67 protein-coding genes, 4 tRNA genes and 1 pseudogene (1 of these 72 cut by a window edge) are annotated in these 56,332 nt (G+C 38.2%); 24 read left to right on the plus strand and 48 right to left on the minus strand.

Features of this window, described 5'->3' with window-relative positions:
- The 3 genes from SKM54_RS01820 to SKM54_RS01830 form a co-directional block, all read right to left on the minus strand.
- Positions 1-702, minus strand: a 702-nt coding sequence (locus SKM54_RS01820; RefSeq protein WP_321093736.1) for a PIN domain-containing protein, incomplete at its 3' end; no start/stop codon positions are given.
- A 27-nt stretch (positions 703-729) separates the two neighbouring features.
- A complete protein-coding gene (locus tag SKM54_RS01825) occupies positions 730-1,737 on the minus strand; it encodes a hypothetical protein (RefSeq protein WP_321093737.1) in 1,008 nt (335 codons plus the stop codon).
- A 118-nt stretch (positions 1,738-1,855) separates the two neighbouring features.
- Entirely contained in the window at positions 1,856-2,101 is a 246-nt protein-coding gene (locus SKM54_RS01830) for a SlyX family protein (RefSeq protein ID WP_248109627.1), read from the minus strand.
- 34 nt (positions 2,102-2,135) lie between these two features.
- On the opposite strand from SKM54_RS01830, the gene SKM54_RS01835 reads away from it, so the two are divergent.
- A complete protein-coding gene (locus tag SKM54_RS01835; protein ID WP_321093739.1) occupies positions 2,136-4,031 on the plus strand; it encodes an ATP-binding cassette domain-containing protein in 1,896 nt (631 codons plus the stop codon).
- 110 nt (positions 4,032-4,141) lie between these two features.
- On the plus strand, positions 4,142-5,077 hold the full coding sequence (locus SKM54_RS01840) for an LpxL/LpxP family acyltransferase (protein ID WP_321093742.1): 936 nt from the start codon (positions 4,142-4,144) through the stop codon (positions 5,075-5,077).
- A 288-nt stretch (positions 5,078-5,365) separates the two neighbouring features.
- On the opposite strand, the gene SKM54_RS01845 is transcribed toward SKM54_RS01840, so the two are convergent.
- Positions 5,366-6,478 (minus strand): endonuclease/exonuclease/phosphatase family protein, encoded by a 1,113-nt coding sequence (locus tag SKM54_RS01845; RefSeq protein ID WP_321093744.1) that lies wholly within the window; start codon positions 6,476-6,478, stop codon positions 5,366-5,368.
- Between the two features lie 185 nt (positions 6,479-6,663).
- Between SKM54_RS01845 and asd the strand changes: the two genes are divergently transcribed.
- From asd to truA, 5 genes are all read left to right on the plus strand, one after another.
- Positions 6,664-7,782 (plus strand): aspartate-semialdehyde dehydrogenase, encoded by a 1,119-nt coding sequence (gene asd, locus SKM54_RS01850; RefSeq protein ID WP_321088877.1) that lies wholly within the window; start codon positions 6,664-6,666, stop codon positions 7,780-7,782.
- A gap of 145 nt (positions 7,783-7,927) precedes the next feature.
- Complete coding sequence (locus SKM54_RS01855; RefSeq protein WP_321093746.1) at positions 7,928-9,349, plus strand: FimV/HubP-related protein; 1,422 nt, start codon at positions 7,928-7,930, stop codon at positions 9,347-9,349.
- A 69-nt stretch (positions 9,350-9,418) separates the two neighbouring features.
- On the plus strand, positions 9,419-10,738 hold the full coding sequence (locus tag SKM54_RS01860; protein ID WP_321093747.1) for a FimV/HubP family polar landmark protein: 1,320 nt from the start codon (positions 9,419-9,421) through the stop codon (positions 10,736-10,738).
- A 43-nt stretch (positions 10,739-10,781) separates the two neighbouring features.
- Entirely contained in the window at positions 10,782-11,747 is a 966-nt protein-coding gene (locus tag SKM54_RS01865) for an asparaginase (protein ID WP_321093748.1), read from the plus strand.
- Positions 11,748-11,762: 15 nt separating this feature from the next.
- Positions 11,763-12,560 carry a tRNA pseudouridine(38-40) synthase TruA gene (gene truA / locus SKM54_RS01870; protein ID WP_321094109.1) on the plus strand — a complete coding sequence of 266 codons (798 nt, stop codon included), beginning with the start codon at positions 11,763-11,765 and terminating at the stop codon, positions 12,558-12,560.
- A 91-nt stretch (positions 12,561-12,651) separates the two neighbouring features.
- Here truA and SKM54_RS01875 read toward each other — a convergent pair whose 3' ends face one another.
- Complete coding sequence (locus SKM54_RS01875) at positions 12,652-13,659, minus strand: AraC family transcriptional regulator (protein WP_321088881.1); 1,008 nt, start codon at positions 13,657-13,659, stop codon at positions 12,652-12,654.
- A gap of 229 nt (positions 13,660-13,888) precedes the next feature.
- Here SKM54_RS01875 and infA point away from each other — a divergent pair, with 229 nt between their 5' ends.
- On the plus strand, positions 13,889-14,110 hold the full coding sequence (infA, locus tag SKM54_RS01880) for a translation initiation factor IF-1 (RefSeq protein WP_001284370.1): 222 nt from the start codon (positions 13,889-13,891) through the stop codon (positions 14,108-14,110).
- Between the two features lie 161 nt (positions 14,111-14,271).
- Here infA and leuB read toward each other — a convergent pair whose 3' ends face one another.
- From leuB to leuC, 4 genes are all read right to left on the minus strand, one after another.
- Entirely contained in the window at positions 14,272-15,351 is a 1,080-nt protein-coding gene (gene leuB, locus SKM54_RS01885) for a 3-isopropylmalate dehydrogenase (protein ID WP_154771888.1), read from the minus strand.
- 42 nt (positions 15,352-15,393) lie between these two features.
- Positions 15,394-15,957, minus strand: a complete 564-nt coding sequence (locus SKM54_RS01890; RefSeq protein ID WP_248102016.1) for a hypothetical protein — start codon at positions 15,955-15,957, stop codon at positions 15,394-15,396.
- A gap of 99 nt (positions 15,958-16,056) precedes the next feature.
- On the minus strand, positions 16,057-16,707 hold the full coding sequence (leuD, locus tag SKM54_RS01895; protein ID WP_248102013.1) for a 3-isopropylmalate dehydratase small subunit: 651 nt from the start codon (positions 16,705-16,707) through the stop codon (positions 16,057-16,059).
- A 13-nt stretch (positions 16,708-16,720) separates the two neighbouring features.
- Positions 16,721-18,154 carry a 3-isopropylmalate dehydratase large subunit gene (gene leuC / locus SKM54_RS01900; RefSeq protein WP_321093750.1) on the minus strand — a complete coding sequence of 478 codons (1,434 nt, stop codon included), beginning with the start codon at positions 18,152-18,154 and terminating at the stop codon, positions 16,721-16,723.
- Between the two features lie 421 nt (positions 18,155-18,575).
- On the opposite strand from leuC, the gene thyA reads away from it, so the two are divergent.
- The 5 genes from thyA to msrA all read left to right on the plus strand — a co-directional run bounded on the left by thyA (position 18,576) and on the right by msrA (position 22,327).
- Positions 18,576-19,418, plus strand: a complete 843-nt coding sequence (gene thyA / locus SKM54_RS01905) for a thymidylate synthase (RefSeq protein WP_321093752.1) — start codon at positions 18,576-18,578, stop codon at positions 19,416-19,418.
- Positions 19,419-19,529: 111 nt separating this feature from the next.
- The gene (locus tag SKM54_RS01910) at positions 19,530-20,042 is read left to right on the plus strand and encodes a dihydrofolate reductase (protein WP_154771883.1); all 513 of its coding nucleotides are present in this window, start codon (positions 19,530-19,532) and stop codon (positions 20,040-20,042) included.
- Between the two features lie 30 nt (positions 20,043-20,072).
- Positions 20,073-21,131: an Lnb N-terminal periplasmic domain-containing protein gene (locus SKM54_RS01915; RefSeq protein WP_321088751.1), complete on the plus strand. Its 1,059-nt coding sequence runs from the start codon at positions 20,073-20,075 to the stop codon at positions 21,129-21,131.
- 103 nt (positions 21,132-21,234) lie between these two features.
- Positions 21,235-21,690, plus strand: a complete 456-nt coding sequence (locus SKM54_RS01920) for an META domain-containing protein (protein ID WP_321093754.1) — start codon at positions 21,235-21,237, stop codon at positions 21,688-21,690.
- Between the two features lie 118 nt (positions 21,691-21,808).
- Positions 21,809-22,327, plus strand: coding sequence for a peptide-methionine (S)-S-oxide reductase MsrA (gene msrA, locus SKM54_RS01925; protein ID WP_321088886.1), 519 nt, complete (start codon positions 21,809-21,811; stop codon positions 22,325-22,327).
- Between the two features lie 88 nt (positions 22,328-22,415).
- Here msrA and SKM54_RS01930 read toward each other — a convergent pair whose 3' ends face one another.
- The 6 genes from SKM54_RS01930 to SKM54_RS01955 all read right to left on the minus strand — a co-directional run bounded on the left by SKM54_RS01930 (position 22,416) and on the right by SKM54_RS01955 (position 24,421).
- Complete coding sequence (locus SKM54_RS01930; RefSeq protein WP_321091230.1) at positions 22,416-23,057, minus strand: fumarylacetoacetate hydrolase family protein; 642 nt, start codon at positions 23,055-23,057, stop codon at positions 22,416-22,418.
- 29 nt (positions 23,058-23,086) lie between these two features.
- Positions 23,087-23,587, minus strand: a complete 501-nt coding sequence (locus SKM54_RS01935) for a YcxB family protein (RefSeq protein WP_248102010.1) — start codon at positions 23,585-23,587, stop codon at positions 23,087-23,089.
- Positions 23,588-23,772: 185 nt separating this feature from the next.
- Positions 23,773-23,849, minus strand: a tRNA-Arg gene (locus tag SKM54_RS01940).
- Positions 23,850-24,120: 271 nt separating this feature from the next.
- Positions 24,121-24,197 (minus strand) — tRNA-Arg (locus tag SKM54_RS01945).
- Between the two features lie 41 nt (positions 24,198-24,238).
- A tRNA-Arg gene (locus SKM54_RS01950) sits at positions 24,239-24,315 on the minus strand.
- A 16-nt stretch (positions 24,316-24,331) separates the two neighbouring features.
- Positions 24,332-24,421: transfer RNA gene (locus SKM54_RS01955), tRNA-Ser, on the minus strand.
- A 264-nt stretch (positions 24,422-24,685) separates the two neighbouring features.
- Here SKM54_RS01955 and rnr point away from each other — a divergent pair.
- The 5 genes from rnr (at position 24,686) to SKM54_RS01980 (ending at position 30,924) form a co-directional block, all read left to right on the plus strand.
- Positions 24,686-27,106: a ribonuclease R gene (rnr, locus tag SKM54_RS01960; protein WP_321094113.1), complete on the plus strand. Its 2,421-nt coding sequence runs from the start codon at positions 24,686-24,688 to the stop codon at positions 27,104-27,106.
- Positions 27,107-27,261: 155 nt separating this feature from the next.
- Positions 27,262-29,289 carry a M3 family metallopeptidase gene (locus SKM54_RS01965; protein ID WP_321093756.1) on the plus strand — a complete coding sequence of 676 codons (2,028 nt, stop codon included), beginning with the start codon at positions 27,262-27,264 and terminating at the stop codon, positions 29,287-29,289.
- 45 nt (positions 29,290-29,334) lie between these two features.
- Positions 29,335-29,547, plus strand: a complete 213-nt coding sequence (locus SKM54_RS01970; protein WP_427986188.1) for a YheV family putative zinc ribbon protein — start codon at positions 29,335-29,337, stop codon at positions 29,545-29,547.
- Between the two features lie 16 nt (positions 29,548-29,563).
- Positions 29,564-29,989, plus strand: a complete 426-nt coding sequence (locus SKM54_RS01975) for a hypothetical protein (protein WP_321091233.1) — start codon at positions 29,564-29,566, stop codon at positions 29,987-29,989.
- Positions 29,990-30,045: 56 nt separating this feature from the next.
- Complete coding sequence (locus SKM54_RS01980) at positions 30,046-30,924, plus strand: DMT family transporter (protein ID WP_321093758.1); 879 nt, start codon at positions 30,046-30,048, stop codon at positions 30,922-30,924.
- A 226-nt stretch (positions 30,925-31,150) separates the two neighbouring features.
- Here the strand turns inward: SKM54_RS01980 and SKM54_RS01985 are convergent, their stop codons facing one another.
- The 31 genes and pseudogenes from SKM54_RS01985 to SKM54_RS02135 form a co-directional block, all read right to left on the minus strand.
- Complete coding sequence (locus SKM54_RS01985; protein WP_321093761.1) at positions 31,151-31,516, minus strand: hypothetical protein; 366 nt, start codon at positions 31,514-31,516, stop codon at positions 31,151-31,153.
- A gap of 10 nt (positions 31,517-31,526) precedes the next feature.
- Positions 31,527-31,787: an FAD assembly factor SdhE gene (locus SKM54_RS01990; RefSeq protein WP_321087623.1), complete on the minus strand. Its 261-nt coding sequence runs from the start codon at positions 31,785-31,787 to the stop codon at positions 31,527-31,529.
- A gap of 327 nt (positions 31,788-32,114) precedes the next feature.
- A complete protein-coding gene (gene rplQ, locus SKM54_RS01995; protein WP_034587447.1) occupies positions 32,115-32,480 on the minus strand; it encodes a 50S ribosomal protein L17 in 366 nt (121 codons plus the stop codon).
- 18 nt (positions 32,481-32,498) lie between these two features.
- Positions 32,499-33,506 (minus strand): DNA-directed RNA polymerase subunit alpha, encoded by a 1,008-nt coding sequence (locus SKM54_RS02000; protein WP_154771870.1) that lies wholly within the window; start codon positions 33,504-33,506, stop codon positions 32,499-32,501.
- Positions 33,507-33,522: 16 nt separating this feature from the next.
- A complete protein-coding gene (gene rpsD, locus SKM54_RS02005) occupies positions 33,523-34,149 on the minus strand; it encodes a 30S ribosomal protein S4 (RefSeq protein ID WP_154771869.1) in 627 nt (208 codons plus the stop codon).
- Between the two features lie 12 nt (positions 34,150-34,161).
- Complete coding sequence (rpsK, locus tag SKM54_RS02010) at positions 34,162-34,548, minus strand: 30S ribosomal protein S11 (RefSeq protein WP_001040166.1); 387 nt, start codon at positions 34,546-34,548, stop codon at positions 34,162-34,164.
- 19 nt (positions 34,549-34,567) lie between these two features.
- The gene (gene rpsM, locus SKM54_RS02015) at positions 34,568-34,924 is read right to left on the minus strand and encodes a 30S ribosomal protein S13 (RefSeq protein WP_154771868.1); all 357 of its coding nucleotides are present in this window, start codon (positions 34,922-34,924) and stop codon (positions 34,568-34,570) included.
- A gap of 106 nt (positions 34,925-35,030) precedes the next feature.
- Positions 35,031-35,147 (minus strand): 50S ribosomal protein L36, encoded by a 117-nt coding sequence (gene rpmJ, locus SKM54_RS02020; RefSeq protein WP_000867907.1) that lies wholly within the window; start codon positions 35,145-35,147, stop codon positions 35,031-35,033.
- 20 nt (positions 35,148-35,167) lie between these two features.
- Complete coding sequence (secY, locus tag SKM54_RS02025) at positions 35,168-36,487, minus strand: preprotein translocase subunit SecY (protein ID WP_171501184.1); 1,320 nt, start codon at positions 36,485-36,487, stop codon at positions 35,168-35,170.
- Between the two features lie 45 nt (positions 36,488-36,532).
- Entirely contained in the window at positions 36,533-36,973 is a 441-nt protein-coding gene (gene rplO / locus SKM54_RS02030) for a 50S ribosomal protein L15 (protein WP_154771867.1), read from the minus strand.
- A 3-nt stretch (positions 36,974-36,976) separates the two neighbouring features.
- Positions 36,977-37,153 (minus strand): 50S ribosomal protein L30, encoded by a 177-nt coding sequence (gene rpmD, locus SKM54_RS02035; protein ID WP_154771866.1) that lies wholly within the window; start codon positions 37,151-37,153, stop codon positions 36,977-36,979.
- Positions 37,154-37,159: 6 nt separating this feature from the next.
- Entirely contained in the window at positions 37,160-37,657 is a 498-nt protein-coding gene (gene rpsE / locus SKM54_RS02040; RefSeq protein WP_154771865.1) for a 30S ribosomal protein S5, read from the minus strand.
- Positions 37,658-37,659: 2 nt separating this feature from the next.
- Entirely contained in the window at positions 37,660-38,010 is a 351-nt protein-coding gene (gene rplR / locus SKM54_RS02045) for a 50S ribosomal protein L18 (RefSeq protein ID WP_152874603.1), read from the minus strand.
- 14 nt (positions 38,011-38,024) lie between these two features.
- Positions 38,025-38,558 carry a 50S ribosomal protein L6 gene (rplF, locus tag SKM54_RS02050; protein WP_248102004.1) on the minus strand — a complete coding sequence of 178 codons (534 nt, stop codon included), beginning with the start codon at positions 38,556-38,558 and terminating at the stop codon, positions 38,025-38,027.
- A gap of 13 nt (positions 38,559-38,571) precedes the next feature.
- Positions 38,572-38,967 carry a 30S ribosomal protein S8 gene (gene rpsH / locus SKM54_RS02055; RefSeq protein WP_154771863.1) on the minus strand — a complete coding sequence of 132 codons (396 nt, stop codon included), beginning with the start codon at positions 38,965-38,967 and terminating at the stop codon, positions 38,572-38,574.
- Between the two features lie 12 nt (positions 38,968-38,979).
- Positions 38,980-39,285, minus strand: coding sequence for a 30S ribosomal protein S14 (rpsN, locus tag SKM54_RS02060; RefSeq protein ID WP_120373538.1), 306 nt, complete (start codon positions 39,283-39,285; stop codon positions 38,980-38,982).
- Positions 39,286-39,294: 9 nt separating this feature from the next.
- Positions 39,295-39,831 carry a 50S ribosomal protein L5 gene (gene rplE / locus SKM54_RS02065; RefSeq protein WP_154771862.1) on the minus strand — a complete coding sequence of 179 codons (537 nt, stop codon included), beginning with the start codon at positions 39,829-39,831 and terminating at the stop codon, positions 39,295-39,297.
- A gap of 16 nt (positions 39,832-39,847) precedes the next feature.
- Entirely contained in the window at positions 39,848-40,165 is a 318-nt protein-coding gene (gene rplX / locus SKM54_RS02070) for a 50S ribosomal protein L24 (RefSeq protein WP_154771861.1), read from the minus strand.
- 9 nt (positions 40,166-40,174) lie between these two features.
- The gene (gene rplN / locus SKM54_RS02075) at positions 40,175-40,543 is read right to left on the minus strand and encodes a 50S ribosomal protein L14 (protein ID WP_067762909.1); all 369 of its coding nucleotides are present in this window, start codon (positions 40,541-40,543) and stop codon (positions 40,175-40,177) included.
- Between the two features lie 91 nt (positions 40,544-40,634).
- Positions 40,635-40,892, minus strand: a complete 258-nt coding sequence (gene rpsQ / locus SKM54_RS02080) for a 30S ribosomal protein S17 (protein ID WP_154771860.1) — start codon at positions 40,890-40,892, stop codon at positions 40,635-40,637.
- The gene (gene rpmC, locus SKM54_RS02085; RefSeq protein ID WP_004825188.1) at positions 40,889-41,086 is read right to left on the minus strand and encodes a 50S ribosomal protein L29; all 198 of its coding nucleotides are present in this window, start codon (positions 41,084-41,086) and stop codon (positions 40,889-40,891) included. Before rpmC ends, rpsQ begins: the two co-directional genes overlap by 4 nt.
- Positions 41,086-41,499 (minus strand): 50S ribosomal protein L16, encoded by a 414-nt coding sequence (gene rplP, locus SKM54_RS02090; protein WP_154771859.1) that lies wholly within the window; start codon positions 41,497-41,499, stop codon positions 41,086-41,088. Before rplP ends, rpmC begins: the two co-directional genes overlap by 1 nt.
- Positions 41,439-42,255, minus strand: a pseudogene (gene rpsC, locus SKM54_RS02095) (30S ribosomal protein S3). The gene rplP and the pseudogene rpsC overlap by 61 nt, the downstream one beginning before the upstream one ends.
- 1 nt (position 42,256) lies before the next feature.
- The gene (gene rplV / locus SKM54_RS02100) at positions 42,257-42,586 is read right to left on the minus strand and encodes a 50S ribosomal protein L22 (protein ID WP_086189609.1); all 330 of its coding nucleotides are present in this window, start codon (positions 42,584-42,586) and stop codon (positions 42,257-42,259) included.
- Positions 42,587-42,595: 9 nt separating this feature from the next.
- The gene (gene rpsS, locus SKM54_RS02105; protein ID WP_004281508.1) at positions 42,596-42,871 is read right to left on the minus strand and encodes a 30S ribosomal protein S19; all 276 of its coding nucleotides are present in this window, start codon (positions 42,869-42,871) and stop codon (positions 42,596-42,598) included.
- 19 nt (positions 42,872-42,890) lie between these two features.
- On the minus strand, positions 42,891-43,715 hold the full coding sequence (gene rplB, locus SKM54_RS02110; protein ID WP_154771858.1) for a 50S ribosomal protein L2: 825 nt from the start codon (positions 43,713-43,715) through the stop codon (positions 42,891-42,893).
- A gap of 11 nt (positions 43,716-43,726) precedes the next feature.
- Positions 43,727-44,047, minus strand: a complete 321-nt coding sequence (rplW, locus tag SKM54_RS02115) for a 50S ribosomal protein L23 (RefSeq protein ID WP_154771857.1) — start codon at positions 44,045-44,047, stop codon at positions 43,727-43,729.
- Positions 44,044-44,646, minus strand: a complete 603-nt coding sequence (gene rplD, locus SKM54_RS02120) for a 50S ribosomal protein L4 (RefSeq protein ID WP_321087622.1) — start codon at positions 44,644-44,646, stop codon at positions 44,044-44,046. The genes rplW and rplD overlap by 4 nt, the downstream gene beginning before the upstream one ends.
- Positions 44,647-44,657: 11 nt before the next feature.
- Positions 44,658-45,296: a 50S ribosomal protein L3 gene (rplC, locus tag SKM54_RS02125; protein ID WP_154771855.1), complete on the minus strand. Its 639-nt coding sequence runs from the start codon at positions 45,294-45,296 to the stop codon at positions 44,658-44,660.
- A gap of 62 nt (positions 45,297-45,358) precedes the next feature.
- Complete coding sequence (gene rpsJ / locus SKM54_RS02130) at positions 45,359-45,670, minus strand: 30S ribosomal protein S10 (protein WP_000070912.1); 312 nt, start codon at positions 45,668-45,670, stop codon at positions 45,359-45,361.
- 266 nt (positions 45,671-45,936) lie between these two features.
- Positions 45,937-46,674: a type 1 glutamine amidotransferase gene (locus SKM54_RS02135; RefSeq protein ID WP_321093764.1), complete on the minus strand. Its 738-nt coding sequence runs from the start codon at positions 46,672-46,674 to the stop codon at positions 45,937-45,939.
- A gap of 163 nt (positions 46,675-46,837) precedes the next feature.
- Between SKM54_RS02135 and SKM54_RS02140 the strand changes: the two genes are divergently transcribed.
- The 5 genes from SKM54_RS02140 to yihA all read left to right on the plus strand — a co-directional run bounded on the left by SKM54_RS02140 (position 46,838) and on the right by yihA (position 52,077).
- Positions 46,838-48,031 carry a PLP-dependent transferase gene (locus SKM54_RS02140; RefSeq protein WP_321093767.1) on the plus strand — a complete coding sequence of 398 codons (1,194 nt, stop codon included), beginning with the start codon at positions 46,838-46,840 and terminating at the stop codon, positions 48,029-48,031.
- Between the two features lie 23 nt (positions 48,032-48,054).
- On the plus strand, positions 48,055-49,638 hold the full coding sequence (locus SKM54_RS02145; RefSeq protein WP_321093771.1) for a helicase HerA-like domain-containing protein: 1,584 nt from the start codon (positions 48,055-48,057) through the stop codon (positions 49,636-49,638).
- A 145-nt stretch (positions 49,639-49,783) separates the two neighbouring features.
- Positions 49,784-50,542, plus strand: coding sequence for a globin domain-containing protein (locus SKM54_RS02150; RefSeq protein WP_321093775.1), 759 nt, complete (start codon positions 49,784-49,786; stop codon positions 50,540-50,542).
- A gap of 100 nt (positions 50,543-50,642) precedes the next feature.
- Complete coding sequence (locus SKM54_RS02155; protein ID WP_321093780.1) at positions 50,643-51,086, plus strand: RrF2 family transcriptional regulator; 444 nt, start codon at positions 50,643-50,645, stop codon at positions 51,084-51,086.
- Positions 51,087-51,189: 103 nt separating this feature from the next.
- A complete protein-coding gene (gene yihA, locus SKM54_RS02160) occupies positions 51,190-52,077 on the plus strand; it encodes a ribosome biogenesis GTP-binding protein YihA/YsxC (RefSeq protein WP_154771850.1) in 888 nt (295 codons plus the stop codon).
- 76 nt (positions 52,078-52,153) lie between these two features.
- On the opposite strand, the gene SKM54_RS02165 is transcribed toward yihA, so the two are convergent.
- Both SKM54_RS02165 and SKM54_RS02170 read right to left on the minus strand, forming a co-directional pair.
- Positions 52,154-53,389, minus strand: coding sequence for a dicarboxylate/amino acid:cation symporter (locus tag SKM54_RS02165; protein WP_321088895.1), 1,236 nt, complete (start codon positions 53,387-53,389; stop codon positions 52,154-52,156).
- A gap of 152 nt (positions 53,390-53,541) precedes the next feature.
- The gene (locus SKM54_RS02170; protein WP_154771848.1) at positions 53,542-54,414 is read right to left on the minus strand and encodes an acyl-CoA thioesterase; all 873 of its coding nucleotides are present in this window, start codon (positions 54,412-54,414) and stop codon (positions 53,542-53,544) included.
- 286 nt (positions 54,415-54,700) lie between these two features.
- Here SKM54_RS02170 and plsB point away from each other — a divergent pair, with 286 nt between their 5' ends.
- A protein-coding gene (gene plsB / locus SKM54_RS02175) for a glycerol-3-phosphate 1-O-acyltransferase PlsB (protein ID WP_321087616.1) crosses the window boundary here: on the plus strand, positions 54,701-56,332 show its 5' portion. 939 nt of this gene lie beyond the right edge of the window; 1,632 of the gene's 2,571 nt are visible here — the first part of the coding sequence; the start codon lies at positions 54,701-54,703; the stop codon falls past the right edge of the window.

Here is a 56,332-nt window from a genome sequence, read left to right on the forward strand (position 1 = left end):
TTCAGCAGTTTCAGCAGTTTCAGCAGTTTCAGCAGTTTCAGCAGTTTCAGCAGTTTCAGCAGTTAACTTATTATCTTTCAAATATTTCTGCAAACTTGGTGACTGATAGATTGTTTTGCCATTTTCAAATTTTACAATTTTGTATTTTTTTAACAGCTCTACTAATATTTTTGCAACATCCTCTTCAACTTTCAAAATCGCTTTCAGCGAGTTTAATAATGTTTCTAACTTCGCAGGTCTCGAACCTTGCTTGTTTAGATATTCACAATATTGATAAATTAAAAATTCTATTTTTGTGTCCGCTTTTATCTCATTTAAAACATGAGGAGGAACTAAGGGTTTTTCATGAATAATCTTTGCTTCAAATTTTGCAATTTTCAAAAGATCAATCACATACTCCATTGAATGGTCATTCGACATAACTTCAAAAGAATACTCTTTAGCTGATACTTGAGTTGCTAGCTGACCCGCTATGAAAGCCAACCCAAAATCAGCTGCATCTTTCCCAACTCTTGGCATTTTTAAAACCTTTAATTTTCCATTCATAACAAATGGTGCAAGCTGTACCAGACCATCCAAACTAAAATTAACAGGTGATTTCGCATAAACTAAATAAACATATTGATACTGCGACAAATATTTTAATAATTCTTTTTCTGTTTTTTGCAAATTCTCAATATCAAGCAATAAAATTTTTTTCATATTCCCCTCAAAATATCAACCTATTCTCTAATTCAAAAACATCTCATGGCTGTACAAAATTTCATGTCCATTCCAATAAATATAGCCTTTATCTAAAAGCTCTTTAAGCAATAAACGAATATTCGATTGTGGAAATAATTGCTCCAACAAATCACGCAATTCATATATATCTTTAGGTTTATTAGACTTTAACTCTCGAAGTTTTTGTGCAACTTCCAATTGAACAGGATCAAGTACCGCAAAGTTTTTGAACAATCCGTTTTGTGCATTTTGAATGTCTGCATTTGCATTTAATTCATTTTCTGCTTGCGCTTTTTCCGCTTTAATATCGGCAATAAATTCCAATGCAGATTGCGTCAATTTTTCAGGTTCATCAATATTTTCTAAATCTAATAAAACCCATTGTTTTAAAACTTTCTTTCGAAATGAAATTTGATCTTCAAAATTTTTCACAAGTTTTAAATTAATCAACATGCCAATTAAGTGTTGTGCTTTTTCTGCTTCTACATTTAATACATTTAAAATTGAGTTTTTAAGTTTATCAATTGTATTTGGCTTACCGGACATTGTGTCCAAAACATCACAATATTGCTTAACAAAGATTAAATCTGGATTGTTCAAAATGGCTTGAACACTTGGCACAACTTGCTTGGTCACTTTTGTTGCAGAATTTTCTAATTCAACTTGAATTAAGCTACAACTAATATTTGAACTTTGTAGCATTAAAATAAGCATGTCACTGCTTGGGATTGCTGAAATAACTTCAACATGTGTATCTGCATCTAATAATGCTAATAACTGTCCAACCACAACAGCATATTCAAACTCTCGTTGTGATGCTTGAGGCGTGTCTAATACCACAACTTGACCGCTGCTAATCCAGCTTGCAAATTCGGTTAAATCTTCTAAAGCAAACTCAAATTTACCACTGCAATTAAATACATAGAGGGTTGAATAATGTTCAATCACTTTACGCAATAAAGATGCTGTTGGAATATTTTGCTCTAAATCGAATAGAACGACTTTTTGGCTCATAGATACAATTATGTTCAATAGTTAATTTTATTAGACAGATAAGCGCAAAAAAGGTCAAATAAAATTCGACCTGATATCGCTGTTTAAACCAAACAAGTTGTGAATAAAACAAAACTCATTAATAATGCGGTGGTTTGTTCGTCAATGGGTCAAACGGTGCAATTCCATCAGAAATATCTGATGCATCTACACGTTGATACAAAATCCGCATTTGTTTTTTTAAATCAGCAAGTTCTTGACCTTGAATAATCAATTGTTCATTCAACTGATCAACTAAATCATCTAAAAATGCAATTCGCACTTGCAAATCTTCAATGGGTGCGGAAAATGACGCCTGTTCATCAAGATTTTGTTGTTTAGTCACTTTACACTCCTCATGTAGGATTTTAGGAAACATTATGGCCTATATTACTTTAAGGGATGTCCAACTAGCGTTTGGCGGACCTGCCCTACTCGACGGCGCGAACTTCAGTTTAGAACGTGGCGAACGAGTGTGTTTAATCGGTCGTAATGGTGAGGGTAAGTCTACTTTACTTAAACTGATTGAGGGAACTTTATTACCAGATGCTGGTGAAGTTTCATTACAAAACGGCATTACAATTTCAATGCTTGCTCAAGATGTACCCATGGATTCTGGCAAAGTAGCCGATATTGTTGCAGATGGTGCAGGCGAAGCTGCCTCTGTTCTTCGTGCATATCACGAAGCAAGCGATGCTTGTGTACTTGGCGATATGGATGCATGTGAGCGCATGGGCGACTTACAGCATAAAATGGATCAGTTAGATGGCTGGTCTTTAGAAACAAAAGTAAACTCTATTTTAAGCAAAATGGGCTTAGACCCAGATGCAGACCTTGCAGATTTATCAGGTGGTCGTAAGCGTCGTGTACTTCTTGCACGTGCTTTGCTGACTCAACCAGACGTTCTATTACTAGACGAACCAACGAACCATTTGGATGTTGAAAGTATTGAATGGTTAGAGAAATTTTTGCTTGATCAAAATAACTTAACATTATTGTTCATTTCACATGACCGTTCATTTGTAGACAGCATTGCAACACGTATTGTAGAGCTTGACCGCGGTACTTTACGTAGCTTTGAGGGTAACTATTCACGTTACTTAGAGCTTAAAGCTCAACAAATGGAAGCTGAAGAAAAGCAAAATGCACTTTTTGATAAACGTCTTGCAGAAGAAGAAGTTTGGATTCGTCAAGGTATTAAAGCACGTCGTACTCGTAATGAAGGTCGTGTTCGTGCATTAAAAGAACTTCGTGAAGAGTCTAAAGCACGTCGTTCACAGCAAGGTAAAGTGAGCATGGCAACACAAGAAGCCAATCGCTCAGGTAAACTTGTATTTGATATCGAAAATCTTAGCGTTACCTTTGGCAACAATGCACCAATCATTAAAGATTTCTCGGCATTGGTTCTTCGTGGTGACCGAATTGGTTTAGTTGGTGACAACGGTGTTGGTAAAACAACATTAATCAAAGCAATTTTAGGTGAACTTGAACACGCAGGTTCTGTGAAAACAGGTACTCAGCTAGAAGTTGCTTATTTTGACCAATTACGTAACGCGCTCGATTTAGAAAAATCTGTAAAAGATAACGTATCTGAAGGTTCAGACTTTGTTGATGTAAATGGTGGTCGTCGCCATATTTACAGCTATTTACAAGATTTCTTATTCTCACCTGAACGTGCTCGTACACCTGTTAAAGCACTTTCTGGTGGTGAACGTAATCGTATTTTACTGGCGAAATTACTGCTTAAACCATCTAACTTAATTGTAATGGATGAGCCAACAAACGATTTAGATATGGTGACTTTAGAGTTACTCGAAGAAATGCTAGGTGGTTACAAAGGCACACTTCTATTGATTTCACATGACCGTGCATTCATGGATAACGTTGTAACTTCTACTTGGGTATTCGACGGTAAAGGTCAAATTGATGAATACATTGGTGGTTATCAAGATTACCTAGAGCAACGCCCTGATCAAACAGCTGTAGATCAAAAAAACGATGTAAAGAAAGCGCTTGCAAAAGCTGAAGCTGCAGTTCCTAAAAAAGCGAAGTTAAGCTATAAAGATCAACGTGCTTTAGAGCAATTACCTGCTGAAATGGAAGCTTTAGAAAAAGAGCAAGCTGAAATTAATGAACAACTTGCAGATGGTTCTATGTTTGTATCTGATGCAGACAAAGCAATGAAACTTTCTAATCGTTTAACTGAAATTGACGAGCTTTTGCTTGAAAAGTTAGAACAATGGGAAACACTTGAGAATTTAAGCAAAGGCAACTAAGCTTAATTTCTGATTCAAAAAGACATCTATGCCTTTGGTTTAGATGTCTTTTTATTTGCATAAATCAATCGTGTTAAACTACATCGAATTTTTAAGGTTACTTTGTTGCAATGAGTAAAAAGCCAGACTACAAACCAGGTGAATTTCAATGGTCATTTTTATTGCCCAAATATTGGGGAATATGGGTGGGTATTATCTTCCTGATGATTTTGGCAATTTTACCTTGGTCAATTCAGCACAGAATTGCCCGTGTATTAGGCTCAATTGCATTTAAAAGCTTAAAATCTCGCAAACAAACCACTATTCGCAATTTAGAATTATGTTTCCCTGAATGGTCTGAAGCTGAAGTTTTGGAGAAATCTGAGCAAGTCTTTATCGATCAAATGCTTGGAATTTTTGAAACACTAAATGCTTGGTACTGCCCAAAGTGGTTTGAAGGTCGAATAGAAATTGAAGGTTTGGAACATATTCAAAATGCTCAAGCACAAGGTAAAGGTGCACTCCTTTTAGGAACGCATTCTACCTTACTTGATGCTGGCGGTTATGTTTGTGCACAATATTTCGACCCAGATGTGGTTTATCGTCCACAGAATAATCCATTACTCGATATGTTGATTTACCGTTGTCGCTCAACTATTTATACCAATCAAATTGACCATGATGATATGCGTGGCTTAATTCGTCATTTAAAAAATGGACGTGCAATTTGGTATAGCCCTGACCAAGATTTCGGCTTGAAACAAGGCGTAATGGCACCTTTCTTTGGTGTTCCTGCTGCCACAGTTACAGCGCACCGTCGTTTATTAAAAATGACCAAAGCAGAAGCCATTCCGCTTTATTTCTATCGTGACGGTGATATTTCAGATCCAAAATATAAAGTTTTAATTGAACCACCTGTAGAAAACCTACCAAGTGATGATGAACTTGACGATGCGACTCGCACCAATTTAATTATTGAACGTCAGCTTCGTATAGCACCTACACAATATATGTGGTTCCACCGTCGTTTTAAAACACGTCCAAATGGTTCTGAAAGTTTATATTAATATTTAAAATTTATTACCCCTAAAAAACAACAACCCGAGTTCTACATCCTGTAAAACTCGGGCTATATGGGGTTGTGCTGTTCATGTATTTTTTATTTTATATTTGGTTATCCTAACCACACATCATTTCCTTGATGTTTTTCCTTCAGCTTGGTCTTCCTTAGTGGGACTATCCATTCCCGTTCCATGTGCTGATGTAGTAACAATAAGATTTTAACCTGAGTCTTCATAGCCTCTATCTCCTCAAAAGCTTGTAGGAGATTGACTACAAAGATATGTCTCCTGCATTTAAGATTTATAATCTTGCGCAATTTCATCTGTCACAATTTTTTCCTCTTTCTCTGCCTTTTCAATACCTTCTTGAATTGCCTCTTGTGCTTTTTCTTCATCTTCCTTAGTTTGCTCAAGCTCTTGTTGAACTTGTTCAAAAATTCGTCCTGTTTGCAAAACCACATAAATAGGAAAGTGATCTGAACCCATATGTTCTAAGCGTTTCATTTCCACCAAAGCAAAGTCCGTGCTATGAAATACATGATCGAGTGACCAACGAAGTAATGGATAATCTGCGTGGAAAGTATTGACATAATGACGTCCTACTCGCGGATCTAATAAACCGCTAATACGCTGAAATAACCGTGTTGTACGTGACCATGCAACATCATTTAAATCTCCCATAACAATGCAGCTTTCATCTAAATCTTTAATTTGATCACCCACAATAAGCAATTCAGCATCACGTAATTTAGAATCTTTTGCTTCTGTTGGGCTTGGTGGTTTCGGATGTAAACAATACAGCTGAACTTGATTACCCGAATCTAAAGTTACAGTCGTATGAATAGATGGAATTTCATCACTTAAAATAAATTTTACTTCTGTGTCGGATAATTTAAGTCGGCTATACAAATGCATTCCGTATAAATTATCTAATGGCACAGGAACTCGATATGGATAATTAGGCTCAATCACTTCTAATTGTTTTTGCCATACATCATCTGTTTCTAGCGTTAAAACAATATCAGGTTGATATTCTTTAATTTGAGCAATTAAAGCATCATATTTTTTATTGGGTGTCAGTACATTTGAAACCAATATTGAAATTTGTTTACTCGCATCGAGTTGTTCCTTACGAACTTGTTTTACCTGTTTTTTCCAAATAAAGGTATAAGGCAACACCATTTTTAGCTGATAAGCCAGTGCTGCAATTAAACCTATAAATATAATTTCACGCCAGATATCCCACGGTGAATCCCAACCCAGTAGTAAAATAAAAGCAATGATTCCGAGTACCAGTATTTGTAAGCGTGGAAAATCTGCACCACGAAACCACCACTCATCGCGAGGAATGAGCGACCAGAAGCTTAGCCAAATCACCACAACTGCTAATATCTCTATCCAGACCATAACTTTTCTCTTATATTCTTAATTTTTTATTGATTCATAAATTTATATCAATTTTCCATGTAACATAAACAAGTTATATTTCACAATATAAATGCTGTTTTCTTTGTGTAGCACTTGCAGTTACGTACTCTTTTGATACACTCAAACCCCCTTTTTTTTATTTTAACGCACCGAGGCAAAGTGACATGAAAGTAGGTCTGGTCGGTTGGCGCGGGATGGTTGGTTCTGTCCTTATGCAACGTATGGTTGAAGAGAATGATTTTGCTCATTTCGAGCCGTTCTATTTCTCTACCAGTAATGCAGGTGGTGAAGCCCCTGCGTTTGGCGGTAAAACTGCCCCAGCACTTATGGATGCGACAGACATTGATAGTCTGAAGCAAATGGATGTCATTATTACCTGCCAAGGTGGTGATTACACGTCTGAAGTTTTCCCTAAATTAAAAGCGGAAAACTGGGCTGGTTACTGGATTGATGCTGCATCTACATTACGTATGGATGATGAAGCAATTATTGTGCTCGATCCTGTAAACATGAATGTCATTAAAGATGGTTTAGTGAATGGCACTAAAACATTTGTAGGTGGTAACTGTACAGTTTCCCTTATGTTGATGGGTCTTGGTGGTTTATTCCAAAACAATTTAGTGGAATGGGCAACATCAATGACATATCAAGCAGCTTCTGGTGCAGGCGCGCAAAATATGCGTGAACTCATTAGCGGTATGGGCTACTTGTACAACAATACAAAAGATTTGTTAGATGACCCACGCTCACCAATTCTTGATATCGATTCAAAAATTGCTGAACTACAACGTGGCGAAGGCTTCCCATCTGCAAACTTTGGTGTGCCTTTAGCTGGTTCCCTCATTCCTTATATCGACAAACAGCTTGAAAGCGGTCAATCGAAAGAAGAATGGAAAGGCCAAGTTGAAACAAACAAAATCTTAGGCAATCAGCAAATTGTTCCTATTGATGGTCACTGTGTACGTATTGGTGCAATGCGTTGTCACTCTCAAGCATTAACATTGAAATTGAAAAAAGATGTTCCGCTTGATGAAATTGAAGATATGTTACGCAATGCAAACCAATGGGCTAAAGTTGTTCCAAATACACGTGAAGCGTCTATGACAGACCTTACTCCTGTTGCTGTAACAGGTACTTTAAGTGTTCCTGTAGGTCGTTTACGTAAGCTGAATATGGGTAAAGAGTACTTAGGTGCATTCACTGTTGGCGACCAATTACTTTGGGGTGCTGCTGAACCTTTACGTCGTATGCTTCGTATTTTAATTGACTTTAAAAGTGCTTAATCTCAATTAAAAACAAAAAAAAGCCGGTCATTCATGATCGGCTTTTTTATGACAGTTCACGGTAATTGTTTTACAAATAGTCAACAAATCGCTAATCTATAATTATAATTTCCGCTTTGCGATTGTGACCGAGCTAAAGATTAATATGACCACATATAACAAGTTAAAAATCGCGATTTTAGCAATTTTTGCATCACAAAATATTTATGCACTCAATGTCGACCCTGCCATTATTCAATCAAGTGCAGGCGAGCTACTTTATGCCGAATTAAATTTCCGTCAATCTGACATAAATACACCTCTTGAGGTAAGCCTCGCAAAACCAGAAGATTTAATGTCTATTGGTGCAACACATCAGCCTCCTGGACATTTAAACTTTTTCACCCGTAGAAATCCAAATGGTTCCGGTGTAATCACAATTACATCTTCTAGACCAATTATTGATTCTGAAATTAATATTATTGTTAAAATTAAAGAAGGCTCTACTACACGTTTACAGCAAATTAAAAAACCACTTGCTCGTAACAACACTTCTACAAACAGCAGAACGACATCCAAAGAAAATTCATTAACCCCTATTATGGTTGTTAATGAAAAAGATATTGCTTTAAATTTACCCACAAGTAGTACGTATGCACCACAAATAACAACACCATCAACTACAAAGTTTGAACCATTGAAGGTTACAAATACAGCTACTCAAGCACCGACTTTAACAACACCAGCACCTGTTGTATTTCAGTCTACTCCTTCTACCAATACACAGGAAATATTAACCAAATCAGCTCAGTCTGAAGAAACTATAGAGAAAATTACTCCTCCAGAACCCGTAAAAGCACAAAATACAGCTCCAAAGTCGGTGTCAGCTCAAAATATTCAAATTGCACCACCTATTCCACAATCAAACGTTTCTGCCGACCCTTTAGTTAAAAAGTTTGCAGATGCAGAACGTGAAAAGAAAGCTTTAAAAACAGAAAATAAACCTGAACCTAAAAAGGTTGAACCCACAACATTACCAAATAGTAATGACAAACACATAGTTCAAAGCAATGAATCTTTATGGGCAATTGCATCTAGAGTTGCTGGTGAACAAAATCGCTCTGTCAATTCTGTGATGCAACAAATTAAAGCCAATAATGAACATGCTTTTATTCAAGGTGATGCTAACCGCCTAAAGCGCGGGGTAACTTTAAATTTACAAGAAACATCAACTGACGATAATGCGCGTAAAGTAGCTAAAAATAAAGCAACACATCCTAAAACTAAACAGTCTGGAACGGCAAAATATCGTTTAAGCCAAGCAGAAATGAGTTTAGTTGCAGAGAGTGAAGACAACTCAGCGCACGGTTCTGCATCAAAAAATGCAAAAAGTAATGTAACTTCTCCAGAATTATCATCAAAGGTTATGACATCTCGAGAAAAAACCGTTAAATTACAGAGAAACGTAACTCAGTTAGAAATAGCATTGAATCAAAAGGATCATAGAATTCAATTATTGAATGCTCGTCTTGCTCAACTTCAACAACAGTTGAAAAATCAACAAGACGCAAAAAAATCTCATAACTAATTTGTTACACACCAAGTTTTCAAGGATTTGCCCTTACTAAAAAAGGCAATATCCATAAGGGGTATAGATATGCTGATGTATGTGATTCCACTCATCATTTTGATTGTCGTTTTACTTGTTGTCAAAAAGCGTCAAGATGCTCAAGAATCAGGTCAGCCTAAAAATAAAGGAAATACGAAAACTAAGGCTAAAAAATCAAGTTCTACACGTGTCCAAGCAAAACCAACAAAAATTGTTGAAGATGAAGTTGTTGAGCCTAAACAAACTCAGCCTCTTGCAACTGAAACACGTAAAAAAATTGAAACCTTAATTCAAGATCGTAATTTCTTTGCAGCAGAAGCTCAAATTAACCAAGCTTTAAAACGTGATAACTCTCAACACGAATTATATTTATTATTACTGGATGTCCATCTTGAACAAAAAGATGAATTTGCAGTTAATCAACTTTTAAGTCATATCAATGCCTTAGAATTGCATGAAATTGCACAAAAAGCTGAAGAGAAAGTTGCTACTGAAAAGTCTAAAGCTAAATCTAATGATTTTATTCAGTTTACACCTAGCCATGAGGAAACTGCCCAGCAGCCAGTAAAACCTGTAACTCATGACTCATTTTCAGATGATGCTTTTGATGCACTAATCAACAATCCATCTGAACCTGTTCAAACAATTACTGAAGAAAAACCTAAGTTTGAAAATACGGAGTTAGAGTTCACCACATCTTCTAGTTCCGAAGCCCAAGAAACTGTTGAACCTCTTGTAGAAAATAATACACTAGAATTTTCTACGGAATTTACGACAAACGAAATTCAACCACAAGTTGAAAAAAAGTCTGCTATTGATGAAATTAAACCTCTTGATTTTTCATTCACAATTTCAAGTAATGAAACAATTGAAGAAAAAGCAAGTGAACCAGTTCAAGCTAATGTAAATGATGAACCACAAAAATCGAATGAGTTTAATTTAGATTTTGTGATAGATCAAACACCTGCTGTAGAACCTGAACAACCAAACACTAAATTAGATGAACAACCTGAGTTCAGTTTCAATCTAGATTCTGCACCTGTTGTTGAAGATGTAAAAACAACTGAAGTAGAGCTTGAAAAAAGTTTCGATGCATCAGTTTTAGAAAATACTACACCAGCGCCTGTTGCTACAGAAACACCTATTGTTGCTGTATCTGATATAAATCTTGCAGATCCTTTAGTTCAATCATTCCCTTCTCTTTCAGAGGTTAATGAAGCTGAATTGAATTTAGACTTAGCTAAAAAATATATCGAGCTAGGTGCTTATGATGCTGCACGTGAAATTTTAACTGACAGCAACGTGAACTTTTCAGATGAACAACGTCAAGTTGCAGATCAATTACTGAATCAAATCGCATCTTTATAAAAAACGAATTACACTAAAGCAGTCATTATTGGCTGCTTTTTTTATGATGAAAAAAATTGCTTTGATTTATATGGGTGGAACTTTCGGCTGTGTTGGCGAACCATTAGCACCAATGCCTGCTGAAAAATTTATTCCATTATTACAACGAGTACTTCCGCCTCAATTTAATATTGAATGCTTTGTTTCGCCTATTATTAAAGACAGTAGTGCTTGCACCGCTGAGGATTGGCTGAAACTTGTAAAATACATTCAAGAATTACAACAAAATCAATATCAACATTTTGTGATTATTCACGGTACAGATACTTTAAGTTATGCAAGTGCTGTTCTAGCGCATTGCTTAGGAAATTCTGCAAGTGTTGTTCTTACTGGTAGCCAATATCCTCTGCTTAATGTAAATGGCAATGATACACGCGAATTTACAGATGCCACAGATAATCTTAATTTTGCATTAGATTCCGTTGCAAAATGCTCAAGTGGCGTTTACTTGGCTTTTCACCATCGTTTAATTCACGCTCAAACTGCGTTAAAACGACATACAACAGAACTTGATGCATTTACAGGGATAGATGCGAATCAGGCTATTTATGCAAATACAGAAGCATTTAAGATAGATGATCAGCTTATTTTTAAAGCTCAATGCTTTAATTGCCTGAATATTATGTGGCAACCCATTTCTATTGATGCACAAATCCAAAATTTAGAATTGTTTATTGAAAATCCACCACATGTATTAATTTTACAAGGATTTGGCACTGGAAATATTGCTGTGAATGACAAACTCATTCAGGTTTTAAAAAGTATTCAAGCAAAAAACTGTGCAGTGATTATTAATAGCCAAGTCCCTTTTGGCTCTCTCGATCAACGCTATGCCGTGAGTGAATGGATCACACATGCAAAATTTTTGGTAAGTAATAGCTTTAGTCATGCAGATCTTTATGCAAAAGCATTAAAAATGTATTTAAAATACGACTCCGTAGAACAATGGCATGACCATTGGATTGATTAAGGATTTGAGGTGAATATGCAACGTTTTGCAGTCGGTATTGAGTTTTCTGGCGTTCATTATAGAGGGTGGCAAACTCAACAAGCTGGCGTAGTAAGCGTGCAAGAAACCATTGAAACGGTTTTATCCAAAATTGCCAATGAACCCATTATGCTTCACGGCGCAGGTCGCACCGATGCAGGCGTGCATGCAACAAATATGGTTGCACATTTTGATACCAATGCCATTCGCCCAATTCGTGGTTGGTTGATGGGTGCAAATAGCACATTGCCTAAAGACATTTCTATCCAATGGATTAAAGAAATGGATTCAGATTTTCATGCGCGTTTTAAAGCACAAGCACGTCGCTATCGTTATGTCATTTATAATAATCCACAACGTCCTGCACTTTTACACAAGCAAGTTACTCATGTGTTTAACCCATTAAATGTTAAAAAAATGATGGAAGCGGCAAAAAAATTCGAAGGTACGCATAATTTTGAAAGCTTCCGTGCTGCTGCCTGCCAATCGAATCAACCTGTTCGTCATGTCACGCACTCAAGACTGATTCGACATGGTTGTTATTTAGTTTTAGATATTCAAGCCGATGGTTTCTTGCATCACATGGTCAGAAATATTGTGGGCTGTTTATTAGAAATTGGGCAAGGTATGTATGATGTTGATCATATAGATGAAATTTTTGCAGCAGAAGATCGTAAAGCTGCAGGTATTACTGCTCCGCCTGATGGCTTATATTTCATTCATGCAGATTATCCTGAACAATTTGATTTACCTAAAATACCTTTAGGACCACATTGGCTGAATATGCCCGAATAATAATCTCTCCTAACCTCCAACTCCCCTCCTGAGCAAAGCTTAAGCACTGCTTTAAGCTGAAGCGCAAGAAAGGAGGGACTTAGGATAAGAATTAACGTTGCTTTCTTTTTCTATATTCCACAGGTGTTTCATTTGTCCAACGCTTAAATGCGCGGTAAAACGTACTTGGCTCAGAAAAACCCGTTAAATAAACAATACGCTCTACACTTTCATTTGTTCCTGCCAATAAGCGTTTTGCTAAACGACAACGATAATCTGAAAGAATTTGCTGAAAGCTTGTATGCGCTTCACTTAATTGCGTACGTAAGCGTCTTGGTGTGATATTCAACTGCGAAGCAACTGTTTCTAAAGTTGTTTCACCACTTTCTAATGTAAAACCAATTGCACGTCTTACTTCACCCACCAAATCATAACGTGCAAGTTCTTGTAATTTTTCTAATGCTAATTGTTCATGCATATGAAAAAGTTCAGGCTCTGCTTGCCATAATTGATAATCTAAAATTGCAGGATCAAAATAAAGACGCGTTTCTTTTTGCCCTAAACTTACAGGGCATTCGTACACACGTAAATATTCATCGTCAGAAGCACCCTGACTAAAATTAAAATCGATATAGATGGGTTCGAAACGACCTTCAGTAATAAATTTAAAGAACCGAAGTACACCACTCATCGCACATTCAGAAAAATGCCGATTTACAATATTTTCAGCATGAGCTTGTATGCCATTGGTAAGGTAGCAACGTCCATCTTCAACCACCAATGTTGCATTAAATGCATCACTAATTAAACGCTGATATGCTAAGGCACGTTTTAAGCCCTCACCAAAATTCTCAGAAGAAATAAACAGATGTTCAATGACTTGCCCACGATATAGCGGTAAGTGTTCCCCTAAATGCAAACCAATATCTGTGTCACGACTGACTTCTTCTGCTGCCACCCAAAACGCATATTGGGCATTTAGTGGAGTACGATCATTGGCATCAACTTGACCTAAAGCAACACCTGCCTTTGTCAAAATTTCATCTGTAGGTAAACCAGCACGACGAATCGCTTGGTAGCCCAACCGCAGTATTACCGATGCATCTGTTTGCTGACTCACTCAAAAACCTTCCTTGTATGTTCTTCATTTATACTTAAAACATTCAAATTAGATTAACTGTGATTGACCAAACTGACAACAGAGCAACCCTTGTTTTATCAAAAAAACTTTAAACGCACTATTCGCTTATTTGATTGACAGATGACCATACTTCAAGGCTTAGAACCTTGTAATATGCAAAAAAATTGACTATAATTTGCGCCTTTCCAATTTGATACTCAGGTAGGCTATGGCCAATAAAGAGGAACTCATCGAGTTCGAAGGCGTTGTCACCGAAACGCTTCCTAATACTATGTTCCGTGTACGTTTAGAAAACGGTCACGAAGTGATTGCCCACATTTCTGGTAAAATGCGTAAACACTATATTCGTATTTTAACTGGCGACAGTGTTAAAGTTGAAATGACACCTTATGATTTAACTAAGGGTCGTATCACTTACCGTGCACGTTAAGTTTTAGCGATAGCAAAAAAAGTCACTGTGAAGTGGCTTTTTTTATATGTCTAAAAAATGAATGTCAAATATGTAAATATTGGCAAATTAATTTTCAATTAAAAAAATACTGAAATAAAAAAACGCAGCGAATACGCTGCGTTTTTTAATACACGTAAAACTTAGTTCAATGCAGATACAACTGCTTGACCCATTTCTACTGTACCTACTTTTGTATTGCCTTCAGACATAATGTCAGCAGTACGTAGACCTTGATCTAATACATTGCCTACAGCATCTTCAATTGCTTGAGCAGCAGCTTCTTCACGGAATGTATAACGAAGCATCATCGCAACAGATAAAATAGTTGCTAATGGGTTTGCAATGTTTTGACCTGCGATATCTGGTGCAGAACCATGACATGGCTCATACATCCCTTTACCTTCTTCATTTAAAGATGCAGATGGCAACATACCAATAGAACCTGTCAACATTGCAGCTTCATCAGACAAGATGTCACCAAACAGGTTAGAAGTCACAATTACATCAAACTGTTTAGGCGCACGTACCAATTGCATAGCAGCGTTATCTACATACATATGAGATAAGTCAATATTTGAATATTGCTCTTCTTTTAGTGCAGTTACTGTTTGCTTCCAAAGCTCAGTCACTTCAAGTACGTTTGCTTTATCTACAGAACATACTTTACCGCCACGTAAACCTGCTAATTCAAAAGCAACTTTAGCAATACGTTTAATTTCAGACTCAGAATAAACATCTGTGTTGAAACCTTGTTTTTCGCCATTTTCTAATTCACGAATACCACGTGGTTGACCGAAGTAAATACCACCTGTTAATTCACGAACAATTAGAATATCTAAACCAGCAACAATTTCAGGCTTTAAGCTAGAAGCATCTGCCAATTGTGGGTAAAGAATTGCAGGACGTAAGTTAGCGAATAAATTTAATTCACTACGAATTTTTAACAAACCACGTTCTGGACGAATTGAACGCTCAATTGTGTCCCACTTAGGACCACCAACAGCACCTAACAAAAGCGCATCAGCTTTTTTCGCTTGTTCTGCTGTCACTTCTGGATATGGTGAACCGTGTGCATCAATTGCAGCACCGCCCAATAAACCTTGTTCCCACGTCAAACCTAAGTTGAATTTTTCATTTACACGTGTAAGCACTTGTTCAGCAGCTTTTACGATTTCAGGACCAATGCCGTCACCCGGTAAAATCAATATATGTTTTGACATGAGTTTTTCCATTTTTAGTATCAATCTAAGATTGATGAAATATTAAAGTTTTTTCTCTGTAAACTCGCCAAGTCCACTCAAGACATTGTAAGGCTTACAGAAACGTCGAATCACTTTTTGCCCTTCTTTTAGATCTACACATAATGGCTCTGGTGCAGATACATTCAGAAGGCTACCGCTTACATTATTTCGTTTACGGTACATATTAAATGTGTATTTCTGATTTGCCTTAAAGTTATGTATGACATACAGCTTTTCAGCACGATCCTTAGACACTGGATAAAAACGAATAACCACTTCATGTTGCTTAGGTTGAACAGACAAATACACTTTGTTTGCATCTATGGCTTGCAGATTAATTCTGACAATTCCCTGTTCCATCGCATCTCGATTAATTCGATGGTTTCTTTCCTTTACAATGAAGGTTGGTCCCAAACGTTCAAATTCACACACCTCTACACCCGAGCAATAAAGTTTTGTATTCGCTTGTGTACTTGGTGTTTCCTGAATTTTTTTTAATCTAGCAGTGTCTAAGCTTTGGCAGGCTGCTAAAGTCATAACAGCACTGCACAATAAAATAATTTGACCAAAAGATTTTATTTTCATTTTAGACCAACCCAAGAATGTCAAATTCATAATAGAAATTATTATGCTTTGATATTATCAAGAGTTAAAGCATTAAACTACGATAAAATCTTTGAAAAATTAGCCCTTAATTTCACTAAAAACCCAAGGGCGTGATGCTTTAGTTTTTTCTTCATAAGCACGAATATCATCGCTTGCTTGTAAAGTTAAACCAATATCATCCAAACCATTCAATAAACAATGTTTACGGAATGGATCAACTTCAAATTTAAAGCTTTCACCACTTGGTGTACGTACTTCTTGTGCTTCAAGGTCAATCGTTAATTGATAGCCTTCAGTTGCAAAACATTCTTTAAATAATTGATCAACAATCTCTTCAGATAAGATCACAGGCAACATGCCATTTTTAAAGCTGTTATTAAAGAAGATATCTGCATAACTTGGTGCAATTACAGTACGGAAACCATATTCTTCCAATGCCCACGGCGCATGTTCACGGCTTGAGCCACAACCAAAGTTAGCACGTGAAATTAAGATTGAAGCACCTTGATAACGTGGTTGGTTCAACGCAAAATCTGGGTTTTTAGGACGCTTAGAGTTATCTAAACCTAAATAACCTTCATCCAAATAACGTAATTCATCAAATAAGTTTTCGCCAAAACCAGTACGCTTAATTGATTTCAAAAACTGCTTTGGAATAATTAAATCTGTATCAACGTTAGCACGGTCTAATGGTGCAACAATACCTTGTTCAACGGTATAAGCTTTCATCTTTTAGCTCCTATTAGAATGTACGAACATCAACAAAATGACCTGCAATTGCAGCAGCAGCTGCCATTGCTGGACTCACCAAATGCGTACGACCGCCATTACCCTGACGACCTTCGAAGTTACGGTTTGAAGTCGATGCACAATGCTCACCTGGTTGTAATTTGTCAGCATTCATAGCTAAACACATTGAACAACCTGGCTCACGCCATTCAAAACCAGCTTCCATTAAAATTTTGTCTAAGCCTTCAGCTTCTGCTTGTGCTTTCACCAAACCTGAACCTGGAACAACCATCGCTTGTTTAATAGATGATGCTACTTTTTTGCCTTTCGCAACTTCAGCAGCAGCACGAATATCTTCAATACGTGAGTTTGTGCAAGAGCCAATAAATACGCGGTCTAATTGAATATCAGACAATGCCTGACCTGCATTTAAGCCCATGTAGTTATAAGCACGTGTCCAATCGTTACGCTGAACCTCATCTTTCGCTTGTTCTAAAGTTGGAACAGCTTGAGAAACAGGAATTACCATCTCAGGAGAAGTTCCCCAAGATACTTGTGGCTCAATCTCTTCACCTTGTAATACAACAACTGTATCGAAGTGTGCATCTTCATCAGAATGTAAAGTATTCCAATACGCAACCGCTTGATCCCATTGCTCGCCTTTTGGTGCATAAGGACGATTTTTTACGTACTCAATAGTTTTTTCATCAACAGCAACCATACCAACACGCGCACCACCTTCGATTGCCATGTTACATACAGTCATACGACCTTCAATCGACATATCACGGAAAACTTGACCACCAAATTCAATCGCGTGCCCCGTACCACCTGCGGTACCAATTTTTCCAATAATTGCCAATACAACGTCTTTTGAAGTCACGCCTTGACCTAATTTACCGTCAACACGCACCAACATGTTTTTCATTTTCTTTTGAACTAAGCATTGGGTAGCCAATACATGTTCAACTTCTGACGTACCAATACCATGTGCTAAACAACCAAAAGCACCATGCGTAGCAGTATGTGAATCACCACAAACCACTGTCATACCCGGCAAAGTTAAACCTTGTTCAGGTCCAACAACATGCGCAATACCTTGACGCACATCATTAATATCAAACTGAACAACATTAAACGTTTTACAGTTGTCATCTAAAGTTTGTACTTGAATACGTGAAGTATCATCTTCAATACCTGAAATACCTTCAGAACGTTCTTTTTTCGATGTAGGAACATTATGGTCAGGTGTTGCAACGTTAGCGCTTAAACGCCAAGGTTTACGACCTGCAAGTTGTAAGCCTTCAAATGCCTGTGGAGATGTTACTTCATGCAATAAATGACGATCTATATAAAGTAAAGCCGAACCATCATCACGTTGTTTTACTAAGTGGTCATCCCACAATTTATCGTACAATGTCTTTGCTTTTTGGATTTCGCCTGCCATGTCGATTGACTCCACTGGACTGGGTATATTTTTGGATTAATTTGATTATAGCCTGCATATGATATAAATCTAATTTATCATTTTTATTAGTTCAAAAACTTTTAGGAATGCAAAATTTAATTTCCCATCCTTTCTTATTTCTTCACTTTTACAAGCAAAAAATATAGACAAATAATGACTTTTAACTGCATTTTTATTAATACTAAAAAACATTAAAAATCACATCAAGTATTTGTATTAATTTAATATTTACAATTAAAAAAACTGCTAAATAATTAATCTCATAAAAACTTAACTTTATCTTCATCATCTATTAAAAATTTCTATACATGAGTATACTCGTTGCAGAAAATTATTTTATATAGCCTCTAAATTTTTAGCTAAAAGCTACTTTTTTATAGAGGAAAATGACAGGACATTTATGAAAGCGTATTTAGACCTACTACAACATATCCTAGACAACGGTGGCGATAAAGGTGATCGCACGGGTACAGGTACACGTTCTGTATTCGGTCACCAAATGCGTTTTGACCTTTCTAAAGGCTTCCCGCTTTTAACCACCAAAAAAGTACATTTCCGCTCAATTGTTATTGAGCTACTTTGGTTCCTTAAAGGCGATACTAACGTTAAATATTTACAAGACAACAAAGTAAGTATTTGGGATGAATGGTGTACGGCAGAACAAACTGCACGTTTTGGTCGTCCTGAAGGCGAACTTGGTCCTGTTTACGGTCACCAATGGCGTAACTTTGGCGGCACAAAAAAAGAAAATGGTTTATATGAGCAAGATGGTTTCGACCAAATTAAATGGCTTATTAATGAAATAAAAACGAATCCAAACTCACGTCGTTTAATTGTGTCTGGTTGGAACCCAAACGAAGCAGGTCAGGTTGCATTACCGCCTTGCCACACATTGTTCCAATTCTTTGTTCACAATGGAAAATTGTCTTGTCAGCTTTATCAACGTAGTGCAGATGTGTTCTTAGGTGTACCATTTAATATTGCAAGTTATGCCTTACTTACACACATGATTGCGCAAGTTTGTGACTTAGACGTTGGCGATTTTGTTTGGACTGGTGGCGATACACATTTATATGCAAACCATTTTGAACAAACCAAATTACAACTTAGCCGTGAACCTTTGCCTTTATGTCAATTAAAGCTTAATCCTGAAATTAAAGATATTTTTGACTTTAAATTTGAAGATATTGAAATTGTAGGTTATGAATCACATGCAGGTATTAAAGCGCCTGTAGCGGTTTAATTTTTATAAAATAATCCCCTAAATCCCCCTTTTGTAAAAGGGGGAGTTTTTATATAGACCTTTTGATTTAATAAAGGGAAAATTAGGACGGATTCAAAGGGTTAAAGTCTTATGTCATTTCAAAATTTAGAAGTTGTTCACGTAGTTGCAATGGATCAGAAACACTGCATTGGTAAAGGTAATGACTTACCTTGGCATATTTCTGCAGACCTCAAACACTTCAAAGAAATTACCCAAGGTGGCGTTGTAGTCATGGGACGTAAAACCCTAGAATCTATGGGGCGTACACTACCAAAGCGTGTGAACTGGATTATTACCCGAGATACAAATTGGGCTTTTGAAGGCACTAAAGTTGCTTACAGCATTGAAGATGCATTAACTCAAGCTGTTGAAGATGTAAAAGCATCAGAAAAACCTGACACAGTATTTATTATTGGTGGCGGTGAAATTTTCAAACAAACCATTGGTATTGCAGACCGTTTAGAACTCACTCATGTAGAGCTTGATGTTCAAGGTGACGCACACTATCCAGAAATTCCAGATAACTTTATGAAAGTTGCTTCTGAAAAACATATAGACGACAAAACAGGTATTGCTTTTGAGTTCGCAACTTACCGAAAATAAAGATAATTATTTTTATAAAATAGACGCCATATGCAAAATATTGGTAAAAAACAAAATTCAAAGAAACTGGGAATGACCATCGCTCATTCCCTTTTTAATCTATTTGTTCTTTTTAGCTCCATATGGCTATGCATGGCAATTTGGTTTCAAGAACCCATTAGCCCACTTTTTAGCAAAATTATTATTGGTTTTTGGATTGTTTTTGCACTGAGTATTTTAGGTATTCATTTTTGTAAAAAATTTTTAAGTCGAACAAAAAGCATCCTCATTTATTCTTTTACCTTTTTATGCGCCTTAATTTGGTATTTCAGCATCCCACCACTTCAAGACCGTGAATGGAATCCCGACGTTGCAAAATCACTAAGTTTTGAACAACGCGGTGATATTGTTACGCTTCATAATGTTCGAAATTTCACATGGCGTACAGAACAAGACTTTGACGAAAAATGGGAAACACGCACCTTTAATTTAAATGATCTTTCAGGTGTAAATATCATTACATCTTATTGGATGGGGCCAGAAATTGCTCACACGCTGGTCAGTTTCGATTTTAAAAATAGTGCGCCTTTAACGTTTTCAATTGAAATTCGCAAAGAAAAAACTGAAGACTTTTCTGCACTTGGCGGTTTTTTTAGAAAGTTTGAATTAAGCCTAATTGCAGCAGATGAAAAAGATATTATTTATACGCGTAGCAACGTTCGCGGTGAACAAGTTTATTTTTTTCCTGTCGCAATGCCTAAACCTGAAATGCGTGCATTATTTGAAGAGTACTTAAAGAAATCTGCCAAATTAGAACAAGAAGCTAAATGGTACAACACACTTACAAGCAACTGCACCACGCTTGTTTTTGACATGATTCAATCAGTTTCAAACAATCAATTACCTGTCGATTATCGTCTTCTTGCTTCTGGCTACTTACCTAATTATTTATACGACTTGAATGCTCTTAACCACGATTGGTCTATGAAAACTTGGTATGAAAAAGCACATGTAAATCCAAAAGTAAAAAATATAGATGATTTAACGAGTGAAAAGTACTCAAAAATTATTCGAGAGCAACTACTCAAACCAAAGTCACAAGCAGATTAAAACAAGAAGCCTATAAATTTGTAAAATTTATATACAAATAATTGCATAAGTTTCTAATTTTTTTAGTTATATTAATTAAATCAATTCATAAGGACATTTAAAAATGTTGAAAAAATTCTTAGCAGTTTCGCTTTTAGGTTCAACATTGGCTTTCGTTGGTTGCCAATCATTACCACAATTACCAGGGACAACAGCAAACCTTAATCAATTACAAAACAAAACTTGGGTTGCAACTAAAATTGGTAGTGCAGCACTTATCACAAATCCTTCAGAACGTAATATTGCAAGCTTACAGTTTGATGAAGCAACTAAGCGTGTAACAGGTTCAGATGGCTGTAACCGCCTAATGGGTTCTTTCGACGCTGGTAAAAACTCAATTTCTTTCAGCCAAGTTGCAACAACACGTATGGCTTGCCTAAATAATTCAAATGTTGATCAACTGTTCAACAAAGCTTTAGCGCAAGTAACAAACTACAAAGTAGAAGGTAAAACTTTATCTTTACTAGATGCTCAAGGCACAACAATGATTCAATTTGAAAGCGCAATTCAACCGCGTTAATCAAATAAAAAGAGCCTGCTTTATGCAGGCTTTTTTTGTATCTATTTATATGAATAATATTGTAAACATTCAAAACTTCCCCATATATTTAAACAATATAAATATTTAGGATAATTTCATGCAAAAAGCATTATTTGGTGGTGGATGTTTTTGGTGTACAGAAGCTGTTTTCTTGCAGCTTAAAGGGGTAACACACAGCACAAGCGGCTATGCAGGCGGACATACAACAAACCCAACTTATGATGATATTTGCCGTGGCGATACCAACCATGCTGAAGTTATTTTAGTCGAGTTTGATGAAACTCAAATTTCATATGAACAACTGCTAAATGTATTTTTTGCGATTCACGACCCTACAACGCTAAACCGTCAGGGCAACGATGTCGGCACACAATATCGCTCTGTAATTTATTATTTTAATGATGAGCAAAAGCTACAAGCAGAAAAAATGATTCAATCTTTAAAAGATGAAGATTTGAATATTGTGACGGAGCTTAGCCCAGTTCCAACTTTCTATCCTGCTGAAGAATATCATCAAAACTATTTTGCAAAAAATCCTACGCAAGGCTACTGCAACTTTGCCATTCCACCTAAATTATTAAAATTAAGCAGTAAATTTTCAGATTTACTTAAATAATCTATATGCACATTATTTAAAATGTCACGCAATAAAAAGGACTGCACATGCAGTCCTTTTTAACACCTTAGATTCTTAGATGAAATACTTAAGCTTTCACTTCCGTGTGCCAAACATAATCTTGTGCTTGACCTTTTAACGTCATTTTTAAACGATCACCTTTTGCAAGTGCAGCAACACCAGCAGGCGTACCCGTCATCACCACATCACCAGCTTCTAAAGTAAATACTTGGCTAATATCTACAAGTAAAGAACCAATATCAAAAATTAAGAAAGATGTATCGCCTTTTTGACGCAACTCATCATTAATATGAAGTGTGTAATGCACATCATCCCAATTTTGAACTTCAGAAGCATCAATCCAATCTGCAAGAATACATGAACCATCAAATGCTTTCGCACGTTCCCAAGGATGACCTTTCTTTTTCAAATCATCTTGTACATCACGCAAGGTTAAATCTAAACCCAAAGTCATTGCACCAATTGCTTCTAATGCTTTCTTCGGGTCTGTTTCCGCTTTTAAAGTGCGGTCAATACGTAAAGTCAGTTCGCACTCATAATGACAACTTCCCCAGTCAGAGTTCCACGAAATACCCTCTTCCAACGAAATTAAACTGCTTGGTGGCTTCATAAACAAAACAGGACGATCAGGAATTGTATTTCCTAATTCTCTCGCATGATCTGCATAACTACGACCGACACAAACAATTTTAGATGGACGTGTATTCATGATGTTCCTTTTCTATCACTGAGGTTAAATTATTTTTTATTAAAAGTATTTTCAAAGATGGTTTTGTCTGCCGAATCATTAATTGCACGCTTTGGCACAATGATCACAGTTTTGTTTTTAAGCTCAAGCATATATGTCAATTTACCACTGGCAAAATTTTGCACATCGGTATAATTCACAGTTGCTTTACGACCATTTGCATATAAATCTGCATAGTCTTGATATAAATCCAAACCTTGCTCGCTTTTACCAAACTGATATTTCACAAATTGGCGCTTAAACATCATCGGTAAAAACCAGTAGCGCATAAATAATTGTAATAATAAAAATACTGCACCCAAAGCAACATAATAACGCCCAACACCCTCAAAGCCTAAATAAAAGCCCCAAATCATAATACCAAGGCTTACAGCAGGCGTAATGAAACGTGTAAATTGCTTTTTACCAAAAGTCGCAAGTGCGAAACCATCTTGCGATTCTTCTAAGTTTAGAAAATAACGTAAAGATAAAGTAGGCTTAGTTTCAGACATCTATGCATCATCAATATTTTATAAAGTGAGCTAAATATTACACCAGAACTATGGCGATCTTATGTTTTTATATGCTAAACATTTAGCTAATTGAGCAACAGTTTTTATTTTTATAAATTTCAGGCACAAAAAAACTGCAACAAGTGCAGTTTCTTTCTAATTTTACATCGTTAAGATGATCAAGTTGGTGCGCTCAGAGAGATTCGAACTCCCGACCCCTTAGTTCGTAGCCAAGTGCTCTATCCAGCTGAGCTATGAGCGCGACGTCTTGATGTGACGCATTATACGTGATAAATCAAAGATGTTAAGCCTTATTTCTAAAATAAGTTTTCAAGTGTTTAGTAATTATTCGATATGCGCTTTTATGCACAATCTTTCATCTATTTTACAATTTTAAGCAATTCACATATTTATTTTATAAGTTAAAAAATAAAAATTCCGAGCTAATAAACCTAATCTTCAAAATTTACAGACACAAAAAAACCGCAACATGTGCGGTTCTTTATTTTAAACACTTGCAATAATGTTTAAGTTGGTGCGCTCAGAGAGATTCGAACTCCCGACCCCTTAGTTCGTAGCCAAGTGCTCTATCCAGCTGAGCTATGAGCGCGTACCTGAGTGTCTTTCGACTTCGTTCACGATTAACTTGATTGGTGCGCTCAGAGAGATTCGAACTCCCGACCCCTTAGTTCGTAGCCAAGTGCTCTATCCAGCTGAGCTATGAGCGCATTTCAAGTTATTCGTTGGCGGTGAGAGAGGGATTCGAACCCTCGATACAGTTACCCGTATGCATCCTTAGCAGGGATGTGGTTTCAGCCACTCACCCATCTCACCGTAACGAGGCGCCATAATACAAAGATAATGAAATTACTGCAAGCCTAGTCTTTATATATTTTTCATATTTTCGATCAATTAAATACTTTTTAAACAATTTAATGTTTATTTTCTAAATTTTGGTTGTTTTTTGATATTTTAAAATCTGTTTACACAAATTATTTTATAAAATCCGACTGAATGCACAATATTGTCATCAATTGCGTGCAGTATTTCCTTGCATGACTTATGCTAAACCTATTCTTCTAACTTGAAGTCATAGATATTATGAAAAATTGGGTCGATCCTGAAGCGAAAGCAGAAGCTGAACGTTACGAAAATCCCATTCCAAGCCGTACTCTCATTACTGAGACTATTGAAAAACAAGCTACGCCTTTATCTCATGCAGATTTAGTCGAGCATTTTAAAATTGTAGATCAAAAAAGTATTGATGCTTTAAGCCATCGTTTAATTGCAATGGTGCGTGACGGTCAACTCATGAAAGATGGGTTTAAGTTCCAAATTGCAGAAGAACAACCTGTTCACGAAGCAACTGTCTATATCAATTCAAAAGGTATGGGTAACGCAAATATTTCAGGTCATGATGATTTATTGCTTCCTGAGCGTGAACTTCGCCTTGTGTTTAATGGCGATCGCGTTAAAGTGCGCCAAACATCTGTAGATCGTAAAGGTAAAGCTTGGGGCTTTATTACAGAAGTTGTGCAACATCGTGTGAAACAAATTATTGGTAAATTGGCTGTGCATGAAGGCGAATATTTCATTCAACCTTCAAATCCAAATGCACATCAACCTATTACTTTAGAAAAAGAACTGATTGAACATGCAAAAGTGAATGTTGGTGATTCTTTACGTGTAGAGCTAGACAGCTATCCAACACGTGAAGAATTTGCAACAGGTCATATTGTTCAATCTATGGCAGATAAAGCAGATACGGAAATTATTATTCCGCAAACTATTTTAGAATTTGGTTTGCCGTATGAATTCCCTGCTGAAGTGATTGAGGATGCTGAAAACTTCAAAGAACCAACTGCACAAGACCGAAAAGATCGTATCGATTTACGTGATTTACCATTAGTCACTATTGATGGTGAAGATGCTCGCGACTTCGATGATGCTGTATATGCAGAAAAACGTCCAGGTGGCGGTTATCGTGTTGTTGTTGCTATTGCCGATGTGAGCCATTACGTGCGCACAGGCAAGCCACTAGACGATGAAGCACAAGAACGTGGTACTTCTGTGTATTTCCCTCATTTCGTTCTACCAATGCTTCCTGAAGCACTTTCAAATGGCTTATGTTCATTAAATCCAGATGTTGACCGCCTATGCATGGTGTGTGATTTAAAATTATCACGTGCAGGTCGAGTAACTGGTTATGAATTCTATCCATCTGTTATGCATTCAAAAGCACGTTTAACCTATGACAAAGTTGCCCAATATTTTGATGGCGACAGCAGTGCAATTACAGAAGATCGTGATGTTCGCAAATCGTTAAATACATTGTTCCAGTTATATCAAGTTCTAAAAGGCTTACGTGCAGAACGTCATGCTATGGAATTTGAAACTATTGAAACGTATATGACCTTTGATGAGTTAGGCGGCATTAATCAAATCTTGCCACGTAGCCGTAACGATGCACATAAACTAATTGAAGAGTGCATGTTGCTTGCCAACGTAGCAGCAGCAGAATATGCATTAAAAAATGAAATTCCAATGCTCTATCGTATTCATGAGCCACCAGAATTTTCACGCATTCAAAAAGTTCGCGACTTTGTAAAATTATTAGGTTTGCAATTCCCAGAACAACCTACACAAGCAGACTATCAAGCTGTTATTGAAGCAACCAAAGACCGTATTGATGCACCAAGCATTCATGCCGTACTTTTACGCTCAATGATGCAAGCTTACTATGGTCCAAATAACGCAGGTCACTTCGGTTTAGCATACGATGCATATACGCATTTCACATCGCCAATTCGTCGCTATCCTGACTTGTTACTTCATAGAGCAATCAAAGCGCACTTAAAACAAAAGCCATCTCCACTTTCAGGTGGTGCTTTAGAAGAAGCAGGAACACATTTTTCTGCAACCGAACGTCGTGCAGATGAAGCATCTCGCTCTGTAACCACATGGTTGAAATGCCACTACATGCATCAGCACTTAGGTGAAGAATTTGTAGGTGTTATTTCTGCCGTTGCAGAGTTTGGTCTATTTGTAACATTAAAAGACCTTTATGTTGATGGCATGATTCACGTAAGCCAATTGGGCGATGACTTCTTTATCTTCGATCAAGCAAGTCAAAGTTTGGTGGGTCAAGGTCGTGGGCAAACGTTTAGCTTAGGCGATGAAGTTAAAATTAAAGTTGCAGCAGTAAACTTGGAAGATCGTAAGATTGACTTTGAATTGCTTCAACAATTAACGCATGCAGGTCGAACTATTCGTAGCCGTGCACCAAGAGTTGCAGCAAAAGCCCCTCCTCACACTAAAGAAGAAGTTTTTGGTGAACGTCCAAAAACTGTGTCTAGCGAAGATGGTGAAAAACCGCTTCGTAAGAAAAAAGCTAAAGGTCAGCCAAGCTCTTATACAAAGCCAACGAAAAAATCGGCTGAAAAAATAGAGAAAGCGAAGGCGAAGAAAAAAGCCAAAGCAAAAAAGAAAAAATCTAATGCGAAAGCAAAAATAGATTAATTCTTAAAACTAAAAAAGAGCGCTTCGGCGCTCTTTTTTATCTATAAAAAGTAAATCTAAATGATTAATTCAAGTAAAGCGTATAAATCTTCTTGATTTATCTTCCTACCGCCCTTACATCTACTATTAACTTAGAAAATTTATGGCGCATTGCGATGACTTTAGAAAAGGCAACTTTGCCAGTACCACAGTTCGATCAAATTACACTTGAATCATTAAAACAAAATATTGAACACGCCATTCAACAAGGACAAAGCTTCTTAAAAGCTCTTACAGAAGTTCCTGCATCTACAAATGAACAACTTGCAACACTCGATCAAGTTGATGCGCTTGAAAATAATATGAGTGAAGCTTGGGGTGTTTTATCGCACCTTAATGCAGTTATGAACAACACAGAAACACGTGAAGTTTATCAAGCATTACTTCCTTCTTTAAGTGAATATTACACAGAGCTTGGTCAGCACACTGCGCTTTATCAAACTTATCAAAATGTGCATGATTCTGCGAATTTTGAGACACTTTCTGAAGCACAACAAAGTGCTATTAAACTTGCCTTACGTGACTTCAAACTTTCAGGTGTTGCGTTAGAGGGCGAAGCAAAAAAACGTTATGCAGAAATTTCTGCACGTTTATCTCAACTATCATCTGACTTTTCAAACCATGTGTTAGATGCAACACAAGCTTACTTCAAAGCACTTTCTGAAGATCAACTTAAAGGCTTGCCGCAAAGCAGTGTTGAACTATTAAAACAATATGGTCAACAACGTGAGTTAGAACAAGCTGTCGCAACTTTAGATATTCCATCTTATCTTGCGATTATGACGTATGCCGAAAACCGCGAATTACGTGAAGAGCTTTATAAAGCCTATACAACACGTGCATCAGAAATGAGTGATCATCCTGAATTTGACAATACAGCGGTGATGGAAGAAATTCTAAGTTTACGTCAAGAAATGGCGCAACTTCTTGGTTTCCAAAACTATGCAGAACTTTCTCTTGCAAGCAAAATGGCACCAGATGTTGAAACTGTAGATAAATTCCTTATCGATTTAGCAGAACATGCACGCGCACCTGCGGAAAAAGAAATTGCTGAATTAAAAGCTATTGCATCTGAAGATGGTATTTCAAATTTAGAACCTTGGGATACCACTTACTACTCAGAAAAACTCAAAGTTCAACAATTTAATCTTTCACAAGAAGCATTAAAACCCTACTTCCCTGCACCTAAAATTTTGCAAGGCTTATTCAGCATTGTGAATCGTCTTTATGGCATCAATATTGTGGAACGCCAAGCACCTGTTTGGCATGAAGATGCACGCTATTTTGAACTGGAAGATCAAGGTAAAGTTGTTGGTGGCTTCTACTTCGATCTTTATGCACGTAGCGGAAAACGTGGCGGTGCATGGATGAGTGGCTTCCGTTCTCGCATGCAAACAAGCAACGGTTTACAAAACCCAATTTGCTACATGGTGTGTAACTTCACTCCACCTGTGGGCGACCAACCTGCGCTATTAACCCATGATGAAGTGATTACCCTATTCCATGAATTTGGACATGGCTTACATCACATGTTAACTGAAGTAGACAATATTTCTGTTGCAGGTACACATGGCGTAGCGTGGGATGCTGTGGAGCTTCCAAGCCAATTTATGGAGTTTTGGGCTTGGGATCATGAAAGTTTAGATTTGCTCAGCGAACATATCGAAACCAAAGAAACTTTATCTAAAGAACTTTTAAAAGCGCTCTTAAATGCACGTTTCTTCCAATCTGGTATGCAAACCTTACGTCAAATTGAATTCGCCTTATTTGACTTAAATATTCATAAAGCCAATCCTGCTTTAAATGCGGCAAACATCCAAGCAACTATGGATGATATTCGCTATAAATATTCAGTTGCGCCTACAGCATCTTATAATCGCTTCCAACATGGTTTTAGTCATATTTTTGCAGGTGGTTATGCTGCGGGTTATTACTCTTATAAATGGGCAGAGGTTTTAGCTAGTGATGCCTTTGATCGTTTCGAGCAAGATGGCATTTTCAACACAGAAACAGGAAAACAGTTTAGAAAGTTTATTCTAGCAGTTGGCGGAAAAGACCAAGCACTTGATGCATTTATCAATTTCCGAAAACGTGAGCCGAAAATTGATGCATTATTACGTCATCAAGGTTGGACGAATGCCTAGTAAAATCTTAAACTACCTGTCTTAGTTTAAATTTAGGTAAGTATGATGACTCTTAAGCGTCGTTTCATCGCTGGTGCAAAATGCCCAAAATGTCAGGCCTTAGACCGTGTTGTCATGCTTACTTCTGGTGATAATGAGTGGATTGAATGTATTGATTGTGGCTATAGCGAAAACCGCCCGACTCATATTGATGAGCCTGAGGTTCCAGCTATTCCCGATGATATTGGGGTAATACAATTCAAACCACGTCAAAAATAATGACAGGATTGACCACATGGCAATAGAAGAAACAAAGAATTCAAAAAAAATATTGGGAATTATTGGTTTTTTACTTCTCATTATTGCGGGTATTTTTGCTTATTTAAATTTTTCATCTAAGCAAGATGAAAACCCAAGTGATAACACATCACCTGCTTCTGAAGCTATTGCACTCAATAAGACGAATGAAATACCTGCAAGTGAAATTATTACTCTTGAGGAAAGTAGTTCAGTTTTAGTTTCTGAAGATATTCTTAAAGAAGCTGTTCCTGAAAATGCATCTTTAGCAAAAGAAGAAGTTGCTAAATTAGATGATATTCAAAGCCAGCTAAAAGAACAGGAAGATCTTTTGAAAGCACAACATTCAGATGCTGACCAACTTATTCAGCTAAAAGAAGAACAAATCAAATTACTTGAAGCACAACTTACTGAATCGAAATAAATTATCATTTATAGATAATTCGGCTAGAATAATTAAAACCCATTCTAGCCTTTTTTATGACCAATGTTTCTTCAAAGCAGAATCTTCCAATCGCGATTCTTTGCTTAACCTGTTCAGCACTTCTCTTTTCACTCATGGGTGTTTGTATTCGTTATGCGTCTTATACAGTAGATAACGCAACAGTTGTATTCTTTAGAAATATTGTTGGCCTATGTATTTTCATACCCTTCATCATAAAATATGGTTCTGCATTTTTTAAAACTGAAAAACTTTGGATGCATACTTGGCGCTCAATCATTGGGCTTATAGCAATGTATGGTTTCTTTTATGCAATTGCTCATTTAAAGCTTTCAAATGCAATGGTGTTTTCTTATTCATCTCCAATTTTTATTCCATTAATAGCATGGCTTTTTTTGAAAGAGAAAATTACCAAAACAATGCTTTTAGCTGCGGTTATTGGATTGTTTGGCGTACTTTTTGTTGCAAAACCAGATGCAGGCTTATTTAATTTACTCTCTATCATCGGACTAGTTTCAAGCTTTCTAGCCGCAATGGCATTTGTAACTGTACGAGCATTAACTGCAACAGAACCACCTGAACGTATTGTTTTCTATTTTTGCTTTTTCGGCACAATAATCTCATCAATTCCTATGTTTTTTGTCTGGCGCCCATACACCCATACAGAACTCGGCTATTTAATTTGTGCAGGAATTCTTGCAAATATCAGTCAAATTTTTATGTCAAATGCATATAAACTTGCACCAGCAGGTCAAATTGGGCCAGTAAATTACATTGCTATTATTTTTGCTGGAATTTGGGGATATTTTTTCTGGCACGAACTACCAGATATCTATAGCATCATTGGCTTTGTATTTATTTTATCTGCCATTTTATTATGTAGTCCATTATTACAAAGCAAACTAAAAAGTAACTAAAATCAAAAGAATACTTTTATAAAATTTAAATAAAAAAAAGTAGCACTGCGACGGTTCTGCACATGCTACTTATAAACTGATAACCTAAATAGGCTGTCTTGTTTGAAAATAATAAAAAATATCTTTAGAGGTAAAGTCTCTCTTACAACAATGTATATTGAAATGAAATAATATTGTATAAAAATTGTCTAACAATGCTTAGTTTTTCATATTTATTAGATGATTTTTATTTTAATACTGACAATACTTTTAAGTTTTTCCACTGTGTACGATTTAACTGATCAAACCAAATAACAATTGGTTTCTGCTCAGATTGCTTGAATTGAACGACTACATATAACTGATGATTTAAAATATTTTTAATACCAATTCTATATATTTCTTTATTATTTTTAAATTTAAGACTCCAAACATCATCATCTAAATAAGCTAAATACTCAGTTTTTTCTTTTTTATTAAAGAGTAAAAATGAAAGGAGTAAAAGAATGATAGAAAAGATTAGAAATAGAATATTTAATGATTGATATAGAATGAAAATAATTAAGAGAATAATCACCAATTGAAACACAACCGAAATTCGACTGTGTTTCAAATGAAATTCCCTATGCGCCATGCACATAAAATTTCAATTTCTTAATAAAATCTTTAAGTTCTGGACGTGGTGGCTCAGAAACCTCCATGAACCAGTCTAAAAGATCAGGATCTTCTTGAGCAACCAACTCATTAAACATCTCTTTTTCTTCAGCATCTGCTTTCAAATAGTAGTTTTTAACGTACGGATCAAAATACACATCAATTTCTTTTAAGCCACGACGTGCACGGTAAATAACCTTACGTTCTTCTAAACTAATTTCTTCAGTCATCGTTTTATCCAAAAATTAAACGTATTTCAATAAACTCTAGTGTAACCTAGCTCTTAAAAAGTTTCGATGTATTTATATGCAAAGCCATGATACGAATTAAATTTAAGTTGATTAATACAGGAGCCAATAAATACAAATTTATTTTATTTAAGGAATTATCTAGCAACTTAAGAAAAATTTATTTACTACCCAATAACACTTAATCAATTATTATTTATATAACTTAAAAATATTTATTCACGACAGATATTTTACTTATTTTAAAAATAAAAAAAGCCGGTTAAAAACCGGCTTTTTCTAAGAACAACTGAAGCTATTCTTACGAAATTATTTAACTTCGCGATCTACAAGCTCAACATAAGCCATTGGCGCAGCATCACCTGCACGGAAGCCTGCTTTAAGCACACGTAGATAACCGCCGTTACGTTCTTTGTAACGAGGGCCAAGAACGGTAAATAATTTACCAACAGTTGCTGCTGAACGAGTACGAGCAAACGCCAAACGACGGTTTGCTACTGTATCGACTTTAGCTAAAGTGATTAAAGGCTCAGCAACACGACGTAATTCTTTAGCTTTAGGAACAGTAGTTTTAATTAACTCATGTTCGAACAAAGAATTAGCCATGTTTTGGAACATCGCTTTACGATGACTGCTTGTACGGCCTAATTTCACACCACTATTACGATGACGCATGGTGATAGTCCTACTTAATTAACGGCTACGATAGGCAAAGCGATCGTCCATACGGAGACTAGCCGGTGGCCAGTTCTCTAAACGCATGCCGAGTTGCAAGCCTTTTGAAGCCAGAACATCTTTAATCTCAGTCAACGATTTTTTACCTAAGTTAGGAGTTTTTAACAACTCAACTTCAGTACGTTGAACAAGATCACCGATGTAGTAAATATTTTCTGCTTTCAAACAGTTAGCAGAACGAACAGTAAGCTCTAGATCATCTACTGGACGAAGCAAGATTGGGTCAACTTCTTCACGAGGCTCTTGAGCAACTGGTGCTTGATCTTTTTGAAGATCAACAAAAATTGCAATTTGTTGTTGCAAAATTGTTGCCGCTTTGCGGATAGCTTCTTCAGGATCTACAGTACCATTTGTTTCAAGATCAATGATCAGCTTATCAAGGTCAGTACGTTGTTCTACACGCGCATTTTCTACGATGTAAGACACACGTTTGATTGGGCTATAAGAAGCATCTAATTGTAAGCGACCTACAGGGCGAGTTTCGCCTTCAGGGAAGCGTGAATCAGAAGTTTCATAACCACGACCTTGAGAAACTTTCAAGCGCATTTTTAAAGAGCCAGAAGCACTAAGAGTACCGATCAAGTGTTCAGGGTTAACCACTTCAACATTATGAGGTAAACGAAGGTCAGCGGCTGTTACGTCGCCAGGACCTTGTTTCTCTAATGTCAAATAAGCTTCATTTTGATCGAACAGCTTAATAGACAATCCTTTTAGGTTCAGCAAGAGCTCGACGATGTCCTGCTGCAAGCCTTCCAAGGTACTGTACTCGTGCTCAACACCCTCAATTTCAACTTCAACCACAGCAGCGCCAGGTAAAGAAGAAAGAAGGATGCGACGTAAAGCATTACCCAGAGTATGACCAAAGCCACGCTCTAATGGTTCTAGAATAACTTTTGCCGAGGTCCCGCTAACCGCTTCGACCTTGATCGCTTGCGGAGTTAGAAACTCATTTGCAGTACGCGTCATATTGCTTCCTCAAGGATTATTTAGAATACAATTCTACAATCAAGCTTTCGTTGATTTCAGCAGGTAAATCAGAACGATCTGGTGCAGCTTTAAACGTACCTTCCAACTTAGAATGGTCAATTTCCATCCAAGAAGGAATACCACGTTGAGCAGCCAACTCAATTGCGTTTTTAATACGTAATTGTTGTTTAGCACCTTCGTGAACTGCAATCACATCGCCCGCTTTAACTTGGATAGACGCGATGTTAACACGACGACCATTTAAAGTGATTGAGCGGTGAGATACTAGCTGACGAGCTTCTGCACGTGTAGAACCAAAACCCATGCGATAAACAACGTTATCTAGGCGGCTTTCAAGCAATTTCAACAAGTTTTCACCAGTTGCGCCTTTAACACGAGCAGCTTCTTTATAGTAATTACTAAATTGACGCTCTAAAACACCGTACATACGACGTACTTTTTGTTTTTCACGTAATTGTAGTGAGTACTCAGATTGTTTGCTACCACGAGCCCCGCCATGTTGGCCAGGAGCTTTAGCATGTTTTTTTGTCTTAACATCAAACGGTTTAACGCCTGATTTAAGTTGCAGGTCTGTCCCTTCGCGGCGAGAGAGTTTGCATTTTGGACCAATATAACGAGCCATGAATGTTTCTCCTTACACGCGACGTTTTTTAGGTGGACGGCAACCGTTGTGCGGGATTGGCGTCACATCGGTAATGCTGTTAATTTTATAACCCACTGCACCTAAAGCACGAACCGCAGACTCACGACCAGGACCAGGACCTTTTACAAGGACGTCCAGGTTTTTCAAACCGTAATCTAAAGCAGCTTTACCAGCAACTTCAGCAGCTACCTGAGCAGCAAACGGAGTTGATTTACGTGATCCACGGAAGCCTTGTCCACCAGAGGTAGCCCAAGCCAGTGCATTACCTTGACGATCGGTAATAGTCACAATGGTGTTATTAAAAGAAGCGTGAATGTGTGCAACACCTTCAGAGACGGTACGAGTGACCTTCTTGCGTGTGCGAGTATCTTTAGCCATCTTTTAGCTTCCAGAAATCTTATTTCTTAATAGGTTTGCGCGGACCTTTACGGGTACGAGCGTTAGTTTTTGTGCGTTGTCCGCGGACAGGCAAGCTGCGACGATGACGAAGACCGCGGTAGCAGCCTAAATCCATTAAACGTTTAATGTTCATGGAAATTTCGCGACGTAAATCACCTTCGGTAGGAACCTTAGCAACTTCTGCACGAATCGCATCAAGCTGAGCGTCATCTAATTCACGAATCTTAGTAGTAGTTGCAATACCAACAGCAGCCAAAATAGACTTAGCAGTATGACGACCGATACCAAAGATATACGTTAGAGAGATAACAGCATGCTTGTTATCCGGAATGTTTACACCGGCAATACGAGCCATTCAATTTTCTCCAAAAAGGCAATTGGATAATCAACCGCCCCACAAAAATCTTGAGGGGCGGATAATAACCTAATTAGCCTACTGAAATCAACAGGTCTTGATTAAATTAACCTTGACGCTGCTTATGACGAGGTTCAGCGCTACAAATTACGCGAATAACCCCATTACGACGGATAACTTTACAGCTACCACAAATTTTCTTAACAGAAGCTTGTACTTTCATGATGAAACCTCTAAGTGCGCTTATCCCTTAGGATGAGCAGTCGTTTTTCTCATTAATGTTTGATTATCGTATTGGTGCGATGTGAGATGTGCTTGAAGCTGAGCCATAAAGTCCATCACAACAACCACAACAATTAGCAAAGATGTCCCACCCAAGCTGAATGGTATACCAAAAGAGCTTTGTAGAATCATCGGCATTAAGCAGATCACTGTTATGTAAATCGCGCCAATAAAAGTCAAACGATTGAGAATATGATCTAAGTAACGAGCAGTTTGCTCACCTGGGCGTATACCAGGCACATAAGCTCCGCTGCGTTTCAAGTTTTCTGAAACTTCTTTAGGGCTAAATACTAGCGCAGTATAGAAATAACAGAAAAAGATAATTAACGCACCAAAGAGCACCAAATACAACGGCTGACCAGGTGACAGAACTAATGCTAAATCTTGTAGGCTACGTTGAATAAATCCAGCATTTTCATCAGAGCTTCCTACCCATTGCCCTAAGCTCGCAGGGAACAAAAGCAATGAACTTGCAAAAATAGCAGGAATCACACCAGCCATATTAATTTTCAATGGCAAATGCGTCTGTTGTGCAGTAAATACACGACGACCTTGTTGTTTTTGAGCATAGTTTACAGGAATACGACGTTGCGCCTTCTCAATAAACACAATTGCCGCTAAAACCCCCAAAGATAATAAACCAAATATTGCTAAGCCTATTAAGCTTGATTGACCATTATCCACCGAAGTAAGTGATTGCAAAACTAAGTTTGGCAATCCAGCAACAATACCAGCGAAGATGATCATGGAAATACCATTACCCACCCCACGCTCAGTAATTTGCTCACCCAACCACATTAAGAACATTGTACCAGCAACCAAAGAAGTCACTGCTGGAATGTAGAATGCCATGCCGTTTGTCAAAGTAATACCCTGACTAATTAAGCCTGCACACATACCAATTGCTTGCACTAATGCAAGAAACAATGTGCCTTGTCTCGTATATTGATTTATTTTACGCTTACCTTGCTCGCCTTCTTTTTTCAAAGCTTCGAGCGAAGGAACAACCGTAGACATTAACTGCACAATAATAGATGCAGAAATATACGGCATAATGCCTAAAGCAAGAATAGACATTCTCTCTAATGCACCACCAGAGAACATGTTAAACAAACCAAGGATAGTACCTTGGTTTGCATTAAAAAGATTCTCTAGGGCAGCATTATTGATACCCGGTACTGGAATATGCGCTCCTAGTCGAAAAACCAACAAAGCACCAATGAGGAACATCATTCGGCGAATAATTTCACGGTATTTCACGTGAAATGGTTGACCTTTCATCATGTTTACATGACCTGAAGAACTAGGAGTCATAGACACTGGGGATTACTCCTCGACTTTGCCGCCAGCAGCTTCAAGAGCAGCTTTAGCGCCTTTAGTCAATGCAACACCTTTAACAGTGAAAGCACGAGTAATTTCACCAGAAAGTACGATACGAGCGCGAATCATGTCTTTACGAACAACATTCGCTGCTTTTAAAGTTTCAAGTGAAACGATATCACCTTCAACTTTAGAAAGCTCAGATAAACGTACTTCAGCAGTTTTCAAAGCGATTTGGCTAGTGAAACCGAATTTAGGTAAACGACGATATAACGCAGTTTGACCACCTTCGAATCCAGCACGTACACCACCACCAGAGCGTGAAGTTTGACCTTTCACACCACGGCCACCGGTTTTACCAACGCCAGAACCGATACCACGACCTTTACGTAAATTGTCGCGTTTTGCACCTTCTGCAGGTGCAAGTTCATTTAAACGCAGAGTCATGGCTTACTCCTCTACACTAACCATATAGTAGACTTGGTTGATCATACCGCGGTTAGAAGGCGTATCTAGCACTTCTACAGTATGACCAATACGACGCAGACCTAAACCTTGTAAGCTAAGCTTGTGATTTTTCAAGCGATGAGCTGAAGATTTAGTCTGGGTAACTTTAATCGTTTTCATGATTGATTACCCTTGAATTTGTGCTACTGTCAAACCACGTTTCGCAGCGACTTTCTCAGGAGAAGTCATATCACGCAAACCATTAAAAGTTGCGTTTACTACGTTAGCAGCATTGGTAGAGCCATAACATTTAGTTAATACGTTACGTACGCCAACAGCTTCTAAAACTGCACGCATAGCGCCACCAGCAATTACACCAGTACCTTCAGAAGCAGGTTGCATGTAAACGCGGCTTGCACCGTGACGAGCATTGATAGGATGCTGAACAGTACCATCAACTAGATCAACTGTAATCATGTTGCGACGAGCAGCTTCAAGCGCTTTAGAAATAGCAGCTGGAACTTCACGTGCTTTACCACGACCGAAACCTACGCGACCATTACCATCACCCACAACAGTTAACGCTGTGAAAGAGAAGATACGACCACCCTTAACAACTTTGGCTACACGATCAACGGCAACCAGCTTTTCAACAAGACCTTCGTTTTGTTCAACTTTAGCCATGATTAGAACTCCAAACCGTTTTCACGAGCAGCATCAGCCAAGGCTTTGATACGACCATGATATTTAAAACCAGAACGGTCAAATGCAACTTTAGTTACACCAGCAGCTTTCGCACGCTCTGCAATTAAAGCACCAACTTGTTGGGCTGCATTTACGTTACCAGTTGTACCAGCACGTAGAGTAGCATCTAAAGTAGAAGCTTGAGCTAATACTTTGCCACCATCTGCTGAGATAACTTGAGCATAGATGTGACGCGGAGTGCGGTTTACACACAAACGAGTCGCACCCAATGCACGAATGTGCAAGCGTGTGCTTTTCGCACGACGCAAACGGGATTGTTTCTTTTCGTTCATAAGAACCTCGCGCCTTATTTCTTCTTAGCTTCTTTACGAAGTACAACTTCGTCAGAATAACGAACACCTTTACCTTTATAAGGCTCAGGAGGACGGTAACCACGAATTTCCGCAGCTACTTGGCCTAAAGCTGCTTTATCAGCAGATTTAAGAATAATTTCAGTAGCAGTTGGAGTTTCTGCAGTTACACCTTCAGGAAGGTTGTAATCTACCGGGTGAGAGAAACCAAGGCTAAGGTTAATAACATTACCTTTAACCGCAGCTTTATAACCAACACCGATAAGTTGTAACTTTCGTTCGAAACCTTCGCTAACACCTTTAACAAGGTTGTTAAGAACAGCGCGAGCAGTACCAGCTTGCATCCAAGAATCTTTAGATTCTTTAACTGGAGCAACAACTAATGTACCGTCTTCCTGTTTAAGCTCGACCAGCGCATGCAGGTTGAAAGACAATGTACCTTTAGTGCCTTTCACTTCGACCTGCCGGCCGTTCTGAGTAACTGTTACACCGTTAGGTACAGTTACTGGGGCTTTAGCCACACGAGACATGAGGAATCACCTATTAAGAAACAAAAGCAATAACTTCACCACCGATGCCCGCAGCACGTGCAGCGCGATCAGTCATGATGCCTTTGCTTGTAGAAACAATTGCAATACCTAAACCTTGCTTAACGCTAGGAAGTGCATCTTTACCGCGATATTGGCGAAGACCTGGACGGCTTACGCGCTTAACAGTATCGATAACTGGTTTGCCTTCGAAATATTTTAAAGTCAAAGTAAGCGTTGCTTTACCTTCAGCATCAGCAACAGCTACTTCAGCAATATAACCTTCTTGTTGAAGAACGTTAGCGATTGCAACTTTTAACTTTGAGTTTGGCATAGAAACAGTTTGTTTCTTAGCCATTTGTGCGTTACGAACACGTGTTAACATGTCGGCAACGGTATCTTGCATACTCATTTATAGTGCTCCTTACCAGCTTGCCTTAACAACGCCCGGTACATCACCTTGCATTACTGTATCGCGTAATTTGTTACGGCTTAGACCGAACTTACGGAAGTAACCATGAGGACGACCAGTTAAACCACAACGGTTACGCAGACGTACTGGAGACGCATTACGTGGTAATGCTTGAAATTTCATCATCGCTTCGAAACGTTCTTCATCTGATGCATTTACGTTTGCGATAATTGCTTTAAGTTCAGCACGTTTCGCAGCGTATTTAGCTACAGTAGCTTCGCGTTTCAATTCGCGATTAATCATACCTTTCTTAGCCATATCGACCTCTTATTTGAACGGGAAGCCGAATGCACGCATAAGCGCACGGCCTTCGTCATCAGTACGAGCAGTCGTAGTGATGGTAATGTCCATACCACGAATACGGTCAATCTTATCAAAATCGATTTCAGGGAACATGATTTGTTCCTTAAGACCCATTGAGTAGTTACCACGACCATCGAATGATTTCGCAGAGAAACCACGGAAGTCACGGATACGAGGGATCGCGATAGAGATCAAACGGTCTAAGAATTCGTACATACGTTCGCCGCGTAAAGTAACTTTACAACCAATCGGCCAACCATCACGGATTTTGAAACCAGCGATTGATTTGCGAGCTAATGTAAGAACTGGTTTTTGACCAGCAATAGCTTGCATGTCAGCTAGAGCGCCATCTAACAATTTCTTGTCAGCTGAAGCTGCACCAACACCCATGTTAATGGTAATTTTAGTAATGCGTGGAATATCCATCACATTCTTAAGAGCTAAAGTTTCTTGTAACTGAGCCTTAAGTTCGTCGTTATAACGTGTTTTAAGTCTGGCCATAGCCTAAATCAACCTATTACTTCGCTACCGCCACTGATTCACCATTTGATTTGTAAACGCGAGTTTTCGCGCCATCAATCACTTGGTAACCAACACGGTCAGCCTTTTGGGTTGTAGCATTAAAAATTGCCACGTTTGAGATATGAAGCGAAGCTTCTTGTGTAACTACAGCGCCTTCAGCACCTGTTGCACGGTTCGGCTTTTGATGCTTCTTAACCAAGTTCAAGCCTTCAACTAGAACACGGTCGTTTGAAACAGACAGAACAGAACCCTGTTTGCCTTTTTCTTTACCTGCGATCACAATTACTTGATCGCCTTTTTTAATCTTAGCCATGATCGCCTCTTATAGTACTTCAGGAGCCAATGAAATAATTTTCATGAACTGTTCAGTACGAAGTTCACGAGTCACTGGTCCGAAAATACGAGTTGCAATCGGCGCTTTGTTCGTATTTAAGATAACAGCAGCATTATCATCAAAACGGATCACAGAACCGTCTGGACGACGGATGCCGAACTTAGTACGAACAACTACAGCATTCATCACGTCGCCTTTTTTAACACGGCCACGAGGAATAGCTTCTTTTACAGTAACTTTAATAATGTCGCCAACAGAAGCATAACGACGATGTGAACCACCTAGTACTTTAATACATTGTACGCGGCGAGCACCACTGTTGTCTGCTACGTCTAGCATACTTTCGGTTTGAATCATTGCCCTACTCCAAAACCGAGCATCACCGGTCACATTTCGAAAGGCTCAAAGAGTACTCGAAATTAACCGATGATGCAACAAGAACGTCTAATTACTCAGCAGCTGCTTCAATCACTTCAACTAAAGTCCAAGACTTAGTTTTAGAAACTGGGCGGCTTTCTTTAATGGTTACAACATCGCCAACTTTAGCAGTGTTGTTCTCATCATGAGCGTGTAATTTTGTTGAACGGCGGATTGATTTGCCATACAACGGGTGTTGAACGCGGCGTTCAATAAGAACAACAATAGATTTCTCCATTTTGTCGCTTACTACTTTACCTGTTAACGTGCGAACTGTTTGCTCACTCATTGTGCGTTCCCCTGTTTTTCGGTAAGGAGGGTCTTGATGCGAGCAATAGTCTTACGAGTAAGCGCAACTTCGTGCGATTTACCCAATTGACCAGTTGCTTTAGCCATACGAAGACGGAATTGGTTCAACTGTTGCTCATCAAGCAAAGCTGTCAATTCTTCTACCGACTTTTCACGTAGATCTTTAGTTTTCATTACATTACCGTCCGAGTCACGATAGTGGTTTTAAACGGAAGCTTAGCAGCAGCAAGAACAAATGCCTCACGTGCCAATTCTTCGTTAACACCATCAATTTCGTACAAGACTTTACCTGGTTTGATTTGGCAAACCCAGTATTCCACAGAACCTTTACCTTTACCCATACGAACTTCTAATGGCTTACTAGTAATTGGTTTGTCTGGGAAAACACGGATAAAGATCTTACCACCACGTTTAATACGACGGCTGATTGTACGACGCGCTGCTTCAATTTGACGTGCAGTCATTTGACCACGTTCAACTGATTTAAGTGCAATTGTACCGAAAGATACAGTGCTACCGCGATGTGCTAAACCAGTGTTACGGCCTTTTTGCACTTTGCGGAATTTAGTACGTTTAGGTTGCAACATGGATTATTCTCCTTTTTCAGCAGAACGATCATTGCGACGACCACGACGCTCTTGACCTTCACCACGACCGCGACCGCGTTTAGCTGGACGTTCTTCAGCAGGAGCAGGGTTCATGACTTGTTTCATGCCACCTAAAATCTCACCACGGAATACCCAAACTTTAACACCGATCGTACCGTAAGTAGTCTCAGCACGAACTGATGAGTAATCAATGTCAGCACGTAAAGTATGCAAAGGTACACGACCTTCACGATACCATTCTGTACGAGCAATCTCAGCACCGCCTAAACGACCTGAAACTTCAACTTTGATACCTTTAGCACCAGCACGCATAGAGTTTTGAACCGCACGCTTCATAGCACGACGGAACATAACACGCTTTTCTAATTGTGAAGCAATACCTTCAGCAACTAAACGAGCATCTAAATCTGGACGGTCGATTTCGTTGATGCTTACTTGCGCAGGAACACCCATAATAGATGTTAATTCGCGTTGTAATTTCTCAATGTCTTCGCCTTTTTTACCGATAACGATACCAGGACGTGCAGTGCTAATAGTAATTTTAGCAGCGCCCGTAGGACGTTCGATAAGAATATTGCTGATCATTGCATTCTTAAGTTTTTTGTTCAAAAACTCACGAACTTGCAAATCTTTAAGCAAGTATTCAGCGTATTGTTTCGGACTCGCATACCAATTAGCGTTATGACGTTTCACAACACCTAGGCGGATACCGATTGGATGAACCTTCTGACCCATATCAAACCCCTACCTTAACGGTAATGTGACAAGTACGCTTAGTAATACGATCTGCACGGCCTTTAGCACGTGGCAAAATACGTTTAAGGCTAGTGCCTTCATCAACGTAAATCGTAGAAACTTTAAGGTCGTCTACATCTAAACTGTTATTGTGTTCAGCATTCGCAATTGCAGATTCCAATGCTTTTTTAACTAAAACTGCAGCTTTTTTGTTGCTGAAGTTTAAGATATTAAGCGCGTGAGCAATAGATTTGCCACGGATTAAATCTGCAACCAAACGTGCTTTTTGTGCCGAGATAGCGGCACCGCGTAATTTAGCAGTAACTTCCATCATAGCACCTTAACGTTTAGACTTCTTGTCAACACCGTGACCACGATAGGTACGAGTTGGCGCGAATTCACCGAGTTTATGACCAACCATATGTTCAGATACGATCACTGGAACATGGTTACGACCATTATGGACAGAAATTGTTAAACCAACAAAATCCGGGAGGATCATCGAACGACGCGACCAAGTTTTGATCGGCTTACGGTTATTAGCCGCGATAGCCGCTTCAACCTTAGCGAACAAGTGCGCATCGACGAATGGGCCTTTTTTCAGAGAACGAGGCATTGTCAGATTCCTTTACTTGTTACTTAACGCGACGGTCGCGAATGATCATCTTAGTCGTACGCTTATTGGTACGTGTTTTGTACCCTTTAGCTTTTTGACCCCATGGGCTTACAGGTTGAATACCTTTGTTACGCCCTTCACCACCACCATGTGGATGGTCAACTGGGTTCATCGCCATACCACGAACGGTAGGACGAACACCACGCCAGCGTGATGCACCAGCTTTACCTAGTGAACGTAAGTTGCTTTCTTGGTTAGAAACTTCACCAAGAACCGCACGACATTCAACGTGTACTTTACGCATTTCGCCTGAACGTAGACGAATAATTGCGTAAGAACCGTCACGACCCAACAACTGAGCAGATGTACCAGCAGAACGTACTAATTGTGCGCCCTTACCGATTTTAAGCTCGATGTTGTGAAGAGTAGAACCGATTGGCATGTTGCGAAGTGGTAAGCAGTTACCTGGACGAATTGGAGCATCGTTACCAGATTGTACTTGATCACCAGCGCGAAGGCCTTTAGGTGCAATAATATAACGACGCTCACCGTCAGCATACAATACAAGTGCAATGTGTGCAGTACGGTTAGGATCGTATTCAATACGTTCAACTACAGCAGGAATGCCATCTTTGTTACGTTTAAAGTCAACAAGACGGTAGTGCTGTTTATGACCGCCACCAACGTGACGAGTCGTAATGTGACCGTTATTGTTACGACCACCAGTACGTTTTTTAGCTTCAACCAACGGAGAGTAAGGAGCACCTTTATGTAGATGGCTGTGAACAACCTTCTCTACAAAGCGGCGCCCTGGTGACGTTGGCTTACATTTTTGAATAGGCATAATTCTCGTCCTTATTCCGCTGCGCTTTCAGCGGTATCGCCCAAGTCAGCCATTTCAACATCTTGGCCAGCTTTCAGGGTGACGTATGCTTTTTTAACATCAGAACGACGTCCTAATGTTTTACCAAAGCGTTTAGTCTTACCTTTAGTGATAGTCGTGTTAACTTTAACAACTTCCACACCAAACAATTGCTCTACTGCTTTTTTGATTTCAAGTTTGTTAGCGCCTAAAGCAACTTTAAAAACTTGAACACCAGCAGTTTCACCTAAAACTTGTGCTTTTTCTGAAAATACAGGTCCTTGTAGGACTTGATATAAACGTTCGTTGTTCATCCTAGTTCTACCTCAATTTTCTTAGCAGCAGCAACAGACATAACAACTTTATCGAACGCAATCAAGCTAACAGGATCAATTGCAGTAGCATCAACCACATCTACATGTGGAATATTGCGAGCAGCAAGATACAAGTTTTCATCAACAGCATCAGTAACGATTAATGCACGAGTAGCATTCAAGTCGTTAAGTTTTGCAAGCAATTCTTTAGTTTTCGGAGCTGCAACAGCAAACTCTTCAACCAATACCAAGCGATCTTGACGAACAAGTTCAGCTAGGATGCATTGCATAGCACCGCGGTACATTTTACGGTTAACTTTTTGAGACCAATCTTGTGGACGAGCAGCAAAAGTTTTACCACCACCAACCCAGATTGGGCTACGGATAGAACCAGCACGCGCACGGCCAGTACCTTTTTGACGGAATGGCTTTTTACCACCGCCAGATACATCGCCACGTGATTTCTGAGCTTTCGAACCTTGACGACCACCAGCTAAGTAAGCTGTAACAACCTGGTGTACAAGTGCTTCGTTAAATTCACGACCGAAAGCAACTTCAGATAATTCAACAGCAGAGCCGGAAACAGTATTTAAATTCACGTTATTTCCCCTCAGGCCTTGATCGTAGGACGTACAGTTACGTCACCACCGGTAGCACCAGGAACCGCACCTTTAACAACAAGAACTGAACGTTCAACGTCGATAGCAACGATTTCAAGACCCTGTGTAGTTACGCGTTCAGCACCTAAATGGCCAGCCATTTTTTTGCCTTTAAATACGCGACCAGGTGTCTGGTTTTGACCAGTAGAACCTAAAACACGGTGAGATACAGAGTTACCATGAGTAGCATCTTGCGTACGGAAGTTCCAACGCTTAACACCACCTTGGAAACCCTTACCTTTAGATTGACCAGTTACGTCAACGATCTGACCAACTGTGAACAATTCAACTGTAAGCGTACCACCAACTTCACGACCTTCAAGATCAGCTTCTGTAGCACGGAATTCTTGAACTAGACGACCAGCAGCAACACCAGCTTTCGCAAAGTGACCTTTCTGAGCGTTAGTTACGCGAGATTCGCGACGTTCACCAGTAGTGATTTGAATCGCTTGATAACCATCAGTTTCAAGCGTTTTGATTTGTGTGATGCGGTTAGGATCAACCTCAATCACTGTTACAGGTACAGAAACACCAGCATCTGTAAAGATACGTGTCATACCGCACTTGCGACCGACTAAACCAATAGCCATGTGCATAAACCTCTAAAAAAGCGGCCTAATTAACTTATAGAACGTTAATTAACCCGAAAGCCTTAACCCAATGCGATCTGAACATCAACACCAGCTGCAAGATCTAACTTCATCAACGCATCTACAGTTTTGTCTGTAGGTTGAACGATGTCGATCAGACGCTTGTAAGTACGAATTTCGTACTGGTCACGCGCATCTTTGTTTACGTGTGGTGATGTTAAAACGTTAAAACGTTCAATGCGTGTAGGCATTGGAATTGGACCACAAACTTGTGCACCAGTACGTTTTGCTGTTTCTACGATTTCTTGAGCTGATTGATCAATTAAACGGTGATCAAAAGACTTAAGACGGATACGAATTCTCTGGTTAGACATACCAGTTAACTCCAAGCCAAAATATATAAAGAATCACCCTTGACGCATCTCCCCCCACAAATGTAAGGCAAGTGTCAAAGGCAGTGAAAATCACTAAGGTCATGATCGATGCCATGACTGTCACGATGTTAGCTAACTTATTTGTAGCTAACCCCTTTCAATAAAGGGTCGCTCATTATAACTATTGTTTATTGCATAAGCAAATCTATTTTACCTTTTATCTGCTTTATTCAAGCTTGCTGTCTGTTTATTTTGTAAACGTTTCTCTAATACGCTGATCTTCTTAATACATATTCTATTGCTTCTTTTAACAACTTATTCCCTTCTTGAAATTTTTCCTTTGGCGTTTTTCTCAAACTTAACTCTGTCTGAACATATTGTCCCGCAAACTTTGATAATTCATTTTCATCTTTTAAGAATAAAGACAAAGTTTCTGGTGTAATTTCTGGGTGAAATTGAAAACCAAGTACATTTTTTCCTATTTGGTACATCTGGTTTCGACATGCATCATTTTCTGCTAAATGTATTGCGCCCTTTGGAATTTCAAAAGTTTCACTATGCCACTGCATAACATTTACTGTCGGTGGTAATTCAAAACACCCAACGGGTACATTTTTAACTTTATTTACAACACTCCAACCAAGCTCTTGCTCTGAATTTCGACTAACCCCCGCACCTAAAGCATTCGCAATAAGTTGACCACCCAAACATAAGCCTAGAGCAGGTTTACCGAGTGAGAGATATCTTCTTAGCCATCTTTTTTCTACAGTTAGCCAAGGAAAATTAGCCTCATCATTTACGCTCATTGTCCCCCCCATAATAATCAATAGATCAACCTCCTCTACTGTAGGTAATGCCTCAATATCTAACGGACGATCCAAAGGTAAGGCAAAAAATTCTGTTGCTGTTATTTGTGCATTGAGCTGTTTTAAGTATTCATAACAACTTCCAAAACCTTCGCCAGCAATATGCTGAAAATAATGTACTTTTAAATGCGACTTCATGCGCTAAATCCTAATTGTTGTTGCTCTATTTATTTAATTTTGCAAGAACGAAGCCAACTTTTACTCATTTGTCTGTTTTTAACAGAATTGCGTAATTCTGTAGCATAAAACGCTAAATTTCTCTTAATCTAGATGCATTAAATACATACCAAGAGATTTACTTGTGAAAAAGAATCAACAAACACAACTTATTCATGCACCAAGACAAGCCCCTCAACTCATAAATACAATTCAACCTCCCCTATATCGTGCATCTACTATTATTTTTGATAACACCGATGCTTTGTTTAACCGCCATTGGACAGATGATTATGACTATAGTTATGGCACGCACGGAACACCTACAACATTTACGCTTGGCGATAATATTGCCCAAATAGAAGGCGGAAAATATTCACTACTTGCACCAAGTGGGTTATCTGCCATTAACCTAGTGAACTCATGTTTTTTATCTCAAGGTGATGAAGTTTGGGTTGCAGATAATATTTATGGTCCAAACATGGAACATTTACAAAACTTATCGTCTCGTTATGGTATTTCAGTCAAAGTTTATAACCCAATAGATGCTTCATCTTTTCAACCAACAGAAAAAGCCAAACTTTTATGGTTAGAAGCAGCAGGTTCTGTGACTTTAGAATTCCCAGACTTAGTTAATCTTGCGAAAAAAGCACAACAACACAATATTCTTACCGCTTTAGACAATACTTGGGGCGCAGGTTTAGCCTTTAATGCCTTCGACTTTAGCGATGAACATTTAAGTGTCGATGTTACTGTTCATGCACTCACAAAATATCCTAGTGGTGGCGGTGATATTTTAATGGGCTCAATCGTTACACGTAATCAAAAGTTACATCATCAACTCTTCCGTATGCATGCAATTCACGGTATTAGTATTTCAGGTGATGATGTTGCTCAAATTCAACGTAGTTTATCTTCAATGCAACTCCGTTATGAGCATCAATCTAAAAGTGCTATAAAACTTTTAGATTGGCTAAAACAGCAAAAAGAATTTATACAAGTTTTACATCCTCATGATGAAGCTTCTGCAGGACATCAATACTGGAAAGATGTATGTAAAGAAGGTCATAGCGCAGGCTTAGTCAGCATTATTTTAGATCCTAAATATACTTTAGAAGATGTGCGAAAATTCTGTGATGCGCTCACTTTATTTAAATTAGGATTCAGTTGGGGTGGTCCAATTAGCCTTGTAATGCTATATAACTTGAATGAGATGCGAACTTTAGAACATACTCATTTAAAAGAAGGTTTACTGGTTCGTTTCTGCATAGGGCTAGAACATCCTGAAGATTTAATACAAGATATAGAAAACGCAATTAAAACCTTAAATAAGTCATAAATTACAATGAAATAGGAATAAATATGGGTACACCAATTGTTGTTGCGAAAAAGACATCTGACACAACGCAAGATGTTGTTTTACATTCTCAATTTGCCAATAGACACGGCTTAATTGCAGGCGCTACAGGTACAGGTAAAACTGTGACCTTAAAGGTACTTGCAGAAAGCTTTTCACGTCTGGGTGTACCTGTATTTTTAGCCGATGCAAAAGGTGATGTTTCAAGCCTTGCTAAAGCGGGCGAAAGTAATGCTAAATTTGATGAGCGCTTAAAAACCTTAAATATTGAATCAGTCGATTTTGCAGCATCCCCTGTAGTTTTTTGGGATTTATTTGGTGAGCAAGGACATCCTATTCGAACTACCGTTTCGGAAATTGGTCCTTTATTACTTGCACGCATGCTAAATTTGAATGACACACAAGAAGGTGTGCTTTCGGCTGTTTTTAGAATTGCAGATGATCAAGGTTTACTTCTTTTAGATTTTAAAGATTTGAAAGCAATGATTAGCCATGTCAGTGAAAATGCAGCAAGTTATCAAGCAGAATATGGCAATTTATCTCCTGCAAGCTTAGGGGCAATTCAACGCAATTTACTTTCTTTAGCAGATCAGGGCGGTGATAAATTCTTTGGTGAGCCGAGCTTAAATATTTTAGATTTCATTCAAACAGATAGCCAAGGACGAGGAAATATTAACTTATTGGCTGCCGATAGATTAATGAACACACCAAAACTTTATGCAACATTCCTACTTTGGATGCTTTCCGAATTGTTCGAACAACTTCCTGAAGTTGGCGATATGGACAAGCCAAAACTTGTTTTCTTCTTCGATGAAGCACATTTACTTTTTGATAACGCAAGCCAAGCCTTACAAGAAAAAATTGAACAAGTTGTGCGCTTGATTCGCTCTAAAGGCGTAGGCATTTACTTTGTAACGCAAAACCCACTCGACTTACCCGAGAGCGTTTTAGGTCAATTAGGTAATCGTATTCAACATGCATTACGTGCATTCACACCTAAAGATCAAAAAGCCGTTAAAACTGCTGCCGATACTTTCCGTGCCAATCCTGAATTTAAAGTAGATAAAGCGATTACAGAACTTGGTGTTGGTGAAGCACTGGTAAGTTGTTTAGATGAAAAAGGGATTCCACAAATGGTGGAACGTGCTTGGATTATGCCACCACACTCCTCTTTTAGCCCAATTAGCACAGATGAACGTAAAAATTTAATCAGCCAAAGTGTTGTTGCTGGCATTTATGAACAAGAAATTGATCGTGAAAGTGCATTTGAACGCCTACAAAACAAAGTCGCAGAAATGCAACAACAGGCAGCCCAAGCAGAACAAGAAAAAATTGCGGCAAAAGAAAGAGAAGCTTTAGAAAAACAGCAAATGAAAGAAGCCGAAGCTTTTGCGAAACAACAAGCCAAGGAGCAAGAACGCATCGCCAAAGAACAGCAAAAAGAGGCTGAACGTGCCGCAAAGCAACGTGAAAAAATCATTCAAGATACTGTTGGAACTTTTGCAAAAAGTGCTGCGCGTAGCTTAGGCGGATCTACAGGGCAAAAAATTGTACGTGGATTGCTTGGTTCCTTATTCGGAAAGAAATAATTTTCACATTTAACTAAGTTAATATTTTTATGGGATATTTTACATATCCCATATTTTTTTTATGGTTATTTCATTCAGATGTATTGTAAATACATTTTATAAGATGTATTTTAAATATATCTTATAACTCACTAGAAGCTGAACTATGAACCCGCAATATATTGAACTCGTTAAATCTACTGTTCCTGTACTTCGTGAGAATGGTGTTGCACTTACAAGCTATTTCTACAACCGTATGTTGAACAATAATCCTGAACTTAAGAATACATTTAACCTCGATCATCAAAGTACAGGTCGTCAGCCACGCGCTCTTGCCGCTGCTGTTTTGGCTTATGCTGAGAATATTGAAAATCCAAGCGTATTAGCTAAAGCAATTGAACACATTGCAACTAAGCACGTAAGCTTAGACATTCAGCCAGATCAATATTCAATTGTGGGTGAAAACTTGCTTCATTCAATTAGTGAAGTTTTAGACGTGCCAATGGATTCGGATTTAATTGCTGCATGGAAAGAAGCATATCTTCAACTTGCTGAAATTTTAATTAATGCTGAAAAACAAAAGTTCGATAACCTTGCTGCAAAACAAGGTGGATGGAGTGGCTGGCGCGCATTCAACATTATAGCAATTGAAAGTAATGAAAATGGTAAAACATTTACAATTAAAGCAACCGATGGCAACGATGTTGTAAGTGCTGAAGCAGGTCAATACATTTCAGTAAAAGTTAAAGTTCCAAATCATGAACTTCAACAACCTCAACAGTTTAAGTTTGCAGATGCTCAAGCAAATAGCGAATTTAAATTTGCAGTTAAAGCTGAAGAAAATGGTACTGAATTCTCTGTTGCGAACATCTTGTTAGAAAGCTACAACGTTGGCGACACAGTACAAGTAACTGCTCCGCTATAAGCAATATTACTTTGTTCTAAATAGATGATTCTGTGTTGAAAGTTCCTTTAGAGGGACTTTCACGCTACACTAGAAAGGTTCCCAATATTTTTATAGACACATGCAACTAAACAAATTTACCGATTATGCACTGCGTATTTTATTGTATATCGCTCAACCGAGAGATATGCCGTATACGATTGCCGAAATTGCGGAAGATTTACATGTTTCTAAAAATCATTTAGTTAAAATTGTTCATTTTATGGGACAACATGATTGGATTATTACCACGCGCGGTAAAGGTGGTGGAATTCGATTAAATCCTCAAGCATTAAATTCACAACTTGGTGAAATTATTAGAATTTTACAAGGTGATCATCAAATTGTTGAATGTAATACCCCGCCCTGCGTTTTACGTAGCAAATGTGGTTTAAAAGGCATTTTAGATCAAGCACTTGAACAGTTCTATATCAGCTTAAATCAATACACTCTTAATGATGTTCTCAATACATCACCTCAAGCTAAATATTCAACCTTGTCTGCCATTCCTCTTATTCATTTATAAAACTCTTTGGCAAATTTCCTGCGCTTTAAAATTCACAAAGGTCGCTTGAATGTTCGACTTCCTTTATAATGGTCGTTTGTAGATTATTGATTGAAGTTAAGCTATGCACCACAGCAGAGGAAAGTCTAAAAACAGTAAGATAGCAAATGCGCCTAAGCAAAAGATCAGCTATGTGAAAAAAGTTGATTCTGCCATTACTGAGTACTCTGTTCGCTCATTAAATTGGTTACGAAAAGCTGAATTCTTAATGAGTGCGCCTAAGCTTAATCTTTGTGTTGAAGATACAGGTTATGAAGTTGCATTTGCAGGTCGTTCAAATGCGGGTAAATCGAGTGCAATTAATGCTTTAACCAACCAAAAGCAATTAGCTCGCGCATCTAAAAAACCTGGTCGTACACAAATGATCAACTTTTTTAGCTTAGGAAATCCAGACCAACGCTTAGTTGATTTACCTGGTTATGGCTATGCTGCTGTACCTGAAGCAATGAAAATTGTTTGGCAAAAAGAGTTAGAAAATTACCTGATTCATCGCCAAAGCTTACAAGGCTTGGTTTTACTCATGGATATTCGCCATCCATTACAACATTTCGACATTATGATGTTGGAATGGGCTTATTCACGTAAATTATTTGTTCATGTACTTTTAACGAAGTCTGACAAACTAAACCGTGGTCCTGCTTCTAAAGTATTGCAAGAAGTTCAGGCACAGTTGAAAAAGATGAAGTTAAACTTCTCAATTCAACTTTTCTCTTCAATGAACAAACAAGGTTTAGAAGAACTTGCTAGCGTCATGGCAGGTCGTTTGAACTTTACACTTGAACAAGCAAGTTCGTTTGATTTAGACAGTATTCCAGAAGCTTCTGAAAATGATTTTGAAGAAGGTGAATTTGAAATGGAAGAAGGCATTTATGATGATGCCGAATTTGAAGATCAACTTGATGTTGAAGATGAAACAGTTGCTAAAGTAGATGCTGCAAAAAAAGAAGATTAATCTTTTTTCAAGCAAATAAAAAAGGTCGGAATATCCGACCTTTTTTATTTCTCAAACCTTAGTTCAAAATCAAATACTAAGCTGTATTTTCTTCTTTAGTATGACGGTCTACCACAACACTAATCATCATATCACCCTGAACATTTACAACTGTTCGAACCGTATCTAGCAAGCGATCAATAGGTAATAAAATTGCAATCGCTTCTGCAGGTAAACCAACAGATTGTAAAACCATAATCATGGTAACCATGCCCGCACTTGGAATACCCGGTGCACCAAGTGATGCAATCATCGCTGTTGCACAAACAATAAGTTGCTGACCAATGGTTAAATCTAAGCCCATTAAGTTTGCAATAAATAAGGCTGCTGCTGCTTCATAAAGCGCAGTTCCATCCATATTTAATTGCGTTCCTAAAGGAATCACAAAACCTGCCGTTTGTGGACGTACGCCTAAATTTTCCTGCGCGCATTTCATTGAAAGTGGCATAGTTGCAGAACTTGAGCTTGTTGCAAATGCGGTAATTAAAGCTGCACGTGTTCCCTTAAAAAAGGTTAACGGATTCATCTTGCCAAAAATCCATAAAAGAAGTGGCAACACCACTACCCCATGGAAAATTGTTGTTCCTGTTACCACTGCGGCAAATTCAGCTAAACGACTTAAAACTGTAATATCTTCTGTTGCTATAAGCTTTGCCAATAATGCCAAAATACCAAATGGTGCGAGCTTCATTACCCAGCCAATCATCAACATCATAATGTCAAAAAACTGATGACTCAGCTTACGTACTGTTCGGAAGTTTTCTCCGCCTTTAACCAAAGCTACACCAACAAATAATGCAAAAACCACAACGGCTAAAACATTACCTTCTGCAAACGCTTTAAATGGATTAATTAAGGTATTTTGAATAAAGTTCGTGAAAAAAGATGTTGGCGTTAATGTGTCAGGTGTTTGATGCGAGTTCATTGCATCTTGGAACATGACAATGTCTACGCCTTTACCTACATTAAATAAGTGCGCACAAGCCAAACCTAAAATAAGCGCCAATGTTGTTGTGGTTACACAACACATTAAAGTGATTTTCCAAGTTCGACTGAGTTGTCCTGTCGCTTGTAAATTAGAAACACCAACAACAATAGAGCTGAAAATTAAAGGAATTAACAGCATTTTCAGCAAGCCAATAAAGACACTACTGACAATACTTAGCCCGTAAATACTTGCATCAAAAAATTGAGTGTTTGGAAATAGGTTTAGAATAAAACCAAAAATCACACCCACTATGGCTGCAATTAGAATTTGTGAATTTAAGCTCATCCTAGAATGCTTTTTTGAATTAATTTAGCTGACAATATGCCATGCATATTTTTTATTATCGAGCGTTATTTTGTCATAAGGTTATACCAATATTAGGTATATTCCATAAAAAAAGCCGAATCATCATTCGGCTTTTTAGTTTCAATTTTAAATTATTGAGATTCAATTTCTCGTAAGCGAATTAAGCCTTCTTGTGTTGTACTACACACCAATTGACCGTTTTGCCACATTCTACCAAAATTCAAACCACGTGAACTTGCGCTAATTGTTGCATCCATATCGTAAAGCATGAATTCATCTGCACGGAATGGTTTATGGAAATACATTGCATGATCAATGCTTGCACATTGCAAACTTGGTGAAAGATAACTTAAGCCATGTGGGCGAAGCGCTGTCGTCATTAAAGTGAAATCTGAATAGAACGCAGCAATTGCTTGATGCAATGAAATTTCATCAACTTCCGCAGCAATTTTATCGTGCGTACGAATGTAATGTGCATAGTTTGGTGCTTCAGGTTGTGGCGCAAATGGATTAATTGGCATCACAGGACGAAGCTCAACATGACGATCACGCATGAAACTTGCACGTACATTTTCAGGTACAAATTCAACCATCTGCTGTTTTAGTTCAGCTTCATTTTTTAAGTTTTCAGGTGCAGGATAATCAGGCTCGGCTGTTTGATAATTTAAACCTTCCTCTTGCTCTGCAAATGAAACCATGCACATAAAAATAGTTTTACCATGCTGAATTGCACGTACCTGACGGCTAATAAAACTACGCCCATCTCGAATACGATCTACTTCATAAATAATTGGCGCATTTACATCACCACCAAATAAGAAATATGCATGTAATGAATGCGCAGGTCGATCTGTTGTGTATGAAGCTGCACGTAATGCTTGACCCAAAACCTGTCCACCAAAAACACGCTTACCCACCAAGTTCCGACTTTGTCCACGGAAGATATTTTCTTCAAGTTTTTCAAGGCTAAGTAAATCAACCAATTCCTGAGTTAATGCATTCATGGGGGCAACCTATATCGATTCGATCACTATGAAATAAGGCTTTAATTGTGTATTACAACTAAAAAGAAGGCTATTTTGCCATAAAACCAACCAAAGCAATAAAGTTTTACTGACTCGTTTGTCATATGATTTTTTGAATATAGCTTCTAAAAGTATGCTCTTTAACTGTAAAATTACCCGCACTTACGAATATTGTTAGAAAATAGCATATTGTGTTGAATTACAATTGCTCAAAATAATATCTCGCAACATCTCTGTAGTAACGGTCTTTTAAGTAGGAGTTCTTATGTCCAAGAGTGGCTTCGGTCAAATTTATCGCAAGCTTTCTAGCAAGCTGCTTGACCTCGTGGTAACACCTCAAGTTCTTGGCGAAATTCCTGTAGCATCTCAAACTGCAGAAAAACAAGGTGATGGGCTAAACAAACCTAAAGTGGTTTGTTATGTTTTACAAAATCATTCTCGCAGCAATGCATTGGTGGTTGATGGTGAAACACGTCGTTTAAAATTAGCACCTGCATTAGACCCACTTACGATTAAAGACCATAAAGAAAAAGTATCTGTTCTTTTCTTACAACATTCAGATGAAAATAATATTTTAAATCCATCTGCACATAAGCTTCCGCCACGCTTACTTAGCTTGGTTGAATTACTAGAAAAACACCCAGATGCCGATGTAGATCTTGTGCCTGTTACCCTACTTTGGGGACGTGCGCCAGATAAAGAAAATTCATTGCTTAAGGTTTTAATGACCGATACATGGTCTACACCTGGTACAGTGAAGCAGCTTATAAATATTGGCATGCATGGACGTCAGTCTTACCTAGAATTCCATGAGCCACAATCTTTACGTCAGCTTATTGAATTTGCGAAAGAAACACATCCAAATATTTCGCCTGCAACATATATTTTAAATACCTTAAATAATTACCTAGATAATCAACGTGAAATTGTTTTAGGGCCAGATTTGTCTGACCGACGCAATGTCATGCATTCGCTTATTAAATCTCCCGATGTTCAAGATGCAATTCGTCGCGAGAGCATTCGTAGCAAAATTAGTTTGCTTGAAGCAGAGCGCCGTGCTGTAGGTTGCGTGAACGAAATTGTTTCGGACTATTCACACTCGACTGTGCGTTTTGCCTCTATGGCGCTTACACGCTTATGGACACAACTTTATGATGGTGTAGATGTTCACAACTTTAGTACGGTTCGTGAATTAGCCAAAGACTACGAGATTATTTATACGCCATGTCATCGTAGCCATATCGACTATTTATTATTGTCTTATGTGATTTATCAACGTGGTTTGATGGTGCCGTATATTGCCGCAGGCGATAACTTAAATATGCCTTTTGTAGGGCAAATTTTACGTGGTGGTGGTGCATTCTTTATTCGTCGCTCATTCCGCGGAAGTGGTTTATACACCACGGTATTTAAAGAATACTTATATAGCATTTTGTCACGCAATACACCGCTTGAATACTTCATTGAAGGTGGTCGTTCGCGTACAGGTCGTATTTTACCGCCTAAAACGGGCATGCTTGCTATGACTGTTCATAGTCATTTACGTGGTCGCTCTAAGCCTATCGTATTTATTCCAACTTATATTGGTTATGAACGCTTAATGGAAGGTTCAACTTATGTAGGCGAAATGAATGGTAAGGCGAAAGAGTCTGAATCAATTATGGGTATTATTAAAACCCTACGTAAAATTGAAAAAGTCTTTGGTAAAGTTCATGTGAACTTTGGTGAGCCAGTTTTCTTAGACGACATGCTGAAACAGCATAATGCAGAAAATGTAACTGTCGCTAAAAATGATGATGCAATTCCTGAAGAAGTATCACAAGCAGTAAATAGCTCTGCAAATGCAATTTTGGAAAACATTAACCGTGCCGCAGTTATTAACCCTGTTTCATTGCTT

Origin of the sequence: Acinetobacter faecalis, assembly GCF_034187745.1 — a bacterium.
Lineage (GTDB): Bacteria > Pseudomonadota > Gammaproteobacteria > Pseudomonadales > Moraxellaceae > Acinetobacter > Acinetobacter faecalis.

Excerpts from the sequence above, each read along its gene's own strand:
- SKM54_RS01930 (WP_321091230.1), bottom strand. The coding sequence starts at position 23,057 with ATGAATACACGTCCATCTAAAATTGTTTGTGTCGGTCGTAGTTATGCA.
- SKM54_RS01910 (WP_154771883.1), top strand. The coding sequence starts at position 19,530 with ATGTCATTTCAAAATTTAGAAGTTGTTCACGTAGTTGCAATGGATCAG.
- rpsE (WP_154771865.1), bottom strand. The coding sequence starts at position 37,657 with ATGGCTAAAGTTGAACAAAACGAAGGTCTTGTTGAAAAGCTGGTTGCC.
- rplQ (WP_034587447.1), bottom strand. The coding sequence starts at position 32,480 with ATGCGTCATCGTAATAGTGGTGTGAAATTAGGCCGTACAAGCAGTCAT.
- asd (WP_321088877.1), top strand. The coding sequence starts at position 6,664 with ATGAAAGTAGGTCTGGTCGGTTGGCGCGGGATGGTTGGTTCTGTCCTT.
- SKM54_RS02165 (WP_321088895.1), bottom strand. The coding sequence starts at position 53,389 with ATGAGCTTAAATTCACAAATTCTAATTGCAGCCATAGTGGGTGTGATT.
- rpmJ (WP_000867907.1), bottom strand. The coding sequence starts at position 35,147 with ATGAAAGTACAAGCTTCTGTTAAGAAAATTTGTGGTAGCTGTAAAGTT.
- rplC (WP_154771855.1), bottom strand. The coding sequence starts at position 45,296 with ATGGCTATTGGTTTAGTCGGTCGCAAGTGCGGTATGACACGTATCTTT.
- SKM54_RS02135 (WP_321093764.1), bottom strand. The coding sequence starts at position 46,674 with ATGAAGTCGCATTTAAAAGTACATTATTTTCAGCATATTGCTGGCGAA.
- rpsJ (WP_000070912.1), bottom strand. The coding sequence starts at position 45,670 with ATGTCTAACCAGAGAATTCGTATCCGTCTTAAGTCTTTTGATCACCGT.
- leuB (WP_154771888.1), bottom strand. The coding sequence starts at position 15,351 with ATGTCAAAACATATATTGATTTTACCGGGTGACGGCATTGGTCCTGAA.
- leuD (WP_248102013.1), bottom strand. The coding sequence starts at position 16,707 with ATGAAAGCTTATACCGTTGAACAAGGTATTGTTGCACCATTAGACCGT.
- infA (WP_001284370.1), top strand. The coding sequence starts at position 13,889 with ATGGCCAATAAAGAGGAACTCATCGAGTTCGAAGGCGTTGTCACCGAA.
- rpsS (WP_004281508.1), bottom strand. The coding sequence starts at position 42,871 with ATGCCTCGTTCTCTGAAAAAAGGCCCATTCGTCGATGCGCACTTGTTC.
- SKM54_RS01835 (WP_321093739.1), top strand. The coding sequence starts at position 2,136 with ATGGCCTATATTACTTTAAGGGATGTCCAACTAGCGTTTGGCGGACCT.
- secY (WP_171501184.1), bottom strand. The coding sequence starts at position 36,487 with ATGAAAGGTCAACCATTTCACGTGAAATACCGTGAAATTATTCGCCGA.
- SKM54_RS01890 (WP_248102016.1), bottom strand. The coding sequence starts at position 15,957 with ATGAAAATAAAATCTTTTGGTCAAATTATTTTATTGTGCAGTGCTGTT.
- rpmD (WP_154771866.1), bottom strand. The coding sequence starts at position 37,153 with ATGAAAACGATTAAAGTTACCCAGACTAAATCTTCAGCTCATCGCTTG.
- SKM54_RS02000 (WP_154771870.1), bottom strand. The coding sequence starts at position 33,506 with ATGACGCGTACTGCAAATGAGTTTCTAACTCCGCAAGCGATCAAGGTC.
- thyA (WP_321093752.1), top strand. The coding sequence starts at position 18,576 with ATGAAAGCGTATTTAGACCTACTACAACATATCCTAGACAACGGTGGC.
- SKM54_RS01965 (WP_321093756.1), top strand. The coding sequence starts at position 27,262 with ATGACTTTAGAAAAGGCAACTTTGCCAGTACCACAGTTCGATCAAATT.
- rplP (WP_154771859.1), bottom strand. The coding sequence starts at position 41,499 with ATGTTGCAACCTAAACGTACTAAATTCCGCAAAGTGCAAAAAGGCCGT.
- SKM54_RS02145 (WP_321093771.1), top strand. The coding sequence starts at position 48,055 with ATGGGTACACCAATTGTTGTTGCGAAAAAGACATCTGACACAACGCAA.
- rpsQ (WP_154771860.1), bottom strand. The coding sequence starts at position 40,892 with ATGAGTGAGCAAACAGTTCGCACGTTAACAGGTAAAGTAGTAAGCGAC.
- SKM54_RS01860 (WP_321093747.1), top strand. The coding sequence starts at position 9,419 with ATGCTGATGTATGTGATTCCACTCATCATTTTGATTGTCGTTTTACTT.
- SKM54_RS01975 (WP_321091233.1), top strand. The coding sequence starts at position 29,564 with ATGGCAATAGAAGAAACAAAGAATTCAAAAAAAATATTGGGAATTATT.
- rplX (WP_154771861.1), bottom strand. The coding sequence starts at position 40,165 with ATGGCTAAGATTAAAAAAGGCGATCAAGTAATTGTGATCGCAGGTAAA.
- rplN (WP_067762909.1), bottom strand. The coding sequence starts at position 40,543 with ATGATTCAAACCGAAAGTATGCTAGACGTAGCAGACAACAGTGGTGCT.
- rpsH (WP_154771863.1), bottom strand. The coding sequence starts at position 38,967 with ATGAGTATGCAAGATACCGTTGCCGACATGTTAACACGTGTTCGTAAC.
- SKM54_RS01855 (WP_321093746.1), top strand. The coding sequence starts at position 7,928 with ATGACCACATATAACAAGTTAAAAATCGCGATTTTAGCAATTTTTGCA.
- rplW (WP_154771857.1), bottom strand. The coding sequence starts at position 44,047 with ATGAACAACGAACGTTTATATCAAGTCCTACAAGGACCTGTATTTTCA.
- leuC (WP_321093750.1), bottom strand. The coding sequence starts at position 18,154 with ATGGCAGGCGAAATCCAAAAAGCAAAGACATTGTACGATAAATTGTGG.
- SKM54_RS01935 (WP_248102010.1), bottom strand. The coding sequence starts at position 23,587 with ATGTCTGAAACTAAGCCTACTTTATCTTTACGTTATTTTCTAAACTTA.
- rpsN (WP_120373538.1), bottom strand. The coding sequence starts at position 39,285 with ATGGCTAAGAAAGGTATGATTAATCGCGAATTGAAACGCGAAGCTACT.
- rpsD (WP_154771869.1), bottom strand. The coding sequence starts at position 34,149 with ATGGCTCGTTATATTGGTCCAAAATGCAAACTCTCTCGCCGCGAAGGG.
- SKM54_RS01840 (WP_321093742.1), top strand. The coding sequence starts at position 4,142 with ATGAGTAAAAAGCCAGACTACAAACCAGGTGAATTTCAATGGTCATTT.
- msrA (WP_321088886.1), top strand. The coding sequence starts at position 21,809 with ATGCAAAAAGCATTATTTGGTGGTGGATGTTTTTGGTGTACAGAAGCT.
- SKM54_RS01970 (WP_427986188.1), top strand. The coding sequence starts at position 29,335 with ATGACTCTTAAGCGTCGTTTCATCGCTGGTGCAAAATGCCCAAAATGT.
- SKM54_RS01915 (WP_321088751.1), top strand. The coding sequence starts at position 20,073 with ATGCAAAATATTGGTAAAAAACAAAATTCAAAGAAACTGGGAATGACC.
- rplB (WP_154771858.1), bottom strand. The coding sequence starts at position 43,715 with ATGCCTATTCAAAAATGTAAGCCAACGTCACCAGGGCGCCGCTTTGTA.
- rplE (WP_154771862.1), bottom strand. The coding sequence starts at position 39,831 with ATGGCCAGACTTAAAACACGTTATAACGACGAACTTAAGGCTCAGTTA.
- SKM54_RS02170 (WP_154771848.1), bottom strand. The coding sequence starts at position 54,414 with ATGAATGCATTAACTCAGGAATTGGTTGATTTACTTAGCCTTGAAAAA.
- SKM54_RS01865 (WP_321093748.1), top strand. The coding sequence starts at position 10,782 with ATGATGAAAAAAATTGCTTTGATTTATATGGGTGGAACTTTCGGCTGT.
- SKM54_RS02155 (WP_321093780.1), top strand. The coding sequence starts at position 50,643 with ATGCAACTAAACAAATTTACCGATTATGCACTGCGTATTTTATTGTAT.
- SKM54_RS01980 (WP_321093758.1), top strand. The coding sequence starts at position 30,046 with ATGACCAATGTTTCTTCAAAGCAGAATCTTCCAATCGCGATTCTTTGC.
- rpsM (WP_154771868.1), bottom strand. The coding sequence starts at position 34,924 with ATGGCTCGTATTGCCGGTGTAAACATTCCGGATAACAAGCATGCTGTT.
- SKM54_RS01845 (WP_321093744.1), bottom strand. The coding sequence starts at position 6,478 with ATGGTCTGGATAGAGATATTAGCAGTTGTGGTGATTTGGCTAAGCTTC.
- rplF (WP_248102004.1), bottom strand. The coding sequence starts at position 38,558 with ATGTCTCGTGTGGCTAAAGCCCCAGTAACTGTACCTAACGGTGTAACA.
- yihA (WP_154771850.1), top strand. The coding sequence starts at position 51,190 with ATGCACCACAGCAGAGGAAAGTCTAAAAACAGTAAGATAGCAAATGCG.
- rpmC (WP_004825188.1), bottom strand. The coding sequence starts at position 41,086 with ATGAAAACTAAAGATCTACGTGAAAAGTCGGTAGAAGAATTGACAGCT.
- rplV (WP_086189609.1), bottom strand. The coding sequence starts at position 42,586 with ATGGAAGTTACTGCTAAATTACGCGGTGCCGCTATCTCGGCACAAAAA.
- SKM54_RS01825 (WP_321093737.1), bottom strand. The coding sequence starts at position 1,737 with ATGAGCCAAAAAGTCGTTCTATTCGATTTAGAGCAAAATATTCCAACA.
- SKM54_RS01990 (WP_321087623.1), bottom strand. The coding sequence starts at position 31,787 with ATGACTGAAGAAATTAGTTTAGAAGAACGTAAGGTTATTTACCGTGCA.
- SKM54_RS01920 (WP_321093754.1), top strand. The coding sequence starts at position 21,235 with ATGTTGAAAAAATTCTTAGCAGTTTCGCTTTTAGGTTCAACATTGGCT.
- SKM54_RS02150 (WP_321093775.1), top strand. The coding sequence starts at position 49,784 with ATGAACCCGCAATATATTGAACTCGTTAAATCTACTGTTCCTGTACTT.
- rplO (WP_154771867.1), bottom strand. The coding sequence starts at position 36,973 with ATGACTCTGCGTTTAAATGAACTTGCACCTGCAGAAGGTGCAAAACGC.
- rplR (WP_152874603.1), bottom strand. The coding sequence starts at position 38,010 with ATGAACGAAAAGAAACAATCCCGTTTGCGTCGTGCGAAAAGCACACGC.
- rpsK (WP_001040166.1), bottom strand. The coding sequence starts at position 34,548 with ATGGCTAAAGATACTCGCACACGCAAGAAGGTCACTCGTACCGTCTCT.
- truA (WP_321094109.1), top strand. The coding sequence starts at position 11,763 with ATGCAACGTTTTGCAGTCGGTATTGAGTTTTCTGGCGTTCATTATAGA.